The organism is Pseudobacteroides sp., assembly GCF_036567765.1.
GTDB lineage: Bacteria > Bacillota > Clostridia > Acetivibrionales > DSM-2933 > Pseudobacteroides.
Window position 1 is genome coordinate 57,672 of sequence record NZ_DATCTU010000036.1, and the last position, 51,338, is coordinate 109,009.

A 51,338-nucleotide genomic window follows, 5' to 3' on the forward strand; every position below is an offset into this window, starting at 1 on the left:
TTCAAAAACAGCACTTGCAGTCACATCATCACCCCCAACTCTTCCGATCAGGGTTATAGTTCCAGAAGCTGCCTTATTTCCATCATAGGCTTTATTGTTTGCAACTGCAGTTGCCTCCAGAATCTTTTTGTTTATAGTCAAGGTTGCATTTAGTATCATATCGTTATAATTTGTTCCTCCAGAGACTATAGCGGTCGCATTATATATTCCCGCATTAGTGCCGATGTTGCCAGTGTAAATTACACTTGCTCCGTCAGGCAGTTCTCCTGCTACAATTATTCTTTTTTCTGTCCCATCGTAAGTCACAGTATAGTGGTCAAAGCTAATTCCCTCCATGCTAACTTTATTGATGTCGGCTGTTGTTATTGCACTTACATTGACAGTATAATTATCTGCCTTTTCTCCGCTAAGTGTTATACCTGTTACATTAACTGTTTTACCTTCCCCTGCATAAGCACTTTCAAATGTAAATACACCGCTTGCACTTACATCTTCAACTCCTACCTTACCTGACAAATTTACTGTACCGGTAGCAGCCGTAGTGCCGTCATAGGACTTGTTATCCGCTATAGCTGTGGCTGTAAGGACTTTTTTCTCAACAGTTAGCACACATGAGCAGCTTATTTGGTTAAATTCTCCGTCAGCTGCTTTAGTTGCAGTCAATGTCGTAGTTCCAGAATTAAATATTGTTACAGTTCCTGTTGAAGGATCTATCCCTGCAACTGAAGGATTACTGGATGTATAGCTAAATACTCCCGTACCGCTTCCTCCTGCCGCTGTATGTTCAAAAGGAGCATCCCCGTATGTTTTTGTAACATCATTGTATATAACAACATTCTGTGTTTTCTTAGTAACAGGACCTATCCAAGAACTCACTATCTCAGTGCCCAAAAGTGCACCTGAGGCTGTTTTGGGTGTTACCTCAAAGCTGATATATTTATCAATATCAGCAGCTTCCAGAGTATATGTAATATCTGTTGCATCTCCAATTAAGGCCTTGTTTAGTCCTTCATTATTGTCGGAACGATACCATTTAAGAGCACTTGCATCAGAATCACCTCCAGCATCATAAAAAGTGTAGCTTCCCACAAGCGTCCGACCCACCTGGGTGGTACCTGACACCTGCACATTTAATGCCGTTGGCAATGTTTTAACAGTTACCACATATTCCTGATTACTTCCATCTGCAGCTTGTACGTTATACGTAACAGGACTTGTGAAGTTGCGGGGTTCTCCGGATGCCGGAGACACACTATACCCTGTATGTGCTATAGTCGGAACAAGTGCCGCTACATCACTGCCATAAGGAACTGTCAGACTAATAGTCTTGGCTGCTTCATTCACAATACCGGTCACAACTGGATTTAACCCTGTGAAACTAAAAGCAGTAATAGATTTAGCATCATTAGGCTCAATACTTATGGATGCATTGCCTGATCCGATAGGGACTCCCGATTGTGCCGACAACGATATGTTGAAAGTCTTTACTTCTGTTATTGCACTATTAATAATTGGAATATCAATTTCTTTTCTTGTTTCTCCGCTGACAAAAGTAACGCTGCCGTTTGTTGAAGTATAATGCGTGCCTTCCATTGCAGTCCCATTGGATGTACTATAATTTAACGTAACAGTTCCTTCACTTCCGCCTGTTCTTGTAACAGCAACCCTTACAGATCCTGCATATTCCCTAACAGAATAAACTGTGTTCTCGAACTGAAACTGTCCTAATTGTACACTTTGAATAAAATTAGACGTAGAACCGGTCTTTGCAAATCCGGACATAGTCAGGTTTTGATTCCCCCCAGCTAAATCTGTTACTGTAGTAATTGCAGAATTGTTACCTCCTGGTATAATATTTTCCTGATCAAAGTTATAATATGCCAAAAGCCCTTCCTCGTCTCCGTGAAGCTTCAAATACATGTTGTCTCTAATCTGTTGACCTGACCTGGCAACAGTCCAAAACCTAACTTCATCAAAACAACCATTAAAGCTTTCCGGCACTAGATTGTTATTTCCAATTGAAAAGCTATCTGTTAATAGAATAGGATTTGGTGCCAGGGTATTAGAGTTTAAAGGCTTTTCCACACCATTTATGTATAATTTCCAAATCCCATTGTCCCTGACAGCCGCTAGATGGTACCACACTCCAGTGTTGATTGTCTCTGGGGTTACCATACCTATAAATGCTACATTACCCATCAAAATACTGGGATATTTGCTGGCACCTGCCAAATAGATACCATACCCCCTCGTACTACTATTACCGTTATACATTATTCTAATATTTGTAGCCGCACTAGATATGGTTTCCGCTTTAACCCAGGCCTCCATTGTAATATTGTCAGTTTGAGTTGTTAATGGCTCAGATCTATACAACGAATCATTGGTATCTGCATAATGTAATGCATTGCCAATATAAAAAGGCACTGTGTCACCCCCCGCGTAAACTGTAGCAATTTCTCTTATTGTCAAACCTTGCATTGTACCGAGCAAAATCACAACTGATAAGAATACATGAGAAAATCTCTTTTTCAATCCCTTATACATCATATTACCTCCATGCTTGCAATTTTAGATTAGTCAAACAAATATTTCATACTAAAATGCAAATCTTCATATATATATTTAATTTGGATGTTTTCATAAAAATAGTATTTTTTGCTTGTATATTTTGTTTATGTTTTGATATATATATCGGTATACTTACAATTTTTATATATAACTTTTGAGAACAAAAATTTCCCTGGCATTAAAAAAGCAGGTACCGCATTTATTTGCGACACCCGCTTTTTTCTTAATTTAGGGTCCTATATTGAAATTAAATTATTCTTCAGGATAGTTTTCTCTCTTTACATAGTGTGTATGCAAAAGCTCATGTGCCTTGTGGCTTCCAGGCTCCTTGAAGTATTCATCATAGAGCATTTTAATCCTTGGATTTTCATGGGATTTCCTTATAGGCATTTCTTTATCTTCATCATAGATTGCCTTTGCTCTTTCAGCCCTTAGATCAACCCAGCTTCTTACTTTGGAAGGTTGAATTGGCTGACCTCCCCCGTTTACACAACCACCTGGACATGCCATTATTTCGATGAAGTGATACTCTTCGCCATTTTTCACTTTTTCCAAGAGCTTTCTGGCATTTCCAAGACCATGTGCTACAGCAGCTTTTATTTTCATACCGCCTGCCTCAACAACAGCTTCCTTCACACCATCTATACCTCTAACTACATTATATTCAATTTCGTCAGATGGTTTTCCGTTTAATATTTCAGTAACTGTTCTTAACGCAGCTTCCATAACTCCGCCAGTAGCTCCGAATATTACAGCAGCTCCTGATGCTTCACCCATAGGATCGTCAAACTGTCTTTCAGGAAGCTCTTTAAAGTCGATAGCAGCTTCCTTAATCATCTTGGCAAGCTCTCTTGTGGTAAGAACAACATCTACATCCGGATAGCCGTTTGATGACAATTCAGGCCTCTGTGCTTCGTATTTCTTTGCCGTACAAGGCATTATGGATACTACAAATATTTTTGATGGGTCTATTCCCATTTTTTCTGCATAATATGATTTTAAAACTGCACCAAACATCTCATGGGGTGATTTACATGATGAGAGATTATCTAAAAACTCAGGGAAATTGTGCTCACAGAACTTAATCCATCCAGGGCTGCAACTTGTGATTAGCGGTAATTTGCCTCCATTTTTTATCCTGTTAATTAATTCTGTGCCCTCTTCCATTATTGTAAGGTCCGCAGCAGTATCAGTATCAAATACCTTTGCAAATCCAAGTCTTCTCAAAGCAGCGATCATATTGCTTGTCGCTCTTGAACCGATGGGCATACCGAACTCTTCCCCTATTGCAACCCTAACTGCAGGTGCAGTCTGGACGACAACATGGAGATCCTTGTTTGCAAGTGCTTCCCAAACCTTGTCTGTTGCATCTTTCTCACGAAGTGCACCAACAGGGCATACATTTATACACTGCCCGCACATAGCACACGGAACATCATTTAAGGACTTATTGAACGCTGAAGACACAATGGTCTTAAAACCTCTTTCATTTGTATCAATAACAGCAACTCCCTGAACATTTTTACACATGCTTACACAACGTCTGCAGAGTACGCATTTGTTCGGGTCTCTAACAATTGATGGTGAAAGCTCATCCAAGGGCATTTTAGGCGAATCCCCATCAAATCTTAAATCTCTTATATTCAAATCCTCAGATAGCTTCTGCAGCTCACAATTGCTGCTTCTTACGCATGTGAGGCACTTTCTGTCATGGTTTGACAGTATAAGCTCTAAAGTTACCTTTCTTGCTTCACGCACTGCAGGTGTCTGTGTGCTTATAACAAGCCCTTCAGAAACCGGGTAAACACAAGCTGCCTGCAAGCTTCTTGCACCTTGTACTTCAACAAGACACATTCTGCACGCACCGATCTCATTTATTTCCTTAAGGAAGCAAAGTGTCGGTATATCAATGTTGGCAGCTCTAGCCGCCTCCAAAACTGTATATTCCTTTGGAACCTGAATTTTTCTGCTGTCTATCGTAATATTTACTGTTTCCATTTTAACACTCCCCTTCCACTAAGCATTCTTGAATATAGCCTTGAATGGGCATTTTTCCATACAAGCACCACATTTAACACATTTATCGTTATCTATAACATAAGGAACCTTCTTTTCTCCGCTTATGCAGCCAACAGGACATGCTTTTACGCAAAGCCCGCAGCTCTTACACTTCTCTGCACTTATAACATATTGCATCATTGACTTGCATACACCTGCAGGACATTTCCTGTCATTAACATGTGCAAGGTATTCATCTTTAAAATAATGCAGTGTGCTCAAAATAGGATTTGGAGCTGTCTGACCAAGACCACACAGTGCAGCCGCCTTAATGTTCTTTGCCAGAATTTCCAGCTTAGTTATGTCGCCTTCAGTACCTTTACCGTCTGTTATTCTTTCAAGTATTTCAAGCATTCTCTTTGTTCCGATTCGGCATGGAGGACATTTACCGCATGACTCATCAACGGTAAACTCCAGAAAGAACTTTGCTATGTCAACCATACAGGTGTCCTCATCCATAACTATAAGTCCGCCGGAACCCATCATCGAACCCAACTGAATCAATGAATCGTAGTCAATAGGAACATCCAAGTGGCTGGCAGGAATACATCCGCCGGAAGGTCCGCCGGTCTGAGCTGCCTTAAAGGTTTTGCCGTTTGGTATACCTCCTCCGATTTCATATACAACCTCTCTTAAAGTAGTACCCATCGGTACTTCTACAAGACCTGTGTTGTTTATGTTACCTCCCACTGCAAAAACTTTTGTTCCCTTGCTCTTTTCTGTACCAATGCTTGCAAACCATTCTGCCCCCTTGTTGATAATGGGAGGAATATTTGCATATGTTTCAACGTTATTTAAAAGTGTTGGCTTATTCCACAAACCTTTAATTGCAGGGAATGGAGGTCTTGGTCTTGGTTCTCCTCTTTTTCCTTCAATAGAAGTCATGAGTGCTGTTTCTTCACCGCACACAAAAGCTCCGGCTCCCAGTCTTATTTCCAAATCAAAGCTGAAATTAGTACCGAAAATATTGTTTCCAAGCAAGCCGTATTGCTTTGCCTGCTCAATGGCTATGTTAAGACGCTTAACTGCGATGGGATATTCCGCTCTTATATAAATATATCCTTGGTTTGCACCAACTGCATATCCAGCTATTGCCATTGCCTCGATAACTGAGTGGGGATCACCTTCAAGTACACTTCTGTCCATGAATGCTCCCGGGTCTCCTTCGTCAGCATTACAGCAAACATACTTCTGATCGTCCTGAGCCTTGGCAGTAAATTCCCACTTAAGACCGCTTGGAAAGCCTCCGCCCCCTCTTCCTCTAAGTCCGGACTTTTTGATTGTATCTACAACCTCTCCCGGAGTCATTTCAGTTAAAACCTTAGCTAAAGCTTTGTAACCGTCAAAAGCAATGTATTCTTCAATAAGCTCAGGATTTATAACACCACAGTTTCTTAATGCTATTCTTAATTGCTTTTTAAAGAATTCAACACCATCTAGTGAAGTCTCTATTCCTTCACTGTTTTGTCCAGTTTCCAACAGCCTTGTAACTATTCTGCCTTTAAGAAGATGTTCTTCAACAATTTCCTTAACATCCTCAACATTAACCATAGTGTACATGCAGCCTTCAGGATATACAACCACAACAGGTCCGCGTGCACATAATCCGAAACAACCTGTCTTTACTATTTTGACCTCACTTGCCAGGTTATTATTATTTAAGTGCGTATCAAACTCGCTCATTAACTTTTCCGAACTTGATGCAACACATCCGGTACCACCACAAACTAGAACATGAGCTCTATAAATCTGCATCTATACTCCCCCCTCATTTCTTATCTTCATAACCAATTGTATAATCTAAACAAACTCTGCCGTTTACTATATGCTCTGCTACAATACGAACAGCCTTTTCCGAAGTCATTTTAACGTAAGTAGTTTTATTACCACTAGGATCAATTACTTCAACAATAGGCTCAAGCCGGCATACACCTACGCACCCAGTCATAGTAACACTGGCATTTTTTATTTCCCTTTTCTGTAACTCTTCCATGAAGGAGTTCATAACCGGTCTAGCACCTGCAGCTATACCGCAAGTAGCCATACCTACCACTATTCTGTAGCCGTCAGTGTTGGCTCTAACTCCCATTTTTTCTAAAGCTTTCTTTCTTAATTCTTCAAGTTCAGTTATTGATTTCATTCAATACACCTCCAAAAGTAACATTTATCCCCTCATTTATATAACCTTTAATCCAGTTTAAAACTTCATACTCATTGATAGGAACCCCATTCAGCATCTTTTTTACCTCTTCAGTATCAAAAACGAACTTTTCATCGTTATGTGACAGCACAAGAGTCAGATGCAGAGTTTCATTTGAAACAAGCACACTTGCAACTGTATCGGCAACATCCCCTAAAGGAGGCCTATCAATGTTGTCAATCATAAATACAGCTTCCAATGTTGTCCCAAGTCCCTTTTTAGAGCTAATTTCAAGATAACCCCCACTTTGCTCGGCAGAAGCCTTAAAAAGTGAAATACCCAACCCTACCTTTCTTGTGTCCCTAGTTGTTATGAAAGGGTCGGTTACTCTCTTAAGCATCTCTTCATCCATCCCAATGCCGTTATCCGATATGCTAATTTTTAGCTCTTGGCTTTTCAAACACGAAGTAATGGCAATGGCAATACTGGTTCCAGAGGCAGCTATTGAGTTTTGTATTATATCCAACAAATGCAGCGATATATCTCTCATTTTAGTCCTTTATATATTTTTCAATTATACCTTCAATATCGTCAGGCGAAAGTCTACCATATACATCTTCATTTATCATCATAACCGGTGCCAAACCGCATGCTCCGATACATCTACATGCTTCGAGTGAAAACATTCCGTCCTCTGTGCACTTTCCAACCTCAACACCAAGTTTCTCTTTAAGTTTATCAAGAATTATTCCTGCACCCTTAACATAGCAAGCAGTACCCATACAAAGCTGAATATTATATTTTCCTTTTGGCTCGAGTGAGAATTGAGTATAGAATGTAACTACTCCGTATATCTCGGAAAGCGGAACATTTAGTCCCTCAGAAATTGTCTTTTGAACGCTGAGAGGCAGATAACCGTAAATTTCTTGTGCCTCATGCAATACAGGAATTAAAGCACCTCTTGTGCTTTTATATTTCTCAATTATTTGCTGTAGTTTTTCTTTTTTTTCATCAATACCACCACAGCAGCAACCTTTTGAATCCATTATAGATAACCCCCTTGTCATCAGAGCTGTTGCTCCGTTTTACCTGTTAAAAATTTAACATCAATCGTTAATATTATAACAAAGTGCTTAGCCAAATTCAATATTAAATAAACTATTTATACTATATTTTTATTGGATATACTCGTAAATATATGGACTTGCAGGCTTTTATAGCCTATCCGTTCCTTATTTTTGATATGAGGCATTCTATTGTTTTTTCATCAATATCAATAAATGACTCCCTTTCAGAAATACATTCTAGGGAGTGTGCATCAGATGACATAATTATATCATAATTTATAGCTTCGGGGTATTGCTTTTTCAGCACGCCCATATCAGCTTTCTTTGAAACCTCCAGGAATTTAAATCCAAGGTTTTCCGGTATGCTTCCAAGATTGGATAAAACACTGTAGGAGCTTCTATCTATATGTGCAGGAACCATTACGCCTTTAAGCCCTTTTACAATTCTATTCAGCTCTTCTATGGACAAACTTGCTGCCGTGAGTAAAAGTCTATCCAGAGTCCCCGTCTCATTATCATTTTCATCAAAAATAATCTGCCTCCCAAAAATATCTTCCCTGTTTTTAATGGGCGGCAGATTTTCATATATGATTTCCTGCATTTTTTTAGCTTCAGCCAGACCCGGAAATAGGCACACAGCATGTATTTCTTCCATTGTTTCCACTTCCATGCCAGGTACGACAAGGATACCCTTCCCCTCAGCACATTTAATAACAGCCTCCAGGTTTTCTGCCGAGTTGTGGTCAGTAACAGCAATAATATCCAACTCTTTGAGGAGCGACATGTTTACGATGTTGTTGGGAGTCATATCCTTATCGGAGCAGGCAGACAATGCCGAATGGATATGCAAATCGTATGCTAACCTCATTTATTTCCTCCAGTCTTACCAATACCGGATTCATATGCCTTGCAGCATATTTCATAAGCACTGAGACCGGTTCCCAGTATAACTATACCTTCACTCTCCGCCCTTTTTATAGTATCCTGCTCAACGCTGATATCTTCAGGAACAATAATGCATGAAACTTCCGTCAGAACCCCAACCGCAGCAATATTAAGATTTGTGTGAACAGTAATCCACGCATCTTCCTTTTTTGCATGGGACATAACCCAACTCAAAAGGTCACATGCATATATACCTTTTATGTCTTTTTCCAGACCTTCGTTATTACCTGCCCATACTTTCATGTTGAGTTTATCTACAAACTCCCGCACTTTCATAATTTATTTCTCCTCATCCGATGTCCTGCTCTTTGATTCTTTATCCATAACAGGAGGCATTATTGCTTCTAGCTCCATCATTTGAATAGCCAATCCCCGAACCCTGTCCCTTAGTTTAAACAAACAGTCGGTCTCGTTTGCCATTCCCCTTACAATATCCTCCGCAAGTGCTCTGCAACTGGGTGCACCACATGCACCACAGTCAAGCCCTGGAAGCCCGTTTTCAATTTGCTGGAGGTTTTCAAGCTTTTTCATTGCTTTTTCAATATCATCATCCAGCTTCAAGACTGGCTTGTATTCTACGCTTCCGGTCCAATCAATATTGTCATTTCCATCTTCCTGATCTGCATTTGAAATTAATTTTTCCTTTGCTTCATCTATATGCTTTTTAAGCCTGGTCCTGGCTACATATGAGTTTTCGATTGTTAAAGGCCCTCCAAGACACCCGCCTTTACATGCTAAAGCCTCGATAAAAACCACATCTTCCAATCGATCGTTCTCAACCTCTTCCAATATAGTTATAACCTCATGAATCCCGTCCACTGCCAGAAAAGAGTCTGTTCCTAAAGCGAGACTTTCCCCTCCCGTGTTAGCCCATCTAATTCCTTCAAAACCCGCAGTAATGAGATCTTCTGAGGATTTTGTCTTCATCAGATTGCTTAATGTTCCAAGATAAATATCCTTGATCGATATAACTCCGCTGACAGATGAAGACTCTCTCTCATATGGAGCCATAACACTGGTCATCTTGGCAGCACATGGTGTTATAAAAAATACACCGATGTCTTCCTTTGCCAGATTTTCCTTTTTCATAGCCTTATCTCTGGCTATTTTGGCTGCAACCTCCATTGGGGATTCCAGCTTTAATATATTATCAATCAAATTAGGGAATCTCACCTGTATCAACCGAACAACAGCAGGACAGGCAGATGATATGAGCGGAAACTTATGACCGTCCTTTTTGAGGAGCTTTTTTGTTGCTCTGCTTACAATCTCCGCTGCTTTTGCAACCTCATAGATTTCATCGAATCCCTGCCCTTTTAATGCTGCTAAAATACCGTTGCGGGAAAACGTGCTCTTAAACTGTCCGTATAAAGATGGTGCAGGAATTACTATCTTGTATTTGAAATTTTTAATCATTTCCAACGGATCGGTAATGGCTTTTTTCGCATGGTATGGGCATATTCTTATGCACTCCCCACAGTCTATGCATCTCTCATTAATAATCCTTGCCTTGCTCTTTCTTACCCTTATTGCTTCTGTAGGACAACGTTTTATACAATTGGTGCAGCCTCTGCACTTTTCTTCATCTAGTGTTACAGAATGAAAATATGTTCCCATACATACACCCCTTTGCAAAACAATCAACATACATATCAACTGATTCTCTTTATTTTATAGATAGACTTATAGATAAACAGTTATGGTAACTACGGTACCTTTTCCAACCTCAGTATCTATTTCCAATCGGTCTGCATATCTTTTTATGTTAGGGAGTCCCATGCCGGCTCCAAAGCCCATATCTCTTACACGATCTGGTGCAGTTGTATAACCCTCCTGCATTGCCAGCTCCACATCTGGAATACCAGGCCCCTTATCGCATATTTTAATAATTACTTTATCCCTCCATATTTCTATATGTGCTACCCCACCGTTTGCATGAATCACTGCGTTTATCTCAGCCTCATACATTGAAATTGCAGTCTTTTTCACCTTTTCAGGTGCTACACCCAACTGATTCAGCATTTTTTTAACCGCACTGGAAGCCTCTCCCGCATGCAAAAAGTCGTTTGCCGGTATGTCATAATTGAGTTCCAAGAAACTATCCGTCAACAACAACCACCTCTTCCGGTTATCCCAGCTTCATAAAGTTTACCGCTTGCAATAAACATAGAATATTTTGTCGTTAATATAGTTATACCCTTTTCATTTGCCAAATCAACTATTTCTTGGGTAGGATTCTTGCCTCTGACAAAAACTATAACCTTTATATCCATCATTTCCGCAGTACGAACAACCTGTGGATTAATAAGCCCTGTCAGCAAAACCACATTCTCTTTGACAAATGCCATTACATCGCTCATTAAATCCGCTCCACATGCAGAAAATATTTCCACATCATCGTTTCGTTCCTCTGTTATAATCGTCGCTTCAAGAACCGTTGAAATTTCATTTATTTTCATATACTTACCCTTTTCCTTTCCTTCTGAAAATGGAGATAATCTGGTGGTGTATCCTGTATTAAAGTATGCAAGCCTCCATAACCTCTACTGTATATAATACTATTATAACAAATTGTTAATTAGTTAACAATCCGTTGGAATAAAATACTGCACACCAGGATAAATATCCCGATATGCAGTATCCTTTACATTCCGAAAAGCTTACCTGCTTCACCTGCATCAATTGCTGTTTTCTTAACCTCATCCGGTATTTTAACTTGAAAATCTCCATTAATATCAGTTAAAGTAATTGAAAAGCTTCCAGTTGTTTCAGACTTATTCCCATTCTCAGGATCGCTGCCTCCTACATCCATTACACAGCTCTTCAATAAGTATGTCTTGCTGTCAAGTATGACCTTAACACTATAATCGCTCGGTACATCACCACTGCCTGAATCTTCTCCAGCAAATCCGCTTCCTAATTCGGATAAATTACCGAAAAATACTGCCCCCTGCAATACAATTTCGTCAGGATTATTGCTTTCTACCTTAACCAAGCCTGCGGATCCTACATCATCGGCTTTGATCATTTCCAATCCCATTTGATCGATGACTACTGTATCAAAATTCTCTTCTTCTGATGTACTTTTGGTCCAGTTTTCAAATAGAAACCCTTTCATATATTGGGTTTTGTCATCGTAATACAACTCCATATTGATGCTCATTCCCATTGTCTTCATATCCATTAACATATGAGCAACCTTTTTGGATTTATCCATTTCAAGCTTTATATCTGCGCCCATTGGAATAGCTAAAGATCCTGTATCCGCAGAACTCATCTTCATATCCATTTTCATATTCATTTTTGCCTTATTTACTTTTTTCATAGCCGCTTCAGACTTAGTAAGAATATCCTTAACTTCATCGAATGATGCTGGCTCTTTAATCAGTACCGATCTCGTACTGTTATCCCATACAACCTTTTTTCCCAAGCTTTCGGCAACAAATCTGGCAGGTATGTAAGTTCTGCTTTTATAAATCACTGGGGGAACATCCAGCTCAAAGCTTGTTTCATCGATCTGAGCCTTTTTATTTCCCACCTGAAGGAATATTTTCTTGGATTCCTTGTTTATTGTTATAGTTTTTTCCTGAGGCTCCCACATAATATGGTCGTCATCATTCTGTACTCCCAGTTTTTCCAACACAGCCCTTAACGGAAGCAGCGTCCTTCCATCCTGTATGATAGGAACATCAGAATACTGCCCAATCTTGCCATCTATTGCAATTTTGATATCTGGGCTTTCTTTAACTTTACTTGCTGCAGAGGAAGTTATAGCAACTCCTCCAATAACCAGGCAAGCAGTTACAATGGTTAAAAATTTCTTCATTAATAATCCTCCTGTTTTTTAATATTTGTATTAAAAGCGATTAGTATTTTACACTCTTAATATCGTAATAATTGATGGCTTTCTAAAGCAACTATGATTTACACTTTAATAATTTTATACAATAATATACTATTAATCAATATAAATTATTAATTATTAGCAAAAACAACTTCCTCCAAGAAATTCTTTAATAATTGAGTTTAAAGGTATTTCCTTTGTATCCACGGGAAGAAAATTTCCTAGAAATTCAATAAGTCTCTTCGCCTCAGAATATTCTGAGGACATGCTGCCAATCTCGGCCAATAATGGCTCTGCAAGGACTTTCAAAACTCCTAACTCATAAACCAATGCAGAGTTGAACATTATATCCGCTTCTTCCTGATATGGGAAAATATTTTTTTCCTCTCCCCTTCTGACAGATGGCCATCTTTGCAAGGTACTAGCCGCTGTGCTTCCCCTGAACTGAAAATCCCTTACTATTCTTCTTATCAGCCTTGAATCGGTAGTAGGAATCCTGTTATGTTCGTCTATGCTAAGAGAAGTCAGTGCACTTACATAAATCTTAAACTTTCTTTCCTTGGGGATAAGGGATGTGAGTTTTTCATTGAGGCCATGTATGCCTTCTATTATTATTAACTGGTCATCATCTATTTTTAGCTTTCTGCCAACATCATCCCTGCAACCCTTTGTAAAATTGAAAATAGGCACCTCTACTTCCTTACCGGAAATCAATTCACTTAGCTGCTGATTAAAAAGTTCCACATCTATGGCTTCTAATGCCTCGAAGTCGTAATCACCCATTTCATCCTTAGGCGTATGCTCTCTGTCAACAAAGTAGTCATCGAGAGATACAGTAACAGGCTTTAATCCATTTACCCTAAGCTGTACAGAAAGTCTTTGAGCAAATGTAGTCTTACCCGATGAAGAAGGTCCAGATATAAGAACAACTCTTTTTTTGTTCTCACTGTTTGTAATGAGATCGGCAATCTGGGCAATTTTTTTCTCATGCAAAGCCTCCGAAACCCTTATAAGTGTATTTATCTGCCCTTCCATAATAATATTATTTATATCCCCAGCATTATTAACACCTAATATACTTCCCCACTTTTTATATTCCTTAAAAATTGAAAATAATTTTTTTTGTTCTTCAAACTCAGGCATTTTCGAAGGATCACGTTTATCGGGATACATCAGAATAAGCCCCGGTGCATAAAACTTAAGTGCGAATTTTTTAATATGTCCTGTCCCAGGTGCCATGTACCCATAAAAATAATCATCAAGATCATCGCAGTTATACATTGTCACATAGGGCTTACGCCTGTGTTCCACTGCCCTGTACCTGTCTAACCTGCCGCTCTTTTTGAATAGCTCCTTTGCATCATCACGGGACATAATCCTTTTGACAAAAGGAATGTTTGCATTAACCAACTCCCACATCCTTTTCTCAATGAGTGTTACCTCACCCTGATCAAGGGGCTTTTCACCTTTCAATTCGCAATATATTCCTTTACTGATGGTATGGCAGATAACAAGCTTTCTTTCAGGAAACAGATCATGTACTGCCTTAATCAATATAAAATGCAAGCTTCTTCTGTATATTCTCATTCCGTCTTCATCAGTCAAATCAAGAAACTCCAAATCACAATTATCGGTAATAATGTAATTAAGCTCTTTAATATCATTATTTACCTTTGCTGCAAAAATGGGATATTTATAATCCTTTTCATAATCCTTTGCCAATTCTTCTAAAGATACACCTTCAGCTACCAGTCTTTCAGATCCATTCTTAAAGCCAACCCTAACCATTTTTAAATCATGTTCTTTCATGTTTTGTCTCCTCTATCCTGTCATATAGTAATTATGCTATATTAAAAGTGTATTATTAATCAAATTTAAAGAATTCAAAAGTGCTATTGATCACTTTTCATATAGTTCTATTGTTATATTAAATCATATAATAATATTCTATAAATCGCACAAAATTCCTCCTTTTATTATTTTCAAGGCATGTTTATTCATTTCCAAAGCATATATTGACATGCATATTCTCGTGCTATAGAATCATTTTGAAATATGTTAGTTATGGGGGCTGATTGGTTTGGACTTTAAAAAAGCAGGTTCTGAAATATTTATTCCTGATGGAAAAGATGCGGCTGAGGCAATTGAGCGAACTACACACATGGCAATTGCTGCACACCAGGATGATATTGAAATCATGGCATATCAAGGCATAGCAGAGTGTTTTTGCAATAACTCCAAATGGCTTACAGGTGTAGTTGTAACTAACGGAGCCGGAAGCTCAAAAGGAGAATTTTACAGTTCTTTTTCAGACGAAGAGTTTATTAATATAAGAAAGCTTGAACAAAAGAAGGCTGCTTTTGTAGGTGAATACAGTTCTGTTGCCATGCTGAACTACAGCAGCCGCGAAGCTAAGGACCCTTATAATAAAGACATCTTAAAGGACTTAAAATCTATTATATTAAAAGCAAAACCGGAAATAATATATACTCACAATCTTTTTGACAAGCATCAGACTCATTTAAGCGTTGCTGTTAAGGTAATCAATGCCATCCGGGAGCTCTCTCCTTCAGAAAGACCAAAAGAGCTTTATGGTTGTGAAGTATGGCGAAGCCTTGACTGGCTTGTATCTCAAGATAGAATAATCTTTGATGTATCCGAAAACCCAAACATTGCAGCTGCACTGATTGAGGTCTATAATTCCCAAATATCAGGCAACAAGGAATACCACAAGGCAGCTATCGGCCGAAGATGTGCAAATGCTACCTTTTATAGTTCGCAAGAATCCGACTCACTAGCCAATTCCATATTGGGAATGGACCTAACACCCCTTATCGAAAATGTCGATATTGATATTATAAGCTACGCCCGGGGATTTATAGAGAGATTTAATCTCGAAGCAGTAAATGCCATAAAAAATGCACTTTAAAACAGGAAATCGGGAAAGAATACTATATAATGCATTAAATTTGACAGGAAATATTATTTTACTATAAAATTAATCTGCCGTCTTATTTGACGAATATACCCAAAAATTATTGAAAGAGGTTTAAAAATGCCGGATTTAAAAGAAACAATATGTAATGAAGTATCACGCAGAAAAACCTTTGCTATAATCTCTCACCCTGACGCAGGTAAAACAACTTTGACGGAAAAACTGCTGCTGTATGGTGGTGCCATCAGACTGGCAGGTTCTGTAAAGTCAAGAAAAACCAATAAACATGCGGTTTCAGATTGGATGGAGATAGAAAAGCAAAGGGGTATATCAGTAACATCCAGTGTTCTCCAATTCACATATAATGATTATTGTATAAATATTCTAGACACACCTGGTCACCAGGATTTCAGTGAAGATACATACAGAACCCTGGTTGCGGCCGATAGTGCAGTTATGCTTATAGATGGTGCGAAAGGTGTGGAAGCACAGACCATTAAGCTTTTTCATGTATGTAAAATGAGAGGCATACCCATTTTCACCTTCGTGAATAAAATGGATAGAGCGAGTAAAGATCCCTTTGAGCTTATGGAAGAAATTGAAAATGTCCTTGGTATACGTTCTTATCCAATGAACTGGCCTATTGGTACCGAAGGGGACTTTAAAGGAGTTTATAACAGAAAAAAGTCCCAGATAGAGCTGTTTGACGGCGGTAATCACGGACAAACCACAGTATCTTCCACAGTTGGAAGTGTTAATGATAAAATTTTCTCAGAGCTGTTGGGCGAGCATTACTACAACAAGCTGTGTGAAGAAATTGAGCTGCTCAATCTTGCAGGAGATGAGTTTGACAAAAAGAAGATAATGACCGGTGAATTGACTCCCATATTTTTTGGAAGTGCAATGACCAATTTTGGTGTGCAACCATTCTTGGAAGAGTTCCTTAACTTAGCACCAAAGCCTGGCTTTAAAAAGTCCTCCATTGGTGATGTTGATCCTGAAAGTGAAAAATTCACAGGATTCATTTTCAAAATACAGGCGAACATGAATCCAACCCACAGAGACCGCATCGCATTTCTCAGGATTTGTTCCGGCAAGTTTACAAAGGGAATGCCCGTTCATCATGTTCAGAGTAAAAAGGAAATTCGCCTCGCACAGCCTACCCAATTTATGGCACAGGAAAGAACCATAGTAGAAGAGGCTTATCCCGGAGATATCATAGGGCTTTTCGACCCAGGTATTTTTAACATTGGAGACACCCTAAGTGAAGGAAACTCGCAGCTCAGGTTTGATGGTATTCCCATATTCCCTGCCGAGCACTTTGCAAGAGTAACTGCCTCCGACTCAATGAAAAGAAAGCAGTTCCAAAAGGGAATAATGCAGCTTTCAGAGGAAGGAGCCATTCAGACCTTCAAACAAATCGATATAGGTATTGAAGCACTTATTGTGGGTGCTGTCGGTGCACTTCAGTTTGAAGTTCTCGAATACAGATTAAAATATGAGTATGGTGTTGACATCAAAATACAGCATCTTCCTTTTAAACATGCCAGGTGGATTGTAGGCGAAAACATTGACCCTAGAAAACTTAACCTGACAAGTTCTACAATGATCACAGAGGACAGCGAGAACCGGCATGTTCTGCTCTTTGAAAACGAATGGTCAATTCGCTGGGCTGAGGAAAGAAATAAGGACATCAACCTTGTGGATATAGCGACGAGCTTTTAACTTTTTGGTAGACGCAATATAAAACAGATGGTGAAAATTCAATGTTTTTATTAATTTCACCATCTGTTTTGATTTTTAGCGAACTTAAATGAATGCATAATAAAATAGATAAGGGTTTACATGCAGAAAATCCACCAATGAATACTTCCTAACAAAAATACGATCCAGGTACAGGGCTATCTACTCTAAAAGGTAATCGCTTTTTTCCAGCCTTCCCAGAGCATTTCAAATATTCTTTTCTTTCCATATAAAACTGTACATTCTCCCCAAAATCCCCTTGAACATCAATATTTTCACTTAAAATCTCAGTTACAATATAACTTGTTGACCTTTGATCGGGAGGCAGTTGATCCAGCTTTCCAGTTTCACTATTTACCTTAAGCCCTCCGTTCCATGGAAAAAAATATGTCTGAGACATTAATCCACAAATGTCAGGTGTTAATGTAGAAACATTTAACCAATCTTGATTAAATGCAAATACAATCTGACCATTACTAATTTCCGCTAACTCAGGATACTCGTTTAAGAGATTATTATTTGCTGCAATTATCAGTTGATTTTCCTCAAGTTGCTTTTTATATATACTTGAAGGTAATCTCATTAATTCTGACAAAACTTTTCCAATAATTTCCGAGTCTCTGTCCGGTAAATAAGAAATAGAATTACAGGACAAATTTAGTTTCTCAAGAAAACCTTTTAATCTTAATAATATTGATTTAATCTCCTCATTACTTCCCCATTTTGCAACATATCTACCTCCTGCAACATTAAGGTTCTCCTCATTATCATCAAAATATTGAATCACTACTGAACCATATTGTATATAGTGCCAGTATTTAATAAACATTTCAGGTTTTAAAATGGTCTTGTGCCTTAAAAAACACTCTTCCAACTTCTCTATCATGCAAACACAATTAGCAATATTCTCATTTTCTGCACTTTGTTTCCCAAAACAACCTTTTGCAGAAGAAATAAACTCTTCTATTCCTTCAATGCTGTTTGATAACAAACAATACCAGTAATACTGATACCATACCCAGAAATCTTCTCCTTTGTCGACTTTTTCAAGAAGCAGTTTTGCTTTTCCGGGCTGGAATTGAGCTGTTAAAGCAAGCGTTAATTCCATTGTTGCCTTTAAATCACCTGGAGATATTGAAAGTGCTCTTTCAAGAAATGGAATTGCCATCCTGTTATGCCCCACATCAATAAAATGATATCCCAGATTATAAAAGGGTTCAAAACTATTGAACTTTGTGATTGCATCCTTAAATAAGTTCGCTTCGTCTGTTGCTCCAAGCTTTAACAAGCACTCATTTGCAAGCTTATAACACCCTAAAAATGAAGGATCCGATGAAAATGCAAAAACAAGAAGTCTTAAAGCCTCCTGATAATTCCCTCCCTCAAAGGCTTTTTGGGCATTATTAAATTGCTCGTTGCCTTCATTATAAGTGTTCTCTTTCTTTTTAAAAATGTGAAATATACCCAATAAATTCACCTCATTTGATAGAAAATGTCCTGATAGCACTTCGACTATATTAAAATATTATTTATGTTTGTATTGCCCAAAAAATTATATATAGCTTGTTTGTTGTGTAGTCTTTTTATTTATAACTAATTATACAACATCTTCGGGCCCTTTTGGACCAGCATTTTGCTGTTTTTATACAAAAAGGTGTGTTACAAAACTAAAAATAGTTTTGTAACACACCTTTTATATGCACAAATCTTAAAACTATATTTTATCCGCAGCACTTTTTATACTTTCTTCCACTTCCGCAAGGACAAAGTTGATTTGGCCCCACTTTCTCAGACTCTCCTAAGGCAGTTTGACTGCCACTTTGATAAAAGCAATTCCAATCCTTTATTTCCTCTATTGCATCGTCAATATAATGATAGTATATGTCATTTCCAGTCCTTTCAAGAACTTCATCCTTATCCATCTTTAGTATTTCTTCCACATCATCAAGTTCAATTACAAGAACATCTACCAGTTCCTTTTCGTATACAGTTTTGATCTCATCAATCACTTCAGCCGGGTATAAATCGCTGCAAGCAGACACAATCTCCGCCATAACCGACTCATTTTTATCCCAGTTGTCGGAGATCAAGAGATCCTTGTAATATTTTAATGCTTCTTCCCTGTTCAATACACCTTGAACAGCGAGTATAGCTATTGCCGCAACAGCATGACTTCTAATAACATCATCTATACTGTCATCTATTATTATACTTTTAATAGGTTCATAATCATTTCCGCACAGTGATGCAAGGAGTCTGCCTGTAGATTCACATACGGAATCCCCAAAAAGTTTATAAACTAAATCACCTGGTAGCCTTAACATATCAACATACACTTTGTATGCATCGGATACCCTGAATTGTGCAAGAAGATATATTGCGTAAATATGCCCAAAATAATCATCATCATTGGCATATCTTTTATAATTGTCATAAACCTTTTTAAGCACATCCATCAATACAGGAACAGCTTCTTGTTCTCTTGTGACCAAATTCCTTAATACAGGTTCCGGAAATCCAACCTTATTGAATTCAATAAGCTTAATTAGTTCTGAAACGGAATACTTTCCATAATCAATGTTATTAGGCAGGCTATTTTTAATTTTATTGTTTACCATGGCTTATCCCCTTTGCTTACACCTTATGATTAACTCTTCAGAACGATTTTGTTTCCTTACAGATAATTTTTCAGGTAAATATATTTTGTTGAACATTTAAAAATTCCGGGATCACATAATCCCGGAATTTTTAGTTTTGGTGAGCCATCCGCGACTCGAACGCGGGACACCATGATTAAAAGTCATGTGCTCTGCCAACTGAGCTAATGGCCCTAATGGCTGGGATGGCTGGACTCGAACCAACGAAATGCCAGAGTCAAAGTCTGGTGCCTTACCGGCTTGGCGACATCCCATTATTGAGAAGTGTGAAGTCGATTATAAGCAATTGCAACTTCTCACCTCTATAAGTTTTAGTGGGGTGGATGATGGGAGTCGAACCCACGACCTCCAGAGCCACAATCTGGCACTCTAACCAACTGAGCTACATCCACCACATTGATGCCTACACAAAAATCATTTACGATTTTGCGAATTTGATTGTTGTCGAAAGAAATTGTGATGTGCATTACAACACGATTTCGCAGACCTCAAAAAAGACACAAAAATATCTTAAGATAAAAAGTCCAATCTGTCAATAGTTATTTTTAATTTTTTATTATTTTTATTTTATCGGCACAATATTCCATATAATTAATATAAAATTTATAAAATTTTTACAAAAAAGTGTTTCCCTTTTTGTTGAATAATGTTAGAATAAGTATGCAGCTGGATAACACTAAAAAATTCTATTCTTATGATAAATGGTGAAAACAATGTTTCTAGCTTTTTTTGAAGGTATTTTTATAGGCTTTATGGGAGGGATTATTTTTGCGGTACTTTTCCTTCGCTATTTAAGCATAATACGAATTAGTGTTGTAAAAAAATCGCAGAAAAATACCCAAAATGAGATTAAATCTCCATACAGCGATATTAATCTCATGGATACTAAATTTAGAGATTGCGGTTAAAGACAATACCTGACGAATGAGGTATTGTCTTTGCATGTGAATATTCTTTTTAACTGGAATGCCTAAATGTCCTTAAGCCATAGATTTACGTCTGCATCACTGGGCATACGCCAGTCTCCCCTTGGTGAAAGACTGATTGTTCCAACCTTAGGCCCATCAGGTAAACATGACCGCTTAAACTGCTGAGAGAAAAATCTCTTAAGGAAAGTCTTCAGCCATTTGATTATCACATCATCTTCATAACTTCCATTAAAAGCTTTTCTGCATAGGAATAAAATCTTATCGGGGGATGCACCGTACCTGATCATATGATATAGGAAAAAGTCATGTAATTCATAGGGACCTATTATATCCTCGGTCTTCTGATTTATATTGCCTTTTTCATCGGGAGGAAGTAACTCCGGGCTTATGGGGGTACTGAGAATTTTTTTCAGCACACTTCTGGTATTCTGATTCGACATATTATCCGCAACCCACTCTACCAGGAATTTTACCAGTGTCTTGGGTATACTGCAGTTTACGGAATACATGGACATATGGTCACCATTGTAAGTACACCAGCCCAATGCCAATTCCGACAAATCCCCTGTTCCAATCACTATTCCATTTATTTTATTGGAAATATCCATAAGTATCTGAGTACGTTCCCTGGCTTGCACATTTTCATATGTAACATCATGAATTGACATATCATGCCCGATATCCTTAAAGTGCTGAATACATGAGGGCTTAATATCAATTTCTTTTATGGAAACATTCAATGACTTCATTAATTCCAATGCATTATAGTATGTTTCATCGGTTGTTCCAAAGCCAGGCATTGTAATGGCATGAATGTTTTCCATGGGAATACCCAATATTTCGAAGGTCTTCCATGTCACAAGCAAAGCAAGAGTTGAATCAAGCCCACCGGAAATTCCGATTACAGTGTTTTTTACACCAGTATGAATAAGCCTCTTTGCAAGGCCGGAAGTCTGTATGTCAAATATCTCTCTGCATCTTTTATCACGGCTTCCCACATCTGCCGGAACAAATGGATGAGGATCAATAAACCTACATATATCATTTAGCTTTGCTTCTTTTATATTAAAACCTATTTTCCTTGCCCTGTTCTTAACATTAGCTTCCATAAAGCTTGTATTTTTCATCCTGTCGTTGTTTAACTTTGCAACGTCTATTTCACAGCATAACAGTTGACCGTTCATGGAGAATCTTTCGTTTTCGCACAATACCCCTCCATTTTCGGCAATCAGTGCATGTCCCCCAAAAACAATATCTGTAGTTGATTCGTAAATACCGCTTGATGCATAGATATATCCCGCAATACACTTTGCAGACTGCTGTTTTATAAGTTCTCTCCTGTATTCGCTTTTTCCAATAATCTCATTACTTGCAGAGAGATTGAACAGCATTGTTGCTCCAAGCATTGATTGGTATGAGCTTGGCGGAACAGGAACCCATAAATCTTCACATATTTCTACACCGAAACACGCACCGTTAAAGTTTACAGCATCAAACAAAAGATCCACTCCAAAAGGAACATTTCTGCCACAAAGCCATACCGTATCACTTAACGCTTTTACCCCTGATGCAAACCAGCGTTCCTCGTAGAATTCCTTATAGCCTGGTATATAGGTTTTGGGAACAACCCCGAGTATTTCTCCCGATTGTATCACAACACCTGAATTAAAAAGCTGTGCATCAATCTTAACCGGCATCCCTACAATTGCAACAATATCAGTATCCTTTGTATTCTCCAATATACTGCTTAAATATGTCATGGACTGTTCCAGCAAAATCTCTTGGTGGAACAGATCCCCGCATGTATAAGCAGTAATGGAAAGCTCTGGGAACAGTATTATCTGGCAATCTTCCTTGTCCGCCTTCATAATAAATTCTACAATTTTTTCAGAATTAAACTCACAATTAGCCACTTTTAGTTCCGGAACCGCAGCCGCAACTTTTACAAAACCATGATTCATATATATCACCCAACTTATTATATAATTAAAATAAGTGTACCATACTTTTTGCAATTAAATAAAGTTATGAGTGATATTTTTATGGTTATATGGGACAAGTCATGGGCAATCCGCCTTCCCACAAATGAAAATCCTGTCTACAATCTTCATAACTGTAATATCAATATCGGTTGTTTCTCATTTTTGCTATATTATTATACTATTAAAAACATACCAATACTGAACCATAATCAAAGCTCATATACAGCATGATATAATTACAGGAGAAATTAGAATGATAAAAAACAGAGAAATTGAAGAAAAGGATTTAAAAGATATATGTTTCCAATGATGTGGTTCAAGGATTCAGTAAAAGCATTTCTCCCGTCAAATAAAATTTTTAACCTCAACCCTTCTTATGATCTTTTTCAATTCAACTTTCATATTTGCCATTTCTGCAATATTAGGTACCCTTAGCCCCTTAAGTTTGCCCCTCGGATTAAAAGCAATAAGGCTCATGGATTTTACTCCAAGTCCCTTACACCTTGATGCCAGGCTGTACAATTCCTTGTCATTAATTCCGGGAAAACATATGGTATTTATCTTGACAGTCATACCATAATTCATACACTTTTTTATTCCATTGAACTGACTCTCAATGATTTTTCCTGCCATTGCCTCAGAATTTACTATTATTTGGTTCCCAATTATAACCCTGGAATAAAGCTTCATTAATGCTAAATTCGATATGGCATTTAAAGAAATATTGACCTTTTGTACCTTCAAATCCTTCAGTTCCTGAACTCTTTCATCAAGAAGTAATCCGTTGGTGCTTACACTGTATATATGATCAGGCATGTATGTGTTAAGCCTTTTAAGTACTTCAAATGTCTGATTATTAAAAAGCGGCTCCCCAGGTCCGGAGATTCTTATTGTTTTAATCCTACTATTTCGCTTTGCAGAAGCATAAGCCCAGTTGACTGCCTGTCGCGGAGTCATTGCCCTACTGAGATGTGCCGGATCGTTTCCATTGTTGATGCAATCATTTTCCTTCGAACAATAATTACACATCATATTGCACAGCGGTGCTACAGGAAGTGATAATTCCTCAAACCATGTGCTCAGTTTTTCATCTCCATAGTATACTTTTTGATTTGATTGGCTCTGCATAAGAATCACCCTCTTTGCAATTTTGCGGTGTAGCACACACCGTAATTTCCCAGATATTAAAAAAAAGCTTTCCTCCAAACAGAATAAATCTGTTTCAAGAAAAGCCTCTACGCCATTTTATAAACTACTTACAAGGTAGTATGTAAATCTCAAATTGTTATAATTCATATTAACATATAACGCTGGTTTCTGCAAGTACATCTTATAAAAATTGCAATTTCGCTCACTGTATATAACTATCTTCCATTTACTCATCTCTAGCTAATACTTTGACTTTTCTGCCGGGCCACCAGTTCAGCTCACCTACTTTTACAGCAATCGCAGGAACAAACAGACTCCTTACAATAAATGTATCCATCAGAAGGCCGACAACCGCTGCAAACCCTATCTCAAAAAGGGGTTTTATCGGAGAAGCTAGAAGTGCTCCAAAGGTACCTGCCATAATAACTCCACAGGAGGTTATTATACCACCCGTTGAAGCAAGTGCCCTTGCTACCCCGCCTGTAACATCTCCGGGTTTATACTCCTCCTTCACCCTTGAAATGAGGAATATGTTATAATCCACACCCAGAGCTACAAGGAGGCAAAAAGCAAAGAATGTAGTTGACCAACTAAGCCCTTCATAACCCATTATTACCTGGAATACAATAAAACTAATACCCATTGTTGTTGCATAGCTTATAACTATCGTAAGAAGCAGATAGAAAGGTGCAATAATGCTCCTTAAAAGCAGGCAAAGCACTATAAAGATTCCAATTAGCACAAATAACATAAGCTTTACAAAATCATGGGCAGTTATATCCCTTACATGGTCAAAGGTTGCGGATATACCCCCTACATGCATTGTTGAACCATCTAGGTATGATTTTTTCAATGTTTCTTCAACAACCCTTTTAATATCCTTGGATGTGTCTAGAGCCTCTATTTTATACGGCGGTATGGACAATACCACGTCAAGTACCATACCCTTTGAATCTTCAGATATATATCCCTTCATGGCATTTTTAAAATCCTTGAATCCCGGTTCAATTTCTTCTGCATTGGCCGGCATAAAGAAGGTACTGTCACTGTCCTTGTGTGCTGCATAATATTCATCTGCATACAGCTTTATCTTATCAAGGCCTTCAGTTAACTTGTCAAGGTCCATCTTGCTATTATCCAAGCCTGAAAATGCCTCTTTCAGGCTGCCCATAGCAGTTGTTATCTCATCCTGCGCCAACTTCTGTCCATCCCTTATTTGCTCTAAAGCAACCTGTACCTGGTTAAGTGCAGACGACGATTTTACTATCCCCTCACCTACCTTTGAAAGCCCATCCTTAGCAGACGAAATACCTTCATTGGAGTCTGACATACCCTTTTTTATATCCCTAAGTCCAATTGATATCTTGCCCATGTTTTCAGATACACCCGCAACTGTTCCTAAAGCAGTCTGGTAGTTTATATCCTGAACAATTTCAGGTTTGTCCTTAGCCATCCCTTCAAGACTTTTCTTCGCATTTACAATAGCTGCAGCTGCCTTTTCTATACCCTGAGCAGTATTATCTACGCCTGTGGTCAATTTTTCAAGACCTCCATTAATAGCTGTAAGACCATTTGCTGCACTCCTGGTTCCTTCTCCCAGGCTTTCAAGACCGTCATTAACATGAGATATACCTTGGATTGTCTGTCCTGTGGCGTCAACAAGCTTTCCAAAGCCACCCTTTCCCGACATATTATCCGCCATTTTATTGATATCCTTAACCTTGTCAAGACTGTTTTTTGTATTGTCAGACTGTTGTGAATTATCCATTTCTTTAGATATACTATTTAAAAAGTATGATACTGTAAGCTCATTCCTTTTAGTGCCATCAGGTCTTGTAGCAGATCTAACTTTGGCTACATTATCAATCTTGGAAACATTTTGAGAAATCTGTTCAACTACCTGCAGCGATTTGTTGTCCAAAAGGTTTTTATCGGATTTTATGACTACTCTAACAGGAAGTATCTCACCCTGTCCAAAATGTTCGCTCATAATATTAAAACCCTTGACGCAATCTGCCGATGCCGGCAATTCATTAAGCTGGTCAAATGAACGGTCAAGACCTTTTACTGAAATCATAAATGGAACAAATATGATAAGACATACAATTATAAATCTTGTGGGCTTCTGAGTAACCAAAAGCGATAGCTTATACCAAAACGTACTCTGCTTCTTTCCTGTCTGTCCTTTTGATGGGCGAGCAGGCCAGAATATTTTTTCCCCCAGGACCGAGACTATAGAAGGGGTCAGAGTCATAACTGCAAGCAATGTTATTGCAACCCCTATTCCTACACTGGGTCCCGTTGTTTTATAAAGTCCAAAATTTGCAAAGAACATCATTGAAAAACCTATAATTACTGTTCCGGCACTTGATATTATAGCCTCGCCAGTGCTGGGAACAGCAGATTTTAATGCTTCCGTCTTATCCTTGCCCTGTGATAATTCTTCCCTGAACCGAGATATTATGAGGAGGCAATAATCCGTCCCTGCACCAAATAAAACTGCAATTAGAAATGTCTCGGTAAAAGATGATACGTTTAGTCCTAGTTCCGCAAGCCATGCCACCACTCCTCTGGATATAAGAAATGAAATTCCTATCGTTATCAAAGGTACAAATGGTGCAATAGGCGATCTGTAAATAAGCAAAAGCACCACAACAAGAAGCACTATGGTAATTATAGCTGTTATTTCCATGCTTTTATTTACAGTCTGATGTTCCTCCTGCACAATCGCAGCATCTCCTGTTATGTTTACTGAAAGCCCTCTCGGTGCATCGGGCATACCTTCAATCTTCCTGTCGGAGTCTTTTTTGAGGCCGTCCCTCATTGTAATAATTAGGTTATCCGACTCCTCTGTATACATTTTGACACTCAGGTCAATTGTCATAAGAGCAGCCTTTTTATCCTTACTGATCATATAGTTTTCAAACTCTTTTTTAGATACCGGAGATACTATATCCGATATCCTATAATCTTTTTCATGCTTCCTGTAAAACTCCTCCAGGCTCAGCATATAGTTTTTGTCCTGTTCCGTGAGCCCTTCCTTGTTTTCAAAAACAAGAGTGAGGCTGCACTTTCCGCCTTTAGCCGGAAACAATTGGTTATACAGGGTATTGGCCTTAATAGGATCGCTGTCCGGGGGTAAGAAACTCTCCTGGTTACTGCTTGCAACTTTGGAAAGGGAAGGTGCAAAAATCTGCACACATATTACAAATACAATCCAGAATGCAATAAACCCCCACCTGAATTTGACAATAAAATCACTAAGTTTCTTTAACATACATTAGCTCCTCCAAAACATTCTGCATAGAGATTATAGATAAATACTTTACTTATTCTTTAAAACAGCCCTAACATATATTTATGCGGGCTGTTTTAACAATAATATTATTTACTTAGTCCTTTAATTCTCTCAACAACTTTATCGTACATTTCTTGATATTTCATTAGCTTTGACTTTTCTTCCTCTATAACTTTTGCAGGAGCTTTCGCCACAAACCCTTCATTTGAAAGCTTTCCTTTTACTCTTTCCAATTCCTTCTCAAGGTTGGCTTTTTCCTTTTCAAGCCTCTCTATTTCCTTTTCCATATCAACAAGGGCATCAAGCGGAATAAATATTTCTGCTCCTGCAATGACTGAGGACACAGCATCTTCAGGAACTCCGTTTTTATCCGACTGGACAACCACATCCGATGCACTTGCCAGTTTCTCAAAGTAGGTTCTTCCTTCCTCAAGTATCTTCTGCTCTTCATTTCCTGAGGCCACAAAAATTATTTTAGCTTTCCTTGATGGGGGCACATTCATCTCCGCCCTTATATTTCTTATACTGCGTACTGCCTCCATAATAAGCTGCATTTTAGCTTCATCTCGGGAATAGTTATACTTTTCAACATACTCCGGCCATTTTGAAACCATTATGCTATCATCATCGTTTATAAGATGGCAGTAAATCTCTTCAGTTATAAACGGCATAAATGGGTGGAGCAGCTTTAATGCATTGCCTAATGTATAATTTAAAACAAACTGGGCTTCCAGCCTTGATTCATTCTCTTTATCATAAAGCCTTGGCTTTACCAATTCTATATACCAGTCACAGAATTCTTCCCATATAAACTCATAAACCTTCTGCAATGCTATTCCAGCCTCGAACCTTTCCATGTTTTCTGTAATTTCTTTAGAAAGGTTATTTATCCTTGTAAGTATCCACTTGTCTGCAACAGTAAACCTTGCTTCATTAACTTTGGAAAAATCAATATCCTCATCAAAGTTCATAAGAACAAACCTTGAAGCATTCCATACTTTATTTGTGAAGTTTCTGCTTGACTCAACCTTCTTATCAGAGAACCTCAGATCGCTTCCCGGAGATACACCTATTGTAAGTGCAAACCTCAATGAATCGGTTCCGTACTTATCAATTACCTCCAGCGGGTCTATACCGTTGCCTAAGGATTTACTCATCTTACGGCCCTGCTCATCCCTGACTATTCCATGGATAAACACATACTTAAAAGGCTCTTTGCCCATCTGCTCCAAGCCCGAGAATATCATTCTCGCAACCCAGAAGAATATTATATCGTATCCGGTTACAAGGACGCTTGTTGGATAGAAATAGGCAAGATCCTCTGTTTTTTCCGGCCATCCCAGCGTTGAGAAAGGCCATAATGCAGAGCTAAACCATGTGTCGAGTGTATCGGGATCTTGCTGGAACTTGGTTCCTCCACAGTCCGGACATGTATCGGGCATTTCACTTGCAACAACAGCCTTACCGCATCCCTGACAATAATAAGCCGGAATCCTGTGTCCCCACCACAGCTGTCTTGAAATACACCAATCCTGTATATTTTCCATCCAGTTAAAATAGATTTTTGCAAATCTTTCAGGTACAAACTTTATGGTTCCATTTCTAACAGCTTCTATAGCAGGCTCCGCTAATGGCTTCATATGAACAAACCACTGTTTGGATATCATTGGCTCAATAACGGTGCTGCATCTGTAGCATGTTCCTACGTTGTGATTATGGGGCTGTATCTTAAGAAGCAAATCCAGATTCTTAAGGTCCTCAATTATCTGCTTTCTTGCCTCATATCTGTCCATCCCCTGGTATTGTCTTGCGTTTTCATTCATGGTGGCATCGTCGTTCATAACCTTGATCTGGGGAAGGCTATGTCTTAATCCCACCTCGAAGTCATTTGGGTCATGTGATGGAGTTATCTTAACTGCACCTGTACCAAAATCCTTATCAACATAGCTGTCGGCTATTATAGGTATCTCCCTGTTCATGAGCGGTAAAACAACCATTTTACCCAAAAGGTGCTTATACCTTTCGTCATCAGGATTAACGGCAACAGCAGTATCTCCCAGCATTGTCTCAGGCCTTGTTGTCGCAACCACTATAAACTCATTGGTATCCTTTACAGGGTACTTTATATGCCAGAAGCTTCCTTCCTTTTCCTCATACTCAACCTCTGCATCAGATATGGATGTATTACACTTCGGGCACCAGTTTATTATCCTTTCGCCTCTATATATAAGCTTTTTGTTATAAAGCCTTATGAACACTTCCTTAACTGCTTCTGAAAGGCCCTCATCCATTGTAAACCTTTCTCTTTTCCAATCACAGGAGCTGCCAAGCTTTTTAAGCTGCTCCACAATTCTTCCTCCGTAGAGTTTTTTCCAGTCCCATGCTCTTTCAAGGAACTTATCGCGACCTATCATTTCTTTTGTTATGCCCTCTTTAGCCATAGCCTCAACTATTTTGGCTTCAGTAGCAATACTGGCGTGGTCGGTGCCGGGAAGCCACAAAGTGCTGTACCCTTGCATCCTTTTCCATCTAATGAGTATGTCCTGCAGAGTATTGTCAAGAGCATGCCCCATGTGAAGCTGGCCCGTAATGTTAGGAGGGGGTATGACAATCGTATAAGGCTCCTTCTCTTTATCTATTACTGCATGGAAATAATCATTATCCATCCACTTTTTATATAGTCTTTCTTCAACTTGCTTAGGATCATATGTTTTTTCTAGGTTTTTGTTTTCTTCCATTATATTCGACCTGCCTTTCTTAAAGTATGATTAAAAATACTAAAAATCAATTATTATACTCTTGTGTCAGCCAAGAACATGATAAAACCCGGCAATGCAAGGATCATACCCAACATCTTGCACCTCACAACCGCTTTATTAAAAAGATACTCTTCCAGTTCTTCCTCACTCATCTCATGCTCGAAATCACAGGTTGTTCTTTTGTTAAGCTCAAACCTCTTTACAATAGCTTTTGACCCAAAGACCGTTATTGCACCCATTGCAATAAAAATAATAGCTATAATTTTAATTTGATTCAATCAATCATCTCCTTAGCTTCGCAGACATTATAAAAGCCCTTCATCCAAAAAATGGACGAAAGGCATATTTCCGCGGTACCACCATAATTCCCCTTAGGGCTCTTAAGCGAAATAACGGTCCGCTGCCGTAATAACCTACTTAAGATATATATCAATTTCAGTTATCAAACTTATAAGCTACTTTCACCGATCATATCCCGGAAAAGCTTTCAGCCGCTGGCTTTTCCTCTCTTGGGGCTTATATCGACTAATCCTCTTAATCATTGTTTTTATCATTATACTATTAGATAATGATATATCAATGACTGTACCCTGTCAAGGTACTTTTAACAAATAGAATAAATAGATATATCCATTTGGCAAACTCCCACTGAAGATTTCTAATATTGTTAAATAATATACAATTTAAAGTTCCACCCCAAAAATGTAAAACTATATTTTCACCACAAAAGTTAACAAGTTGCTATACCCAGTGGGAGCCTCCCAAATAGATAGCAAAACCCCAAATGGATTTTGCTATCTTGGTTGTTGCCGTGAGAAATTGCGATGTAGAATACACCATAATTTTTCCGACATTGAAAATTCAATAATATAAATAACTTACTCCCCTAAGAAATAAAATAAAAAAAACAATTCTAAGTTCAATGCAATCGCCTCATAATAATTAATGCAGAATAAATACCATATATCACCTCCAATTTACATTGATAATCATGCTTAACTTTTCCTATTTTAAATTATAGGCGAGACATTTTTGTATATGTTTTGTATGATGTTTGTATAAACCATTTAGATGTATTGAAAAGTGTATATAAATATTGATAAAATAAATCAATATACAGATATTACATTGTTCAGGAGTCCATGCATTGTAACGGAGGTGTTCTAGGATGGGCATTCATTATGTTTATATTGCAATTGGTATTTGCACGCTGATTTTAAACGCCATATTGATTTATTTTTATATTAGAACCAATAAGAAACAAATCCCTGAAAAACATGGGACAGAATCCAAAAAGGAAAGCAACTCATTACTAATTGTAGATGACTCAACCTTGTATGAAGAAGACTATACAATGAGTATTGACAATTCCAACGATCAATAGGAGATTTATAATGGTTGATATAGGTGAGATTCTTAAAGGCAAATACAAAATAGAAAAGCTTATAGGTCAAGGAGCCACAGGTAAGGTTTATTTATGCCGGAACATAGAACTGGACAATCTGTGGGCAGTTAAGTACATATATAAAAAAAACACCAAGATCAAGCTCCTTGCAGAAATTGATATTCTAAAAAAACTCAATCACGTCAGCCTCCCCAAAATTGTTGATGTCATAGAGGATGAAAGCGGTTTTTACCTTGTGGAAAGCTACATTGAAGGAACTCCCCTTGATAAAAAGCTCAAGGAACAGGGAAGTTTTGATGAAGACACTGTAATCGAATGGGCCAAGCAACTTTGTGACGCTCTTTCATATCTGCACGGCATGAAGCCCTACCCTATTATTTACCGTGACATGAAGCCTCATAACATAATAATAACAACCGACAACAAGGCAGTTATTGTTGACTTCGGTATTGCCAGGGAGTTTAAAGGACAAAATACCAGAGATACAATTATTGCAGGAACCCCATACTATGCAGCTCCCGAACAGTTGACTGCCGAGGGTGCAACGGATAACAGAACCGACATCTACAGCCTTGGAGTAACTCTCCATCATTTGCTTACCGGTGCCCTACCCAAATTTGAAGAAACAAGCCTTTTAGAATATAATGAAAACATATCTCCCCAGATGGATTACATTATACTCAAATGTATAAAGAAAAACCTTTCTGAGAGGTATCAGAGCACTGATGAACTTAAGAGAGATTTAAATAACATACACCTTTTAAGAGTTCACAGCTTGGAACATAGATTTAAGAACAGAGTGGTTCTTTCCCTCAGCATATTGATGTCGCTGATTTCCCTCTCTATGGTATATTTAGGCATATCAGCCACTATGAAGGAGACATCCGCTTTTCTGGATATTTCTCCAGAGGTCCTTGCTCTTTCCCCCCAGCAGGAAAGGATAATAAAGATAAACAAGAAATACAGCGATGGTTCAACATCCCCGGTAAAAGGCTCTTATGTAAAGTGGAAATCTTCTAACCAGGGGGTTGCCGTGGTAAGAAATGACAGGGTATTTGCTACCGGTGAGGGAGTAGCTGATTTGGAGGGTGTCTATCAAGACAAAACCCTAAAAATGACAGTGCTCGTCAATAAGATTACAGGCCAGGTAAGTCCTGTAAATATAAACCTGAAATACTTAAAAAACTACTGGGTTACCTCCTATGCCGGGAATGGCAATCATACCGATATTAATGGTGATATAAGGGATGGAGCCTTAAAAAACGCTATACTAGCACAGCCTGACAGCATATCCCTAATGCCGGACGGTAATCTCGCGGTTACAGATTTGGGCAAACTTAGACTCATAAACAAAGACAATGTAAAAACCATAGATTTGGATACTAACGCCCAAATAGCCAGAGTATCACCAAACGGTACAATATATTTTTCCTTTGAACCTTATGAAAACAGCGATCAGCAAATTGTTTTCGGTATATGCAGCTATAAAGACGGCATTACCAACTTTATATATAAAAAAAGCGGCTTTTTGAAAGATATTAAGGATTTTACATTGGACAACAAGGGTAATATCTACCTTGTAGAATGTGAGTCTTTAGGCTATGACAACGTAGTTTCATCCCTTATTTACCTAAATACTCAAACAGGAGGTTATAAAACAATTAAGGAACTAAATCAAGAAATAGACAGCATAGCAATTGATAAGCTGGACAACTTATTTATCAGCTTCAGGGAAAACGGCTCCATATACAAACTTGATAAAGCCTCTCAAGATTTTATGCTATTTGCCGGCAGCAAAGGAGAACAGCATTTTGTCGACGGCAAAAACAGCAGTTTTTTTGCACCAATTAGAATAAAAGCCATTGATGAATATTTATATGTATTAGATAAGAATGTATTAAGGAGAATTTCCATAGATAATAACGGAGATGCCTCAGATGTTGAATCCATAGCTGGGCAGCCCGGTAAAGGCTCCCAGGAAAACACCAATAGTGCTACCCTCCTAAAAAACTACCCTGGTTTCTATGCCTTATTTAAAGAGCCCTGTGATTTTGAAGTTGATAAAGAGGGAAATATATTTGTTACAGATTTAAAAGGTTATGTGATATGGAAAATAACAAATAACCCATAGATCTTAGCTTGTTAAAGGCACAGAATTTAGTCTTCAGGTATCACAAAAGTGTACTCCCAGTCAGCAAATTTTATTTTATCATTGTTAATTATTTCTGTATCGACAAGTTTATCAATTCTTTTACCATTAACAAAAGTACCGTTTGTAGATCCGAGATCCATTAAATAATACCGGCCTTCTCTTACAAAAATCTCTGCATGATTTTTGCTAACAAAGCTGTTATTGCATACGTAATCGGCATTCTTATTTTTTCTTCCTATAATAAAGTCTCTTTTATCGATATTTATTTTTTCTGTTTTATCCTTTGCAGTAGGATCACTGCCTTCATTTATCCTGCGTACCAAATAAGGATAGACAGGATTCTCAACCACCATAGTTAAAGTATAGCCGTCATCATTCTTTATCTTTTCATACTCATAGGCCGCTCTTAAAACCTTACCTGGAAAATCATCATTGCCTGCATATGTCAAAAGCTCATCCTTTGCCTGCTGCGGAAGCCCTGACTTTATCAAAATCCCAATTATTTCATCGGAAGATATTGTTCCACTTCTTAATACCTTAACATATCTATCATTTATTTGTTTTATCAACTCATTTATTGTGCATCTCTTGGAACTCAATCCATCGCTTGGCATGTATTTGCCTTTTTTCCAGTTGTCTAGAGTGTCCTGACTTATCAAAAGTTTTCTTGTAAATTCGGCACCGCTTATAAAAAGTGCTTCTATTATTTCAGAAAGTATCCATGCAAAAACATTCATAAACCCCTCACCAATCACTTTAAAAACTTCGGTAAATTCCTCGGTAAAAACTTCGGTAAAATTCTCCCATACAATTTCCTATTTTACTTCTACAAAAAAAGTAGTACCTTATTGTTGTGAGATATAGTTACAAATTCATACAAATATTTTATTTTACTTTTGTAAAAATGTCAAAATTCTAAATACATATTATGAAAAGAATTATTTAGGAGGGGTTATTTATGGACAGGCAGGTTCTGACAACAGTGCTTGATATATTGGATGTAAAAAAATCGTATGCTGCAAAGGTAATTGGTGTAAACAATTCAACCTTCAGCCTAAAGCTAAAAAATTATAAGATGAGATACCGTTTGTTTGACGATGAAATAACCTTGCTTATAGAAAAAATATTCAAAGAAAGTCTCTTTATTAAGGAGAATGATGAGTCTGTCAAGGTAATTAGAAAAACAGCAAAAGCCAAACAAATAGCAGAGGCACTTATTAATTTAATGCAGGCAGACCAAAAGAAATACGACAGCAGTTTACCGACTTTAACCGATGATAACTATCCTGAATATATTATAAGCCTAATCTGGCTGGAGCAAGTGAAAAACAATGACATGTACGCACTTAAGAAGCTTAGCAAGGCAAACAAAGACAAAGGTGCTGTTAAAGATATTGTCAAAGAGGCTGATAAACATGTGCATGATGAGTACAGCCATAATTTTATGGCATGTGACAACATTTTTTCCCGGGAAATAATTCCAAAAACACAAATTGACATAAAGAATTTAATCGAAGATAACTACATACTTACATCGATAATAAAAAGACTCCTTAATGAAATGGCCAGCGACAGCTTCAGTACTTACACCCCTTTAAACTGACTGACTGCGGCCCTTTGGGATGATGTTCTCTGATTTTTAGAGGATATCATCTTTTTTATTGTTAGTGACAATTAAAAACCGACAAAGGAGTTTTAACATAAATTCAACCCTAATTTTATTGAATAAAAATAGCACATACTGTATAATTTAAATATTCAAAAACAAATATAACTTGAGGTGAACATATTGAATACTATTTTTGAAGGCGGGATTACTTCCCCAAAAGGATTTTTAGCTGCTGGTGAAGCATGTGGAATAAAGAAAAACGGTAAAAAAGACATCGCAATCATTTCTTCAATAGATACTGCAGTTGCTGCAGGTGTTTTTACAACAAATAAGGTAAAAGGCCATTCTCTCCAGGTTACTATGGAGCATATAAAAAGCGGTTATTCCAGAGCACTTGTTATAAACAGCGGAAATGCCAATGCATGCATCGGCGAGCAAGGTTACAAGGATGCAGTTGAAATGGCAGAGCTTACCGCAAATCTTCTTCAATGCGAGCCTGAAGAAATTTTGGTTGGGTCAACCGGTGTAATTGGCGTACCTCTTAACATGCCGTCAGTTCGTGCCGGTATTCGTACAGCGGTGCAAAAGTTATCTGAAAATGGAGGTCATGATGCTGAAGAAGCAATTATGACTACGGACTTAAGATCAAAAGAAATAGCGGTGGAGATTGAAATTCAGGATGCAAAGGTCATTATAGGCGGAATGGCAAAAGGTTCAGGAATGATCCATCCAAACATGGCTACAATGATTGGAGTCATTACTACTGATGCAAATATATCCCGTGGCCTCCTTGACAAAGCTTTAAAGGAAGTTGTGAAAAAAACATTTAACAGGGTATCGGTTGACGGTGATACCAGTGTTTGCGATATGGTTGTGGCTTTTGCAAACGGCGAAGCCAATAACTCTGGGATTGTTAAGGAAAATGTTGATTTTGAGGCCTTTAAGAAAGGGTTTGAATATGTTTGTACCTTCCTTGCAAGGGAAATTGCAAAGGATGGAGAAGGTGCCACAAAATTGGTAGAGATAGCAGTAAATGGTGCTTCATCTGAAGAGGATGCATATAACGCGGTATGCTCGGTTGCAAAATCACCTCTGGTTAAGACAGCCATATTCGGCGAAGATGCCAACTGGGGAAGAATCCTTACAGCAGTTGGTTACTCGGGAGCAGACTTTGATCCTAACCTTGTGGACATATCAATAGGCAGCCTGATGGTGTGCAGAAACGGATGTGCACTGGATTTCGATGAAGCTGCTGCAAAAAAAGTACTTAAAGAAAAAGAAATAAAGATTGCAATAAACCTTAAAAAGGGCCAGTTCTCAGACAGGATGTGGACTTGTGATTTCTCGTATGATTATGTTAAGATAAACGGAAGCTACAGAACATAAATTATTTACCGCCAATAGAATAGTCATAATTTCTCAAACCAATTAAACTTCACAGTATGTGAAGTTTTTTGTTTGCGTTCTTATATATATGTATAAGCATTTTTACATATAAATTTTTTGTGCCAACTCTCCGATATTTATAAAAATAAGCCGTCTTACAGGAGGTATTGAAATGGCTAATCAACAAATTGTCATTTTCAAAGTGGATGAGGAAATGTTCGGCATAAACATAGAGCAGGTTAAGGAAATAATTACTCCAATGGAGATTTTCAAGATACCCAATGCCCCAAGCTATGTCCAAGGCCTTATTAACCTCAGGGGAAAAATCTATACCATTATGAACTTAAGAAAAAAATTCAACCTGGCTGCAAAAGAAAGCGATGATCATACCAAAATAGTTATACTCAATTCCGAGAGCCTGGCAGTGGGGTTTATAATTGATGTAGTTAATGAAATTATATGGATAGATGATAAAAACATTGAACCCTCTCCTGAAACAATCAAGGCGATGAACAAAAAATATATCACAGGAGTTGCAAAAATAGATCAGAAAGCAGTACTTCTTTTGGACCTTAAGCTAGCCAGCGAAATCACGGATGATAGCGGCCAGCCTGTAGGTATAAATGCACTATGACATATTTTATCTGTACTGCCTAACTCCTAAAATATGTAAAAACCTGATTTTTACCCATTCATATCCTGTCAAAGGATAATAATCCTGATCATCGGTATGTGCTGCCACCAGTATATTACCGTATGATACAGGATTATTTATTTTCACTATTACCGGTGAATGATTAAAATTTTCGCCGCCTGTAAATGAAAGTTGAACAATGTCCCCTGACCTGGCGTCTTTCATGTCCGCCTCCTCTGCAAAGGGCCCTACTCCTCCATCCCGCTTAACAAGAAAATTGTAAAGATAATTTACCCCTGTCCATGATGCAGTCCTGTCATACGAACTGGTATAATACCAACCGTACACAGAATTATAATTCATAACCCTGCTTCCGCTGTATATACATTGAGAGGCAAAATTTGTGCAGTCTCCCCCGAGGTTTTCAAAATTCAAGTAGCGTGGGTTCCTTCCATATGCCCACTTATGTGCATATTCCGCTGCCCTGTCTCTATTGTAGGGTAAAGTGATCAAATCCCTATACATTTTTTCACATCCTGATTACAGTTATTTATTTATATTATGAATGCTGTAGGACTGATGTGACCATATCCTATAAGTGATCTTAGTCCCTCAAATAATTAACATCCACTTAACAATTGCTTAATGTGTTCTTAAATTACCAAATGTAATATTTAAAATAAGTTAAGATCAAATATTATTTATACATGTTTGATTTAATTAAAGACAAAAAAGCCATAATATTAAAATCATTAATTTTTAGGGGGAAATCTTTAATGAAAAGAAAAACTTGTTTTAAAAATGCATCATTACTTACAGTACTGGCAATTCTTTTATCACTTGCTCTATCAGCCTGCGGTTCATCTGACGGGGAATCAATAAGTCTCTCCGGCTCATCTGCACTTCTACCTCTTGCAGACAATGCAGCAAAAGAATACATGGCAAAGAACTCTGGCAGCAAAATATCTGTTCAGGCAGGCGGAAGCGGTCAAGGCCTCACTCAGGTTTATCAAGGTGCAGTAAATATCGGTAACTCAGATGTATACGCAGAAGAAAAATTAAAGCCTGAGGAAGCAAAAGAGTTAAATGACCATACAGTATGCGTAGTTGGTATTGCTGCGGTAGTAAATCCAAATGTCAAGGTTGATAATGTTACTTCTCAGCAATTGATAGATATTTTTACAGGAAAAATAACCAACTGGAAGGAAGTTGGCGGAGATGATATGAAGATAGTACTTATCAATAGGCCAAGCAACTCAGGTACACGAGCAACCTTTAAGAAATATGCCTTAAACAATGCAGAAGAGGCAGAGGGTACTGCGTTAAAAGAAGACCAATCAGGGACAGTTAAGCAGACAGTATCACAAACCGAAGGGTCAATCTCCTATCTCGCATTCTCTTATCTTGACGATAAGACTAAGGCTCTAAAACTTAACGGTGTTGAGCCTACCGGAGAAAATGTTGCAAATGGTTCTTACCCTGTATGGGCATATGAGCACATGTACACAAAGGGAGAACCTACCGGCCTCACAAAATCATTCATTGATTATGTATTGAGTGATGAGGTGCAGACCAACATAGTTCCAAAGCTCAAGTTTATACCGATAAAAGATATGAAGGTAAAAAGATAAATAACTGCATTAAAATAGATTTTATAATCTGCTGCCTAGGATACTATACTTTAGTCTATCCTAAGCAGCAGTATAGTGTAAATGGAGGTTTTAATTAAATGTCAAAACCCAATAAACGCAAAATTACTTCCCATTATATTAAAACCGAATTGTTGGGAAAGTCGCTAGTTACTTTTTTCGGAATATTTTTGATAATTTTGACGATAAGCCTGGTTTTCTTTATCGCTTCCCAGGGCTTGTCTACTTTTATTTTAGATAAACAATCACCTCTCAAGTTCCTTTTTTCCTCTAAGTGGGATCCTTTGAGAGACTTATCAAAAGGTGGACCTGCAATCGGAGCCCTTGTTTTTATTTTTGGCTCCATTTCAGTCTCTTCCCTTGCATTACTTATAAGCACACCTTTTAGTGTAGCAATATCAGTTTTTATGTCGGAGATTTCTCCCAAATTCGGTAAAAAGATACTCCAGCCCGTAATAGAGATATTTGTGGGCATCCCTTCTGTGGTTTATGGTTGGATAGGTCTTACCTTACTGGTGCCGTTTATAAGCAAACTGACACTCACAATCCCTTTTATAGACAAGGATATAAATACAACAGGTAAAAGCCTTCTTACAGGGGGACTGGTTTTATCAATAATGATTTTCCCCACAATTGCCAGTATTTCTTATGATGCTCTTAAGGCACTTCCCAAAGATTTTAAGGAAGCTTCTTTTGCACTGGGTGCAACCCGCTGGCAAACCATACGAAAAGTTTTGATTCCCGCCGCTTTGCCCGGCATGCTGACAGGTGTTGTATTGGGACTTGCAAGAGCTTTTGGAGAAGCCCTTGCTGTACAGATGGTAATAGGTAATAATATACTCTTCCCAAAATCCATTTTTGACAGGGCAAATACGATGACCAGTGTTATAACTATGGAAATGGGAAATGCAGTATCAGGAACTCTGGAAGCAAATGCATTATGGTCCTTAGCTTTTCTCCTGTTACTTATTTCATTTCTCTTTATCGTAATTATTCATAAAATAGGAGCAAAGGGGAGTTTTATAAAATGATTATCAAGCCAAGAGTTACAGATAAAATAGCTACAGCTGTTTTTTATATAATCGCGGCACTGCTTATACTGCTTCTTGTTCTATTTGCAGCATACCTGATATATCAGGGCAGAAGCAGGCTCAATCTTCACTTTCTTACATCAGCTCCCAATTCACTTGAGGCCGGAGGCGGCATTGGTCCACCACTTTTCAACTCAATTTATATTGTTGTTCTATCCTTGGCAATAACCTTGCCAATAGGGCTATCTGCAGGAATATATATGGCTGAGTATGCAAAACCAACAAGACTGACTAAAATGATCCGATTTTGTATCGAAGCCTTGGCATCTCTGCCCTCAATTGTTATTGGCCTATTTGGTTTTCTTATCTTTGTACAAAAAACAGGTTGGGGATTTAACCTTCTTTCGGGTGCACTTGCTGTTTCTATTTTGAACTTGCCTGTAATCACTAGAATAAGCGAAGACTCCATAAGAAATGTTCCCCATTCCGTAAAAGAAGCAAGTCTTGCATTGGGTGCCACCCACTGGCAGACAATTGTTAGGGTTTTGATACCATGTGCCATACCAGGTTTGGTAACTGGTCTAATAATAACTTCAGGAAGGGTATTCGGTGAAGCTGCTGCACTGATATTCACATCAGGAGTAAGCGGTTATCCCCTGGATTTTACAAACTTCAATCCCATGGATTCTTCCTCCCCCCTAAATCCAATGAGACCTGCCGAAACGCTGGCAGTGTTTATCTGGAAGGTAAATTCGGAGGGAACAGCACCCGATGCAAGGTTAGTGGCTGATGGTGCATCAGCTGTGCTCATTATTTCTGTATTTGTATTCAATATAGCATCAAGAATTTTAGGCAAGTACCTCAACAATAAATTTGCCGGAAATTCATAATGCTTAAAGCCATCATAATAGGGTAAAGTATAAAATATTTTTATAAAGGGTTGATTGTATTGAAAAAGAATCTTAAACTATATACGAAAAATCTTGATCTGTTCTACGGAACCAATCAAGCTTTAAAAAACATAAACGTAGAAATTGAAGAGAATAAGGTTACTGCATTAATAGGGCCTTCCGGGTGTGGAAAGTCAACTTTTTTAAAAACACTAAACAGGATGAACGACCTTATACACAATGTCAAAATTACCGGGGAAGTATACCTTGAGAATTTGAATGTTTATGAAGAATTTGATATAGTAGACTTGAGAAAAAGGGTCGGAATGGTCTTTCAGAAGCCCAATCCATTCCCCATGTCAATATATGACAATATTGCTTATGGCCCTAAAATTCATGGTATAAAGTCCAAGTCAAAGCTAGATGATATTGTAGAAAAAAGCTTAAAAAATGCTGCCCTGTGGGAGGAAGTCAAGGATCGTTTGAAACAGAGTGCTCTAGGCCTTTCAGGAGGCCAGCAGCAGCGTCTTTGTATTGCCAGAGTCCTTGCAGTAGAGCCTGAAGTGGTTCTTATGGATGAGCCAACTTCAGCCCTTGATCCCATCTCCACATTAAAAATTGAGGATCTTATTGATGAATTAAAGGAAAAATACACAATAGTTATTGTTACACACAATATGCAGCAGGCAGGAAGAATTTCCGATAATACCGCTTTCTTTCTAACTGGAGAAATAGTTGAATATGATGAAACCGAAAAGATATTCAATATGCCTTCTGATAAAAGGACAGAGGATTATATTACAGGCAGATTCGGATAAGATAATATACAATATCATAACTAATTAATTAGTATAGAGAGGTGCAGGAAATGGTTACTACTAGACATTTTTTTGATAGGGAATTGGAAGACTTACACCATGATCTGATAAAAATGGCAAGCCTTGTAGAAGAATCAATAGATAATACAATGATTGCTCTTAAAAAACAGGACATTGCCATGGCAAGAACTGTATTTAAAAATGATGACATTATTGACGATATGGAAAGAAGCATTGAGCGTAAATGCATGAACCTTATCGCAAGACAACAGCCTATAGCTAAAGACTTGAGAGTTATCAGCACCGCATTAAAAATCATAACGGATATGGAAAGGATAGCTGATCATTCGTCAGATATTGCAGAAATTACAATCAGGATGGCTAACGAAAAATATATAAAGCCTTTGATTGATATACCTAAAATGGCTGATTTGGCAAAACAAATGGTAAAAAAATCAATTGATTCTTATATTAAGCTTGATTTACCCCTTGCACAAGAAGTTTGCGAAAGTGATGATGAAGTAGACGAACTATTCTTTAAAATAATATTGGAACTTATAAACATTATGAAAAATGATTCTCAGGCCATTGAGCAGGCAATCAATTTTATGTTTATAGCCAAGTACCTTGAAAGAATGGCAGATCATGCTACCAATATAGGAGAGTGGGTTGCTTTCATAATAACCGGTGAACATGAACACCTGTCACGACATGTAAACAAAGACGACAGTGTAAATAACCCATTCATAGATTTTAATGCAGGAGCTGATCCAGATAAAATAGAAAATAACGATAACAAAAACAGTAATATCGACATGGATCATAAGAATTAATGTATAATTTGTCGGAGGCGGGTACAATTATGTCCAAAGAACTAATATTTGCTGTTGAAGATGAAGCAAATATACAACAGCTAATTAAATACAATCTTGAGGCTAACGGCTATAAGGTGATTACCTTTGATACAGGCGAACAGCTGATTGAAGAGTGCAAAAGCAACGTTCCCAACCTATTTATTTTAGACATTATGCTTCCAGGAATTGATGGCCTGGAAGTTTGCAGGCAACTAAGGCAAAACTTACGCACCAAATCTATACCTGTAATAATTCTAACCGCAAAAAATGAAGAATTCGACAAGGTGCTGGGCCTTGAGCTTGGGGCAGATGACTATATTACAAAGCCATTTAGTGTCAGAGAATTGGTGGCCAGAGTAAAGGCACTGTTTAGGAGAGTTCATATCTCTTTAGAAAACAGTTCAGAAATTATAAGCTATGGAAATATATCCATGGATTGCACCAGGCGTGAAGTATTTAAGGATGATAGATTGATTGACCTGCCCCTTAAGGAGTTTGAACTCTTAAAGCTTCTGATAATGAATAAAGGCAAAGTTCTATCAAGAGAAATATTGCTTGAAAAGGTTTGGGGCTTCGATTATTACGGTGAAACCAGAACAGTAGATGTTCATATCAGGTATCTCAGGCAAAAAATTGAGGACGATGACAGCAACCCTGTTTATATTGAAACAATACGAGGGATCGGTTATCGATTTAATGACAAAGGAGCAACCAATAAATGAAGCAAAAAATATTTCTGTATTATCTAGTTTTAACAGTTATCGGCGTATTTATAACGGGACTTTTAACATCTGAAATCTCACAGAAATATTATAAAAACGAGTTGGAAGAAAAACTAAAAAACACAGCACATCTTATACAATTTCAGCTGTCGGAAAACAGGAAGCTGGGTCTTCCTATTGATTACAACAAGAGTGCCAGGCAGTATGCAGACGTTTTATATCCTGGAGATAAAGCCATCCCCTTAAAAGATAAAGACAACTATTTCAGAGTGACTTTCATAGATAAATACGGAAATGTAATAGGAGAATCTGAAAAAGATTATCTGAGTATGGATAATCACAGCAACAGAAAAGAAGTACAGGAAGCATTAAAAGGAAATATAGGAAAAGATGTCAGGTATAGTACAGATATGAAAATGGACCTCCTTTATATTGCCGTCCCAATGCCATCTGAGGAGATAATAACAAGGGTTTCAGTGCCGCTGATTCAGCTAGAGAGAATCGATGAGATAATACTGATATACACAGGAATAGGAATATTAGCCGGAATTCTTTTAACCACCGTATTAGCCTTTCGTTTTTCCAATATGATTACCAAGCCGGTAAACGAACTAATAGATGTTACAAAAGAAATATCGGAAGGAAACTTTTCAAGAAGAGCCAATATAAAATGTGACGACGAAATAGAAGATCTGGCAAACACATTTAACATCATGGCTGAAAAGCTTGAAACCACTTTGGCTGAAATGAACGATAAAAACATAAAGGTTGACTCCATTATAAACAGTATGATTAACGGCGTGGTAGCAGTAGATAACCAATTTAAGATTATACTAATAAATTCAGTATCCTGTGAAATGTTCGGAATTAAAAACGGCCCTGGAATAATTGGAATGAATATAATCGAGCTTGTCAGGAACAGCCAGATAAATAATCTCTTAAAAGAAAGTATGGATAAGAATATCCCCCTTTTGACTGAAGTAGTTATGGGACCTCCTGATGATAAGACTTTAAGGATTTATACAAGTCCCATAAAGTCTAACAACGTAAAGCAGCTTAATGCCGGTGGTATTGCAACAATTCATAATATAACCAATATAAAAAAGCTGGAGCAAATAAGAACTGAGTTTGTATCCAATGTTACCCACGAGCTTAAGACTCCCCTAACCTCAATAAGAGGATTTATTGAGACCTTAAAAGCTGGAGCTATTGATGATAAAAACGTTGCAGTAAAATTTCTGGATATAATAGATATTGAATCTGAGAGGCTTTCAAGCCTCATAAATGATATTTTACAACTATCTGAAATTGAGAATAAGAATAATGATTCAGACATCACCTCCCATAATGTAAATGATACACTAAAAGAAATCTATGACATATTGGAAGGAGTTGCAGCCAAAAAAGGTGTAACGCTCAGTTTTGAAGCTATGGACAATATCTCTATAAATGCTAATAAAAACAGAATAAAACAGATGCTTATTAATCTTATTGATAATGCAATTAAATATAATATAGAGAACGGCACAGTAAATGTAAAGGTCATAAAGGCAGAAGGTAAAGTAACTTTTATAATTAGGGACTCGGGAATTGGAATTGATGAAGAACATATCCCACGTATTTTTGAGCGTTTTTACAGGGTTGACAAAGGCAGATCAAGGAACATGGGCGGTACAGGACTCGGGTTATCAATAGTAAAACATATTGTTAACCTGTATAACGGAAATATCAAGGTTGCCAGCAAGCCTGGATCGGGTACGGAATTTACTATACAAATACCTTCTTAAAAGTGCTGTGAAGCCTCAGATTAATCTGAGGCTTCACATATATATGGAACTTTTAACTTCTATATTATTTTGAGTTTACAAATTTACATCAAGTCAATACTCTCTTAACATGCTTATATAATAATATAATTAGCCATTTACTTTTAAGGAGATAAAAATGCACTCAATAATTTTGATAGGTAGTGATAGGTACAGTGTTTTTTTGAAGCATGAGCTAAAGAAAAACAAATTTAAGCTTTTTTTCTCTTCAAAACCCAAGCCCGGTCTTGATAAAGCAAGACTAAAAAAGCCCGACATACTAATAATCAATTCTGTATCCCAAGGCAGCTTTGTAGTATTTGATCTGATTAAGGAAATAAAATCCGATATCAGGCTTAAAGATTCGATAGTACTTGTGTTGTCGGAACATGCAGATGAATTTGATAAGATTTTATCGATAGAATTAGGTGCAGATGAATACATGGTAAAACCCGTAAATTTGGATGAGATGCTGTTTAAATTGAAATGCCTTCTAAGAAGAAAAAAGGATGTTACAAGTTAGAACTTACCGCTCAAATATCTGATTGTCCGATCTTCTTTGGGATTTATAAAAATGTCCTCGTTTGTTCCTTGTTCTACAATCTGCCCCTGGTAGAAAAAAGCTGCATAATCTGCGATTCTCCTTGCTTGCTCTAAATTATGAGTTACAATTACAATAGTATATCTCTCTTTTAAATCTGTAAGAAGGTCTTCAATTTTCATAGTAGATATGGGATCCAATGCAGAACATGGCTCATCAAACAGTATTACTTCAGGACCAATGGTAATTGTTCTTGCTATACATAATCTCTGCTGCTGCCCCCCGGATAACCTTAATGCAGATTTATCCAATCTGTCCTTTATCTCATCATAAATATGTACATCCTTCAGCTTTTTTTCTATTAAATCATTAATCTCTTTGCCCGATAAGCCTGTTAGATTTTCTCTAATTGGAAGCTTCATATTTCTGAAGATTGACATTGGGAACAGATTGGGCTGCTGAAATACCATTCCCACTTTTTTTCTTAATTCAATCAACTCACTTAGCTTGTTAATTTTATAGATATCCCTATCGTTAATTAAAACCCTGCCTTCAAGCCTGAAGCCCTTAATATTGTCATTCATCCTATTCAAGCATCTTAACAGTGTTGTCTTGCCACATCCTGAAGGTCCTATAAACGCAGTTATACTATTCTTTTTTATATCAATATTTATATCCTTTAACGCCTGGATGTTCTTGTACCACACATTAAGGTTGTAAACATTTACTCCATATTCCTCATTAATTTGATCATCAACTTTCACTGCTGAATTGTTCTGCATAAATGCTCCCCCATTTGTCAACGTTGATATAAGTTATGTGTTATGTTCCAATTTTAATCATCCTTAATCATTAATCAAATGATAATATTTCCATAATATAATCCATATTATCTTCCTCGTCTTCATAAGCTTCATTATTTTCATTATCAAAAACAGCAATCAATGCCTCGGAAAGATGGTTTTTCCAGTTACTCCAGTTATGTCCCTCGTTAAATTTCTGGTAAACAACATTGTATCCTTTGTCTTTTAGAATTTTACTCATCCTTTCATTCATGAATTCGGTATCATTCTTTACACCGGTCTGTATGCAAAAATTTATATCTTTTTTATCCATTTCATTAATAATGTCAAAAATCATCCAATCCTTTGCCCAGAAGGACCCTGACTGTGTTATAACATTGTCTATCAAGTTATCTGAAGTCATTGCTATATACATTGTTGTCATGGCACCCCACGAAGCACCTATCATGGTCCTTTTTATGTAATCCCTGCATATTGTGTAGGTACTTTCTACATAAGGTATTAACTCATTTTTTATATATTTTATATAGTTATAACTTATTTTGTGTTCATTGGTCCTTTCACAAGGATCTATCAATACGATAATTGATTTTGGAATATATCCTTCATACATAAGAAAATCCACAGTTGTATTCATATTTCCATACTCAAGATACTGACTTCCATCAATTACATATATAAAATTATTTATTTTTTCATCTTTAAAGCCATATGGAATGTATACATTAAAATTCATATCCTGACCCATAAACTTACTTGAAATGGAAATATCTTTAATCAACTCCCCTTTTGGATATTTTTTAGATGCATAATAATCCTCATCATTTATAAATGGGTAATCTATTGAAACATTATTTAAAATTCTATTTTCTTTATTCATAAGAATAACCTCCATATTCCATAGCTGATTGATAACTATATTTTACTAGTGCTTTGTTAAATTACTATTTGATTAATGTTAATATTCAGCATTTTATTAAAGTAATATCAATCTCTTTTCATTTAATATTATTACCCATATAATTTCAATTCTTAAATTAAATTTTACACAAACTTAAAGCCCGGTTATTATTAGTCTGTTATAAATATAACATCAGGATTAAAATGTGTAGTTACACAATATGAAAGGAGAATACCCATGCTTTGTGATACTCATGAACTTATAGCAGACAGACTTTACAAATTGACAAATTCAGCTCTTTACGTCCCGCTAGATTATAAAAGCCTTCTCTTAGGAAGCATTGCACCGGATAAAAAGCCGTCTATGATTATAATCCCTCATACCAAAACCCATTCCAGTTATCTCCTTAATAAAAACCTTGAGTTTCTTACAAGCAAAGATCCTTATTACGGCAATGCCACAAAACACCTGTTATCCTATAAGCTCGGTATAGTAATCCACCTTATATCCGATTATTTTTGCAGTGCACACAACCATATCAAATATTTAAATCCAATACCCCATCTTATTTATGAAAATCGCCTTAAGTATTTTTTCAAAAAAAATATAGATACTATGAAAATCAGTATTAAAGACAGTCTTATTGAAATTAACAATAACTTATATGAATATATAGATAACAAACATATGGAATACTTAAATACTGAGCATAGTATGTTAAATGATTTTAACTTCACAATTGCTACGGTATCATCAGTTTTTATCTATATTGTATATAACTTGATACACACAAGCTGCGGCTTTGATTTAGCACAAGTCAATGCCGCAGCTTGTTAGCCCAATTTCACTATTTTTAGGCTCAAAAAAGGTATCAAGGCATTTTCTCAAAATTTCTCAAAACACTTTGAAATAATCTTGAACATCTCCGCCCTTGTTATAAATTTGTTTGGTCTTATCGAACCATAATGAGGTGGGATATGGAATACGAGTTGTATAATCTTTGCATAAAAGTAATTTCACTGCTGGGAAGTTTACTTCAACAAAAGAATAACCTTAGATGAGTTATAAAAAAAGTTAAGTTAAAAAGTCAATTTACAGGAGAATTTACATATAAACACAGCAAGTAGAACCCTGCATAATAATAATTTTATTGCACAAATATTTGTTATTTTAAAAAACGTTTTAAAATAACTTACGGTACCAGGCCAACATCAGATCTTAGTATTCTAACAACATCGTTTATATCTGCCTCGTTTGATCTGTTTAAGTCTGCTGCCGCTTTTGACTGTGAATCTAAATCTATTTTTCCTGTTATTAAATGCATGGTCAGCAGTGCGTCTATATAACTTACTTTTCCATCTTTATTTACATCCCCAAGTCTGATTACCAAGTTCCTGCCATTATCACCTGCTGCAGCAGCACCAGTATCTTCAGCATTCCTAGGAGTAACCTCTACTTTAATATCTTTTCCTGCCAAATCTTTTGTGATAGTAATTATGTTTGTCTCAGCACCTTTTATGGGAATATAATTGCCTGTACCATGGTCAGCAGCCAGCCATCTGAAAGTTGTGCCAGTTTCAGGCCTGTTCTTTCCATCTATATAACGGTACCGGGCTGCTAATACACCTCCTGTAACTGCTTCACCTGTAAATGTAACATCCCTTGCTTCGGGGAGAACTTTTTTTTCAATAGTTCTTGCCCCATCATGTGCTGTAAGATTAATGATTTGTCCTCTAATATCGCACGCTTCTGCTTCAGCAACGCATATGGGTAAATTAATCGGTAAATTCTGAGATCCAATATCCGAATTAACCCTAAATGTAAAAGTACCTATATCCAGGGATTTTGTCGATATACCAGTTGTGTTTATTGCATTAAAATGTATTTCACCTGGAACGGAGGTATTTACAACACTTGCAGCAAGTTGATCTGCTAAAACAACGCTTTTTACAGATAACATGCCTGGGTCATATGTTAATTTCATCTTTATCCCAGCCAATTGATTCAAATTGTCCATTGATAAATTTATAGATGTTTCCTTGGCGGGACATGCTATTGATCTGCTTAGTGTAAGGCTCGGTCTTTCAACTCTTACGAATATGGGATTGGAGTAAAACCAGAGATCCTGATATGCGGTCCGGGCATCATTTATCCCTAAAAGTTTATCGTCCAACGGGTTTCCCTGCACATCAGTCTGATTTGGTATTCCTGGCTCCAAATTGGTTCCTCTTAACCTGAAATATTGACTCTTGCTTACTTTGCCCAGGTCATAAGTAATAACATTATATCCATCCTGATCAACAATCCAGTCCTTAGACGTAAAAGTGGCAGCTATTTTTGTAGAATCATTCCTATCCATTCTATATTCAGGTGTGCCTGGCTGCACCGCTCCGGTTATGTCGCCCGCAATAAGATCTATATGGTGAACAGACGGCTTGTCCCCATTATTATTTGTTACTGGACTCTTAAACTTAATGGTTAATTTTCCGTTTTCTCCCGGTAAAAGCATTAGGTCACCACCCATTTGTGCAACCTTCTTACCACTGCTTGCAGTGAATTCAAGTACATTTATTAGATCTCCCTGAACGGTAAAGCTTCTTCCTGAACGCATGCCCTCAACAATGGCATTATAATCATTTTGCTTATCTACCCAGGTATAATTCTTAGCGTATTCACCAGGCCAGAAATCTCCGGCATTATAATGAAAGTCTGAATTTATGAAATTATAGAAGTGTCTTCCCTCTCCCAACAAAGCGTCCCATACTCCGCCCACCTTTGCAATCATATAGTCTGCACCACCGTAAGTAGTTCCCCTATAATTGGCATACGGGTATTCGCCTCTTACTGCAGATTTCTGGTGACCTGGAATACCCTCAAAACCAAATGCTACATCGGGTGCAGCATTATTAAAGTCACGAATATCGGAAATTGAATAACCAAATACCCTCGATGGATGGTTAATGATAAAATAACTTGTTTTAGGGTAATTATGCCCTAGCCATTTTACAGCATTTACTGCATCACTATGTGTCACATTTGCCTTTGTAAGTCCCTCACCGCTTCTGCTTGTATCTGAATCTGAGGCATCAAACATATATTCAAAATCGCTTATCGCTGTAGGCTCATCTGAAACAATTCCTATACTTGCATGATCATGTGTCGGTACGTTCCATTCAACACCCTGTACCAGTAATTTATCACTGTAAGTTTTCCTTAAGTTTTGAACAACGGGATAAGAGTAGTCCTTTAACGATATCCACCTTGGGACGGGCATCGGTAAATAATTACCTCCAGTATCCCTGTATGTATACCCTCCATGTTCCGAGTTAGCCATCCAATTCAAGCCAAAATTTTCAAAAGCATTCCTGGCAACATCAGAAGCACTATAGCTACCGTCGGTGAGATATGTATGGTTGTGGAAATCCCCTGCCATCCATTTTCCTCTCGAGGTCTCATTTATATTTGTTTCAGCTATTATAGAGATGGACATATATGAAAAAACTATTAGTGCACTTGCGGCTAGTAGCATTATTTTTGCTTTCTGTTTCATTTGTAAACCTCCCCCTAATACTCCAATTAAAGCAATCAATTTATCTTTATTATAGTGATAAAATTTTAATTACTTATATACATTACCACTTCCTGCCCCTGGATATGTCGTCCATCACAGTAGATTTCAAATCATACCAGAAAATCTGTCCATGGTATCTAAGCTCGTCATTGTACGGCGGTTGTTCTGAAAGCAGGTCGCTGTCTACAGGAAAGTTCTCTCCATATATGCTGCCCTTTCCCTGGGCCCAGCCATTTTCAAGCTTTGAGAATTCCAGTGTTTTTATGCCGCTTCCGTATTCCTTGTATCCTGTTATATCAAATACTACCAAAAGCTTGGTAAACCTGTTTTCATAACTTAATTCAGGAGTAGCACTATCTTTTTTAACTATCCTGGCATTATAGGGAATGAAATAGGAAAACTTCCATGTGTTGTAATCAGGCTTTGCTTTATCCGGCGTTATCATGCTGTCCCTGCTTAATGTGAAAAGTTTTGATTTATTGTAGTATTC

42 protein-coding genes, 3 tRNA genes and 1 other annotated feature (1 of these 46 only partly in view) are annotated in these 51,338 nt (G+C 37.5%); of the genes, 16 read left to right on the top strand and 29 right to left on the bottom strand.

From position 1 onward, the window contains the following. From VIO64_RS06755 to VIO64_RS06815, 13 genes are all read right to left on the bottom strand, one after another. Positions 1 to 2,550, bottom strand: partial view of an S-layer homology domain-containing protein gene (locus VIO64_RS06755; protein WP_331916460.1) — the 5' portion only. The gene continues 1,491 nt to the left of window position 1, outside the view; only the first 2,550 of its 4,041 coding nucleotides appear in the window; the start codon lies at positions 2,548 to 2,550; its stop codon lies off the left edge, out of view. Positions 2,551 to 2,823: 273 nt separating this feature from the next. Beyond that, positions 2,824 to 4,569, bottom strand: coding sequence for an NADH-dependent [FeFe] hydrogenase, group A6 (locus VIO64_RS06760; RefSeq protein ID WP_331916462.1), 1,746 nt, complete (start codon positions 4,567 to 4,569; stop codon positions 2,824 to 2,826). An 18-nt stretch (positions 4,570 to 4,587) separates the two neighbouring features. Then, positions 4,588 to 6,384 carry an NADH-quinone oxidoreductase subunit NuoF gene (locus tag VIO64_RS06765; RefSeq protein ID WP_331916464.1) on the bottom strand — a complete coding sequence of 599 codons (1,797 nt, stop codon included), beginning with the start codon at positions 6,382 to 6,384 and terminating at the stop codon, positions 4,588 to 4,590. A gap of 13 nt (positions 6,385 to 6,397) precedes the next feature. Then, entirely contained in the window at positions 6,398 to 6,769 is a 372-nt protein-coding gene (locus VIO64_RS06770) for a (2Fe-2S) ferredoxin domain-containing protein (protein WP_331916466.1), read from the bottom strand. Continuing rightward, positions 6,753 to 7,319, bottom strand: coding sequence for an ATP-binding protein (locus tag VIO64_RS06775; RefSeq protein ID WP_331916468.1), 567 nt, complete (start codon positions 7,317 to 7,319; stop codon positions 6,753 to 6,755). Before VIO64_RS06775 ends, VIO64_RS06770 begins: the two co-directional genes overlap by 17 nt. Position 7,320: 1 nt before the next feature. Beyond that, positions 7,321 to 7,815: an NADH-quinone oxidoreductase subunit NuoE gene (gene nuoE, locus VIO64_RS06780; RefSeq protein WP_331916470.1), complete on the bottom strand. Its 495-nt coding sequence runs from the start codon at positions 7,813 to 7,815 to the stop codon at positions 7,321 to 7,323. Positions 7,816 to 7,990: 175 nt separating this feature from the next. Beyond that, positions 7,991 to 8,704, bottom strand: a complete 714-nt coding sequence (locus VIO64_RS06785) for a PHP domain-containing protein (RefSeq protein WP_331916472.1) — start codon at positions 8,702 to 8,704, stop codon at positions 7,991 to 7,993. Next, positions 8,701 to 9,057, bottom strand: a complete 357-nt coding sequence (locus VIO64_RS06790) for an AraC family transcriptional regulator (protein ID WP_331916474.1) — start codon at positions 9,055 to 9,057, stop codon at positions 8,701 to 8,703. The genes VIO64_RS06785 and VIO64_RS06790 overlap by 4 nt, the downstream gene beginning before the upstream one ends. Positions 9,058 to 9,060: 3 nt before the next feature. Next, entirely contained in the window at positions 9,061 to 10,398 is a 1,338-nt protein-coding gene (locus VIO64_RS06795) for a [Fe-Fe] hydrogenase large subunit C-terminal domain-containing protein (RefSeq protein ID WP_331916476.1), read from the bottom strand. A 66-nt stretch (positions 10,399 to 10,464) separates the two neighbouring features. Next, complete coding sequence (locus VIO64_RS06800; protein ID WP_414705242.1) at positions 10,465 to 10,896, bottom strand: ATP-binding protein; 432 nt, start codon at positions 10,894 to 10,896, stop codon at positions 10,465 to 10,467. After that, on the bottom strand, positions 10,887 to 11,240 hold the full coding sequence (locus VIO64_RS06805) for a DRTGG domain-containing protein (protein WP_331916480.1): 354 nt from the start codon (positions 11,238 to 11,240) through the stop codon (positions 10,887 to 10,889). The genes VIO64_RS06800 and VIO64_RS06805 overlap by 10 nt, the downstream gene beginning before the upstream one ends. 185 nt (positions 11,241 to 11,425) lie before the next feature. Then, entirely contained in the window at positions 11,426 to 12,607 is a 1,182-nt protein-coding gene (locus VIO64_RS06810) for a copper amine oxidase N-terminal domain-containing protein (RefSeq protein ID WP_331916482.1), read from the bottom strand. A gap of 156 nt (positions 12,608 to 12,763) precedes the next feature. Beyond that, entirely contained in the window at positions 12,764 to 14,434 is a 1,671-nt protein-coding gene (locus VIO64_RS06815; protein WP_331916484.1) for a nucleoside kinase, read from the bottom strand. Positions 14,435 to 14,705: 271 nt separating this feature from the next. Between VIO64_RS06815 and VIO64_RS06820 the strand changes: the two genes are divergently transcribed. Next, the gene (locus VIO64_RS06820) at positions 14,706 to 15,554 is read left to right on the top strand and encodes a PIG-L family deacetylase (protein WP_331916486.1); all 849 of its coding nucleotides are present in this window, start codon (positions 14,706 to 14,708) and stop codon (positions 15,552 to 15,554) included. A gap of 126 nt (positions 15,555 to 15,680) precedes the next feature. Further along, complete coding sequence (locus tag VIO64_RS06825; RefSeq protein ID WP_331916488.1) at positions 15,681 to 17,285, top strand: peptide chain release factor 3; 1,605 nt, start codon at positions 15,681 to 15,683, stop codon at positions 17,283 to 17,285. 148 nt (positions 17,286 to 17,433) lie between these two features. Here the strand turns inward: VIO64_RS06825 and VIO64_RS06830 are convergent, their stop codons facing one another. The 10 genes from VIO64_RS06830 to VIO64_RS06875 all read right to left on the bottom strand — a co-directional run bounded on the left by VIO64_RS06830 (position 17,434) and on the right by VIO64_RS06875 (position 30,355). Further along, positions 17,434 to 18,771 carry a tetratricopeptide repeat protein gene (locus VIO64_RS06830; protein ID WP_331916490.1) on the bottom strand — a complete coding sequence of 446 codons (1,338 nt, stop codon included), beginning with the start codon at positions 18,769 to 18,771 and terminating at the stop codon, positions 17,434 to 17,436. A 253-nt stretch (positions 18,772 to 19,024) separates the two neighbouring features. Further along, the gene (locus VIO64_RS06835; RefSeq protein ID WP_331916492.1) at positions 19,025 to 19,921 is read right to left on the bottom strand and encodes a DUF1186 domain-containing protein; all 897 of its coding nucleotides are present in this window, start codon (positions 19,919 to 19,921) and stop codon (positions 19,025 to 19,027) included. 137 nt (positions 19,922 to 20,058) lie between these two features. Next, positions 20,059 to 20,134, bottom strand: a tRNA-Lys gene (locus VIO64_RS06840). A gap of 3 nt (positions 20,135 to 20,137) precedes the next feature. After that, positions 20,138 to 20,214: transfer RNA gene (locus tag VIO64_RS06845), tRNA-Gln, on the bottom strand. A 61-nt stretch (positions 20,215 to 20,275) separates the two neighbouring features. Beyond that, positions 20,276 to 20,352, bottom strand: a tRNA-His gene (locus VIO64_RS06850). Positions 20,353 to 20,930: 578 nt separating this feature from the next. Then, positions 20,931 to 22,850 carry an NAD(+) synthase gene (locus VIO64_RS06855; protein WP_331916494.1) on the bottom strand — a complete coding sequence of 640 codons (1,920 nt, stop codon included), beginning with the start codon at positions 22,848 to 22,850 and terminating at the stop codon, positions 20,931 to 20,933. 366 nt (positions 22,851 to 23,216) lie between these two features. Beyond that, positions 23,217 to 23,999, bottom strand: coding sequence for a radical SAM protein (locus tag VIO64_RS06860; protein WP_331916496.1), 783 nt, complete (start codon positions 23,997 to 23,999; stop codon positions 23,217 to 23,219). 247 nt (positions 24,000 to 24,246) lie between these two features. Continuing rightward, positions 24,247 to 27,297, bottom strand: a complete 3,051-nt coding sequence (locus VIO64_RS06865; RefSeq protein ID WP_331916498.1) for an MMPL family transporter — start codon at positions 27,295 to 27,297, stop codon at positions 24,247 to 24,249. Between the two features lie 107 nt (positions 27,298 to 27,404). Continuing rightward, positions 27,405 to 30,056, bottom strand: a complete 2,652-nt coding sequence (locus tag VIO64_RS06870; RefSeq protein ID WP_331916500.1) for a valine--tRNA ligase — start codon at positions 30,054 to 30,056, stop codon at positions 27,405 to 27,407. A 53-nt stretch (positions 30,057 to 30,109) separates the two neighbouring features. Then, positions 30,110 to 30,355 carry a hypothetical protein gene (locus VIO64_RS06875; protein WP_331916502.1) on the bottom strand — a complete coding sequence of 82 codons (246 nt, stop codon included), beginning with the start codon at positions 30,353 to 30,355 and terminating at the stop codon, positions 30,110 to 30,112. Positions 30,356 to 30,403: 48 nt separating this feature from the next. Next, positions 30,404 to 30,628: a binding site (T-box leader), on the bottom strand. 617 nt (positions 30,629 to 31,245) lie between these two features. On the opposite strand from VIO64_RS06875, the gene VIO64_RS06880 reads away from it, so the two are divergent. Both VIO64_RS06880 and VIO64_RS06885 read left to right on the top strand, forming a co-directional pair. Further along, on the top strand, positions 31,246 to 31,461 hold the full coding sequence (locus VIO64_RS06880; RefSeq protein WP_331916504.1) for a hypothetical protein: 216 nt from the start codon (positions 31,246 to 31,248) through the stop codon (positions 31,459 to 31,461). A gap of 10 nt (positions 31,462 to 31,471) precedes the next feature. Continuing rightward, a complete protein-coding gene (locus VIO64_RS06885) occupies positions 31,472 to 33,613 on the top strand; it encodes a serine/threonine-protein kinase (protein ID WP_331916506.1) in 2,142 nt (713 codons plus the stop codon). Positions 33,614 to 33,639: 26 nt separating this feature from the next. Here VIO64_RS06885 and VIO64_RS06890 read toward each other — a convergent pair whose 3' ends face one another. Further along, entirely contained in the window at positions 33,640 to 34,371 is a 732-nt protein-coding gene (locus tag VIO64_RS06890; RefSeq protein ID WP_331916508.1) for an FHA domain-containing protein, read from the bottom strand. 221 nt (positions 34,372 to 34,592) lie between these two features. On the opposite strand from VIO64_RS06890, the gene VIO64_RS06895 reads away from it, so the two are divergent. The 3 genes from VIO64_RS06895 to VIO64_RS06905 all read left to right on the top strand — a co-directional run bounded on the left by VIO64_RS06895 (position 34,593) and on the right by VIO64_RS06905 (position 37,263). Further along, the gene (locus VIO64_RS06895) at positions 34,593 to 35,237 is read left to right on the top strand and encodes a hypothetical protein (RefSeq protein ID WP_331916510.1); all 645 of its coding nucleotides are present in this window, start codon (positions 34,593 to 34,595) and stop codon (positions 35,235 to 35,237) included. A 186-nt stretch (positions 35,238 to 35,423) separates the two neighbouring features. After that, positions 35,424 to 36,629 carry a bifunctional glutamate N-acetyltransferase/amino-acid acetyltransferase ArgJ gene (gene argJ / locus VIO64_RS06900; RefSeq protein WP_331916512.1) on the top strand — a complete coding sequence of 402 codons (1,206 nt, stop codon included), beginning with the start codon at positions 35,424 to 35,426 and terminating at the stop codon, positions 36,627 to 36,629. Positions 36,630 to 36,801: 172 nt separating this feature from the next. Then, positions 36,802 to 37,263: a chemotaxis protein CheW gene (locus VIO64_RS06905; protein WP_331916514.1), complete on the top strand. Its 462-nt coding sequence runs from the start codon at positions 36,802 to 36,804 to the stop codon at positions 37,261 to 37,263. Positions 37,264 to 37,269: 6 nt separating this feature from the next. Here the strand turns inward: VIO64_RS06905 and VIO64_RS06910 are convergent, their stop codons facing one another. After that, the gene (locus VIO64_RS06910; RefSeq protein WP_331916516.1) at positions 37,270 to 37,788 is read right to left on the bottom strand and encodes an amidase domain-containing protein; all 519 of its coding nucleotides are present in this window, start codon (positions 37,786 to 37,788) and stop codon (positions 37,270 to 37,272) included. Positions 37,789 to 38,039: 251 nt separating this feature from the next. Here VIO64_RS06910 and VIO64_RS06915 point away from each other — a divergent pair, with 251 nt between their 5' ends. The 8 genes from VIO64_RS06915 (at position 38,040) to VIO64_RS06950 (ending at position 45,555) form a co-directional block, all read left to right on the top strand. Continuing rightward, positions 38,040 to 38,894 carry a phosphate ABC transporter substrate-binding protein gene (locus VIO64_RS06915; RefSeq protein WP_331916518.1) on the top strand — a complete coding sequence of 285 codons (855 nt, stop codon included), beginning with the start codon at positions 38,040 to 38,042 and terminating at the stop codon, positions 38,892 to 38,894. Positions 38,895 to 38,992: 98 nt separating this feature from the next. Further along, on the top strand, positions 38,993 to 39,943 hold the full coding sequence (gene pstC / locus VIO64_RS06920) for a phosphate ABC transporter permease subunit PstC (protein WP_331916520.1): 951 nt from the start codon (positions 38,993 to 38,995) through the stop codon (positions 39,941 to 39,943). Positions 39,944 to 39,945: 2 nt separating this feature from the next. Further along, positions 39,946 to 40,833 (top strand): phosphate ABC transporter permease PstA, encoded by an 888-nt coding sequence (gene pstA, locus VIO64_RS06925; RefSeq protein ID WP_331916544.1) that lies wholly within the window; start codon positions 39,946 to 39,948, stop codon positions 40,831 to 40,833. Positions 40,834 to 40,892: 59 nt separating this feature from the next. After that, complete coding sequence (pstB, locus tag VIO64_RS06930) at positions 40,893 to 41,651, top strand: phosphate ABC transporter ATP-binding protein PstB (RefSeq protein WP_331916522.1); 759 nt, start codon at positions 40,893 to 40,895, stop codon at positions 41,649 to 41,651. A 50-nt stretch (positions 41,652 to 41,701) separates the two neighbouring features. Next, positions 41,702 to 42,484 (top strand): phosphate signaling complex protein PhoU, encoded by a 783-nt coding sequence (gene phoU / locus VIO64_RS06935; RefSeq protein WP_331916524.1) that lies wholly within the window; start codon positions 41,702 to 41,704, stop codon positions 42,482 to 42,484. A 29-nt stretch (positions 42,485 to 42,513) separates the two neighbouring features. Then, a complete protein-coding gene (locus VIO64_RS06940) occupies positions 42,514 to 43,227 on the top strand; it encodes a response regulator transcription factor (protein ID WP_331916526.1) in 714 nt (237 codons plus the stop codon). After that, entirely contained in the window at positions 43,224 to 45,014 is a 1,791-nt protein-coding gene (pnpS, locus tag VIO64_RS06945) for a two-component system histidine kinase PnpS (protein ID WP_331916528.1), read from the top strand. The genes VIO64_RS06940 and pnpS overlap by 4 nt, the downstream gene beginning before the upstream one ends. A gap of 157 nt (positions 45,015 to 45,171) precedes the next feature. After that, positions 45,172 to 45,555 (top strand): hypothetical protein, encoded by a 384-nt coding sequence (locus VIO64_RS06950; protein ID WP_331916530.1) that lies wholly within the window; start codon positions 45,172 to 45,174, stop codon positions 45,553 to 45,555. Here the strand turns inward: VIO64_RS06950 and pstB (VIO64_RS06955) are convergent. Both pstB (VIO64_RS06955) and VIO64_RS06960 read right to left on the bottom strand, forming a co-directional pair. Next, positions 45,552 to 46,355 (bottom strand): phosphate ABC transporter ATP-binding protein PstB, encoded by an 804-nt coding sequence (gene pstB / locus VIO64_RS06955; RefSeq protein WP_331916532.1) that lies wholly within the window; start codon positions 46,353 to 46,355, stop codon positions 45,552 to 45,554. The two genes, VIO64_RS06950 and pstB (VIO64_RS06955), sit on opposite strands and share 4 nt — an antisense overlap. Positions 46,356 to 46,425: 70 nt before the next feature. Next, complete coding sequence (locus VIO64_RS06960; RefSeq protein WP_331916534.1) at positions 46,426 to 47,256, bottom strand: alpha/beta hydrolase; 831 nt, start codon at positions 47,254 to 47,256, stop codon at positions 46,426 to 46,428. A gap of 258 nt (positions 47,257 to 47,514) precedes the next feature. On the opposite strand from VIO64_RS06960, the gene VIO64_RS06965 reads away from it, so the two are divergent. Then, a complete protein-coding gene (locus VIO64_RS06965; RefSeq protein ID WP_331916536.1) occupies positions 47,515 to 48,114 on the top strand; it encodes a zinc dependent phospholipase C family protein in 600 nt (199 codons plus the stop codon). A gap of 355 nt (positions 48,115 to 48,469) precedes the next feature. Here VIO64_RS06965 and VIO64_RS06970 read toward each other — a convergent pair whose 3' ends face one another. Together VIO64_RS06970 and VIO64_RS06975 are read right to left on the bottom strand one after the other, a co-directional pair. After that, positions 48,470 to 50,827 carry a dockerin type I domain-containing protein gene (locus VIO64_RS06970; RefSeq protein WP_331916538.1) on the bottom strand — a complete coding sequence of 786 codons (2,358 nt, stop codon included), beginning with the start codon at positions 50,825 to 50,827 and terminating at the stop codon, positions 48,470 to 48,472. 82 nt (positions 50,828 to 50,909) lie between these two features. Then, positions 50,910 to 51,338 (bottom strand): hypothetical protein (locus tag VIO64_RS06975; protein WP_331916540.1); only part of this gene is annotated, 429 nt, incomplete at its 5' end.

Excerpts from the sequence above, each read along its gene's own strand:
- VIO64_RS06760 (WP_331916462.1), bottom strand. The coding sequence starts at position 4,569 with ATGGAAACAGTAAATATTACGATAGACAGCAGAAAAATTCAGGTTCCA.
- VIO64_RS06765 (WP_331916464.1), bottom strand. The coding sequence starts at position 6,384 with ATGCAGATTTATAGAGCTCATGTTCTAGTTTGTGGTGGTACCGGATGT.
- VIO64_RS06770 (WP_331916466.1), bottom strand. The coding sequence starts at position 6,769 with ATGAAATCAATAACTGAACTTGAAGAATTAAGAAAGAAAGCTTTAGAA.
- VIO64_RS06775 (WP_331916468.1), bottom strand. The coding sequence starts at position 7,319 with ATGAGAGATATATCGCTGCATTTGTTGGATATAATACAAAACTCAATA.
- nuoE (WP_331916470.1), bottom strand. The coding sequence starts at position 7,815 with ATGGATTCAAAAGGTTGCTGCTGTGGTGGTATTGATGAAAAAAAAGAA.
- VIO64_RS06785 (WP_331916472.1), bottom strand. The coding sequence starts at position 8,704 with ATGAGGTTAGCATACGATTTGCATATCCATTCGGCATTGTCTGCCTGC.
- VIO64_RS06790 (WP_331916474.1), bottom strand. The coding sequence starts at position 9,057 with ATGAAAGTGCGGGAGTTTGTAGATAAACTCAACATGAAAGTATGGGCA.
- VIO64_RS06795 (WP_331916476.1), bottom strand. The coding sequence starts at position 10,398 with ATGGGAACATATTTTCATTCTGTAACACTAGATGAAGAAAAGTGCAGA.
- VIO64_RS06805 (WP_331916480.1), bottom strand. The coding sequence starts at position 11,240 with ATGAAAATAAATGAAATTTCAACGGTTCTTGAAGCGACGATTATAACA.
- VIO64_RS06810 (WP_331916482.1), bottom strand. The coding sequence starts at position 12,607 with ATGAAGAAATTTTTAACCATTGTAACTGCTTGCCTGGTTATTGGAGGA.
- VIO64_RS06815 (WP_331916484.1), bottom strand. The coding sequence starts at position 14,434 with ATGAAAGAACATGATTTAAAAATGGTTAGGGTTGGCTTTAAGAATGGA.
- VIO64_RS06825 (WP_331916488.1), top strand. The coding sequence starts at position 15,681 with ATGCCGGATTTAAAAGAAACAATATGTAATGAAGTATCACGCAGAAAA.
- VIO64_RS06835 (WP_331916492.1), bottom strand. The coding sequence starts at position 19,921 with ATGGTAAACAATAAAATTAAAAATAGCCTGCCTAATAACATTGATTAT.
- VIO64_RS06855 (WP_331916494.1), bottom strand. The coding sequence starts at position 22,850 with ATGAATCATGGTTTTGTAAAAGTTGCGGCTGCGGTTCCGGAACTAAAA.
- VIO64_RS06860 (WP_331916496.1), bottom strand. The coding sequence starts at position 23,999 with ATGCAGAGCCAATCAAATCAAAAAGTATACTATGGAGATGAAAAACTG.
- VIO64_RS06865 (WP_331916498.1), bottom strand. The coding sequence starts at position 27,297 with ATGTTAAAGAAACTTAGTGATTTTATTGTCAAATTCAGGTGGGGGTTT.
- VIO64_RS06870 (WP_331916500.1), bottom strand. The coding sequence starts at position 30,056 with ATGGAAGAAAACAAAAACCTAGAAAAAACATATGATCCTAAGCAAGTT.
- VIO64_RS06880 (WP_331916504.1), top strand. The coding sequence starts at position 31,246 with ATGGGCATTCATTATGTTTATATTGCAATTGGTATTTGCACGCTGATT.
- VIO64_RS06885 (WP_331916506.1), top strand. The coding sequence starts at position 31,472 with ATGGTTGATATAGGTGAGATTCTTAAAGGCAAATACAAAATAGAAAAG.
- VIO64_RS06890 (WP_331916508.1), bottom strand. The coding sequence starts at position 34,371 with ATGAATGTTTTTGCATGGATACTTTCTGAAATAATAGAAGCACTTTTT.
- VIO64_RS06895 (WP_331916510.1), top strand. The coding sequence starts at position 34,593 with ATGGACAGGCAGGTTCTGACAACAGTGCTTGATATATTGGATGTAAAA.
- VIO64_RS06905 (WP_331916514.1), top strand. The coding sequence starts at position 36,802 with ATGGCTAATCAACAAATTGTCATTTTCAAAGTGGATGAGGAAATGTTC.
- VIO64_RS06910 (WP_331916516.1), bottom strand. The coding sequence starts at position 37,788 with ATGTATAGGGATTTGATCACTTTACCCTACAATAGAGACAGGGCAGCG.
- VIO64_RS06915 (WP_331916518.1), top strand. The coding sequence starts at position 38,040 with ATGAAAAGAAAAACTTGTTTTAAAAATGCATCATTACTTACAGTACTG.
- pstC (WP_331916520.1), top strand. The coding sequence starts at position 38,993 with ATGTCAAAACCCAATAAACGCAAAATTACTTCCCATTATATTAAAACC.
- phoU (WP_331916524.1), top strand. The coding sequence starts at position 41,702 with ATGGTTACTACTAGACATTTTTTTGATAGGGAATTGGAAGACTTACAC.
- VIO64_RS06940 (WP_331916526.1), top strand. The coding sequence starts at position 42,514 with ATGTCCAAAGAACTAATATTTGCTGTTGAAGATGAAGCAAATATACAA.
- pnpS (WP_331916528.1), top strand. The coding sequence starts at position 43,224 with ATGAAGCAAAAAATATTTCTGTATTATCTAGTTTTAACAGTTATCGGC.
- VIO64_RS06950 (WP_331916530.1), top strand. The coding sequence starts at position 45,172 with ATGCACTCAATAATTTTGATAGGTAGTGATAGGTACAGTGTTTTTTTG.
- pstB (WP_331916532.1), bottom strand. The coding sequence starts at position 46,355 with ATGCAGAACAATTCAGCAGTGAAAGTTGATGATCAAATTAATGAGGAA.
- VIO64_RS06960 (WP_331916534.1), bottom strand. The coding sequence starts at position 47,256 with ATGAATAAAGAAAATAGAATTTTAAATAATGTTTCAATAGATTACCCA.
- VIO64_RS06965 (WP_331916536.1), top strand. The coding sequence starts at position 47,515 with ATGCTTTGTGATACTCATGAACTTATAGCAGACAGACTTTACAAATTG.
- VIO64_RS06970 (WP_331916538.1), bottom strand. The coding sequence starts at position 50,827 with ATGAAACAGAAAGCAAAAATAATGCTACTAGCCGCAAGTGCACTAATA.